This is a genomic window from Planomonospora sp. ID67723, assembly GCF_015711605.1.
Lineage (GTDB): Bacteria > Actinomycetota > Actinomycetes > Streptosporangiales > Streptosporangiaceae > Planomonospora_A.
Genome location: NZ_JABTEZ010000002.1, coordinates 972,179 through 1,029,294, shown reverse-complemented (window position 1 = coordinate 1,029,294; position 57,116 = coordinate 972,179). Strand labels below are relative to the sequence as shown.

52 protein-coding genes and 1 riboswitch (2 of these 53 running past the window's edge) are annotated in these 57,116 nt (G+C 71.8%); of the genes, 13 read left to right on the top strand and 39 right to left on the bottom strand.

Going from position 1 to position 57,116, the window contains the following annotated elements:
- From HS041_RS17295 to mraZ, 17 genes are all read right to left on the bottom strand, one after another.
- On the bottom strand, positions 1 to 531 hold the 5' portion of the coding sequence (locus HS041_RS17295) for a DivIVA domain-containing protein (protein ID WP_196441699.1). It extends 330 nt beyond the left edge of the window; only the first 531 of its 861 coding nucleotides appear in the window; its start codon is at positions 529 to 531; its stop codon lies beyond the left edge, outside the window.
- 49 nt (positions 532 to 580) lie between these two features.
- A complete protein-coding gene (locus HS041_RS17290; RefSeq protein ID WP_196441698.1) occupies positions 581 to 874 on the bottom strand; it encodes a YggT family protein in 294 nt (97 codons plus the stop codon).
- A 79-nt stretch (positions 875 to 953) separates the two neighbouring features.
- The gene (locus HS041_RS17285; RefSeq protein WP_196441697.1) at positions 954 to 1,457 is read right to left on the bottom strand and encodes a cell division protein SepF; all 504 of its coding nucleotides are present in this window, start codon (positions 1,455 to 1,457) and stop codon (positions 954 to 956) included.
- A gap of 120 nt (positions 1,458 to 1,577) precedes the next feature.
- Positions 1,578 to 2,321 (bottom strand): YggS family pyridoxal phosphate-dependent enzyme, encoded by a 744-nt coding sequence (locus HS041_RS17280; RefSeq protein ID WP_196442546.1) that lies wholly within the window; start codon positions 2,319 to 2,321, stop codon positions 1,578 to 1,580.
- 50 nt (positions 2,322 to 2,371) lie between these two features.
- Positions 2,372 to 3,745 carry a cell division protein FtsZ gene (ftsZ, locus tag HS041_RS17275; protein WP_196441696.1) on the bottom strand — a complete coding sequence of 458 codons (1,374 nt, stop codon included), beginning with the start codon at positions 3,743 to 3,745 and terminating at the stop codon, positions 2,372 to 2,374.
- Between the two features lie 247 nt (positions 3,746 to 3,992).
- A complete protein-coding gene (locus tag HS041_RS17270; protein ID WP_196441695.1) occupies positions 3,993 to 4,661 on the bottom strand; it encodes a cell division protein FtsQ/DivIB in 669 nt (222 codons plus the stop codon).
- A 200-nt stretch (positions 4,662 to 4,861) separates the two neighbouring features.
- On the bottom strand, positions 4,862 to 6,268 hold the full coding sequence (gene murC / locus HS041_RS17265) for a UDP-N-acetylmuramate--L-alanine ligase (RefSeq protein ID WP_196441694.1): 1,407 nt from the start codon (positions 6,266 to 6,268) through the stop codon (positions 4,862 to 4,864).
- 90 nt (positions 6,269 to 6,358) lie between these two features.
- Positions 6,359 to 7,447 carry an undecaprenyldiphospho-muramoylpentapeptide beta-N-acetylglucosaminyltransferase gene (gene murG / locus HS041_RS17260; RefSeq protein WP_196441693.1) on the bottom strand — a complete coding sequence of 363 codons (1,089 nt, stop codon included), beginning with the start codon at positions 7,445 to 7,447 and terminating at the stop codon, positions 6,359 to 6,361.
- Positions 7,444 to 8,754: a putative lipid II flippase FtsW gene (ftsW, locus tag HS041_RS17255; RefSeq protein WP_196441692.1), complete on the bottom strand. Its 1,311-nt coding sequence runs from the start codon at positions 8,752 to 8,754 to the stop codon at positions 7,444 to 7,446. The genes murG and ftsW overlap by 4 nt, the downstream gene beginning before the upstream one ends.
- On the bottom strand, positions 8,751 to 10,136 hold the full coding sequence (gene murD, locus HS041_RS17250) for a UDP-N-acetylmuramoyl-L-alanine--D-glutamate ligase (RefSeq protein ID WP_196441691.1): 1,386 nt from the start codon (positions 10,134 to 10,136) through the stop codon (positions 8,751 to 8,753). The genes ftsW and murD overlap by 4 nt, the downstream gene beginning before the upstream one ends.
- 49 nt (positions 10,137 to 10,185) lie before the next feature.
- Positions 10,186 to 11,241: a phospho-N-acetylmuramoyl-pentapeptide-transferase gene (gene mraY / locus HS041_RS17245; RefSeq protein WP_196441690.1), complete on the bottom strand. Its 1,056-nt coding sequence runs from the start codon at positions 11,239 to 11,241 to the stop codon at positions 10,186 to 10,188.
- Positions 11,238 to 12,632, bottom strand: a complete 1,395-nt coding sequence (locus HS041_RS17240; RefSeq protein ID WP_196441689.1) for a UDP-N-acetylmuramoyl-tripeptide--D-alanyl-D-alanine ligase — start codon at positions 12,630 to 12,632, stop codon at positions 11,238 to 11,240. The genes mraY and HS041_RS17240 overlap by 4 nt, the downstream gene beginning before the upstream one ends.
- Positions 12,633 to 12,644: 12 nt before the next feature.
- Positions 12,645 to 14,189, bottom strand: a complete 1,545-nt coding sequence (locus HS041_RS17235; RefSeq protein WP_196441688.1) for a UDP-N-acetylmuramoyl-L-alanyl-D-glutamate--2,6-diaminopimelate ligase — start codon at positions 14,187 to 14,189, stop codon at positions 12,645 to 12,647.
- A gap of 40 nt (positions 14,190 to 14,229) precedes the next feature.
- Entirely contained in the window at positions 14,230 to 15,906 is a 1,677-nt protein-coding gene (locus HS041_RS17230) for a peptidoglycan D,D-transpeptidase FtsI family protein (protein ID WP_196441687.1), read from the bottom strand.
- A gap of 755 nt (positions 15,907 to 16,661) precedes the next feature.
- Entirely contained in the window at positions 16,662 to 17,054 is a 393-nt protein-coding gene (gene ftsL / locus HS041_RS17225) for a cell division protein FtsL (protein WP_501224832.1), read from the bottom strand.
- 187 nt (positions 17,055 to 17,241) lie between these two features.
- Positions 17,242 to 18,246, bottom strand: coding sequence for a 16S rRNA (cytosine(1402)-N(4))-methyltransferase RsmH (rsmH, locus tag HS041_RS17220; RefSeq protein ID WP_196441685.1), 1,005 nt, complete (start codon positions 18,244 to 18,246; stop codon positions 17,242 to 17,244).
- A gap of 308 nt (positions 18,247 to 18,554) precedes the next feature.
- A complete protein-coding gene (mraZ, locus tag HS041_RS17215; protein ID WP_184943808.1) occupies positions 18,555 to 18,986 on the bottom strand; it encodes a division/cell wall cluster transcriptional repressor MraZ in 432 nt (143 codons plus the stop codon).
- A gap of 799 nt (positions 18,987 to 19,785) precedes the next feature.
- Between mraZ and HS041_RS17210 the strand changes: the two genes are divergently transcribed.
- The 3 genes from HS041_RS17210 to HS041_RS17200 all read left to right on the top strand — a co-directional run bounded on the left by HS041_RS17210 (position 19,786) and on the right by HS041_RS17200 (position 24,534).
- A complete protein-coding gene (locus HS041_RS17210) occupies positions 19,786 to 20,763 on the top strand; it encodes an AAA family ATPase (RefSeq protein ID WP_196441684.1) in 978 nt (325 codons plus the stop codon).
- Between the two features lie 67 nt (positions 20,764 to 20,830).
- Complete coding sequence (locus HS041_RS17205) at positions 20,831 to 22,087, top strand: DUF58 domain-containing protein (RefSeq protein ID WP_230879099.1); 1,257 nt, start codon at positions 20,831 to 20,833, stop codon at positions 22,085 to 22,087.
- Positions 22,084 to 24,534, top strand: a complete 2,451-nt coding sequence (locus HS041_RS17200; protein ID WP_196441682.1) for a transglutaminase TgpA family protein — start codon at positions 22,084 to 22,086, stop codon at positions 24,532 to 24,534. Before HS041_RS17205 ends, HS041_RS17200 begins: the two co-directional genes overlap by 4 nt.
- Positions 24,535 to 24,650: 116 nt before the next feature.
- Here the strand turns inward: HS041_RS17200 and HS041_RS17195 are convergent, their stop codons facing one another.
- The 6 genes from HS041_RS17195 to HS041_RS17170 form a co-directional block, all read right to left on the bottom strand.
- Positions 24,651 to 25,052, bottom strand: a complete 402-nt coding sequence (locus tag HS041_RS17195) for an SCO2097 family morphological protein (RefSeq protein WP_196442545.1) — start codon at positions 25,050 to 25,052, stop codon at positions 24,651 to 24,653.
- 147 nt (positions 25,053 to 25,199) lie between these two features.
- Positions 25,200 to 26,420 (bottom strand): DNA polymerase IV, encoded by a 1,221-nt coding sequence (gene dinB / locus HS041_RS17190; protein WP_196442544.1) that lies wholly within the window; start codon positions 26,418 to 26,420, stop codon positions 25,200 to 25,202.
- 55 nt (positions 26,421 to 26,475) lie between these two features.
- Positions 26,476 to 27,234 (bottom strand): class I SAM-dependent methyltransferase, encoded by a 759-nt coding sequence (locus HS041_RS17185; RefSeq protein WP_196441681.1) that lies wholly within the window; start codon positions 27,232 to 27,234, stop codon positions 26,476 to 26,478.
- 167 nt (positions 27,235 to 27,401) lie between these two features.
- Positions 27,402 to 27,812, bottom strand: coding sequence for a transcription antitermination factor NusB (gene nusB / locus HS041_RS17180; RefSeq protein ID WP_196441680.1), 411 nt, complete (start codon positions 27,810 to 27,812; stop codon positions 27,402 to 27,404).
- Positions 27,812 to 28,372 carry an elongation factor P gene (efp, locus tag HS041_RS17175; protein WP_196441679.1) on the bottom strand — a complete coding sequence of 187 codons (561 nt, stop codon included), beginning with the start codon at positions 28,370 to 28,372 and terminating at the stop codon, positions 27,812 to 27,814. The genes nusB and efp overlap by 1 nt, the downstream gene beginning before the upstream one ends.
- A gap of 26 nt (positions 28,373 to 28,398) precedes the next feature.
- Positions 28,399 to 29,490 carry a M24 family metallopeptidase gene (locus HS041_RS17170; RefSeq protein ID WP_196441678.1) on the bottom strand — a complete coding sequence of 364 codons (1,092 nt, stop codon included), beginning with the start codon at positions 29,488 to 29,490 and terminating at the stop codon, positions 28,399 to 28,401.
- Between the two features lie 93 nt (positions 29,491 to 29,583).
- Here HS041_RS17170 and HS041_RS17165 point away from each other — a divergent pair, with 93 nt between their 5' ends.
- Positions 29,584 to 31,497 carry a glycoside hydrolase family 9 protein gene (locus HS041_RS17165; RefSeq protein ID WP_196441677.1) on the top strand — a complete coding sequence of 638 codons (1,914 nt, stop codon included), beginning with the start codon at positions 29,584 to 29,586 and terminating at the stop codon, positions 31,495 to 31,497.
- Between the two features lie 212 nt (positions 31,498 to 31,709).
- Here the strand turns inward: HS041_RS17165 and HS041_RS17160 are convergent, their stop codons facing one another.
- The 4 genes from HS041_RS17160 to HS041_RS17150 all read right to left on the bottom strand — a co-directional run bounded on the left by HS041_RS17160 (position 31,710) and on the right by HS041_RS17150 (position 34,942).
- Positions 31,710 to 33,011 carry a dicarboxylate/amino acid:cation symporter gene (locus HS041_RS17160; protein WP_307845335.1) on the bottom strand — a complete coding sequence of 434 codons (1,302 nt, stop codon included), beginning with the start codon at positions 33,009 to 33,011 and terminating at the stop codon, positions 31,710 to 31,712.
- 77 nt (positions 33,012 to 33,088) lie between these two features.
- Positions 33,089 to 33,151 carry a putative leader peptide gene (locus tag HS041_RS40450; protein WP_374058864.1) on the bottom strand — a complete coding sequence of 21 codons (63 nt, stop codon included), beginning with the start codon at positions 33,149 to 33,151 and terminating at the stop codon, positions 33,089 to 33,091.
- 161 nt (positions 33,152 to 33,312) lie between these two features.
- Positions 33,313 to 33,519 carry a hypothetical protein gene (locus HS041_RS17155; protein ID WP_196441675.1) on the bottom strand — a complete coding sequence of 69 codons (207 nt, stop codon included), beginning with the start codon at positions 33,517 to 33,519 and terminating at the stop codon, positions 33,313 to 33,315.
- 382 nt (positions 33,520 to 33,901) lie between these two features.
- Positions 33,902 to 34,942: an LLM class F420-dependent oxidoreductase gene (locus HS041_RS17150; protein ID WP_196441674.1), complete on the bottom strand. Its 1,041-nt coding sequence runs from the start codon at positions 34,940 to 34,942 to the stop codon at positions 33,902 to 33,904.
- Positions 34,943 to 35,229: 287 nt separating this feature from the next.
- On the opposite strand from HS041_RS17150, the gene HS041_RS17145 reads away from it, so the two are divergent.
- Positions 35,230 to 36,105, top strand: coding sequence for an endonuclease/exonuclease/phosphatase family protein (locus HS041_RS17145; RefSeq protein ID WP_196441673.1), 876 nt, complete (start codon positions 35,230 to 35,232; stop codon positions 36,103 to 36,105).
- Positions 36,106 to 36,143: 38 nt separating this feature from the next.
- On the opposite strand, the gene HS041_RS17140 is transcribed toward HS041_RS17145, so the two are convergent.
- Genes HS041_RS17140 through HS041_RS17130 form a run of 3 tightly spaced genes read right to left on the bottom strand, consistent with a single transcriptional unit; the run spans position 36,144 to position 38,744 of the window.
- Positions 36,144 to 36,707, bottom strand: coding sequence for a nucleotidyltransferase family protein (locus tag HS041_RS17140; protein WP_196441672.1), 564 nt, complete (start codon positions 36,705 to 36,707; stop codon positions 36,144 to 36,146).
- Entirely contained in the window at positions 36,704 to 37,864 is a 1,161-nt protein-coding gene (locus HS041_RS17135) for a vWA domain-containing protein (RefSeq protein WP_307845334.1), read from the bottom strand. The genes HS041_RS17140 and HS041_RS17135 overlap by 4 nt, the downstream gene beginning before the upstream one ends.
- Entirely contained in the window at positions 37,851 to 38,744 is an 894-nt protein-coding gene (locus HS041_RS17130; protein ID WP_196441671.1) for an AAA family ATPase, read from the bottom strand. The genes HS041_RS17135 and HS041_RS17130 overlap by 14 nt, the downstream gene beginning before the upstream one ends.
- A gap of 115 nt (positions 38,745 to 38,859) precedes the next feature.
- On the opposite strand from HS041_RS17130, the gene HS041_RS17125 reads away from it, so the two are divergent.
- The 3 genes from HS041_RS17125 to HS041_RS17115 all read left to right on the top strand — a co-directional run bounded on the left by HS041_RS17125 (position 38,860) and on the right by HS041_RS17115 (position 43,319).
- Entirely contained in the window at positions 38,860 to 40,200 is a 1,341-nt protein-coding gene (locus HS041_RS17125) for a TrkH family potassium uptake protein (protein ID WP_307845333.1), read from the top strand.
- The gene (locus tag HS041_RS17120) at positions 40,193 to 40,861 is read left to right on the top strand and encodes a potassium channel family protein (protein WP_196441670.1); all 669 of its coding nucleotides are present in this window, start codon (positions 40,193 to 40,195) and stop codon (positions 40,859 to 40,861) included. Before HS041_RS17125 ends, HS041_RS17120 begins: the two co-directional genes overlap by 8 nt.
- 106 nt (positions 40,862 to 40,967) lie before the next feature.
- Positions 40,968 to 43,319 (top strand): putative bifunctional diguanylate cyclase/phosphodiesterase, encoded by a 2,352-nt coding sequence (locus tag HS041_RS17115; protein ID WP_196441669.1) that lies wholly within the window; start codon positions 40,968 to 40,970, stop codon positions 43,317 to 43,319.
- A 53-nt stretch (positions 43,320 to 43,372) separates the two neighbouring features.
- On the opposite strand, the gene HS041_RS17110 is transcribed toward HS041_RS17115, so the two are convergent.
- The 7 genes from HS041_RS17110 to HS041_RS17080 all read right to left on the bottom strand — a co-directional run bounded on the left by HS041_RS17110 (position 43,373) and on the right by HS041_RS17080 (position 49,552).
- Complete coding sequence (locus tag HS041_RS17110; RefSeq protein WP_196441668.1) at positions 43,373 to 43,831, bottom strand: PH domain-containing protein; 459 nt, start codon at positions 43,829 to 43,831, stop codon at positions 43,373 to 43,375.
- A gap of 122 nt (positions 43,832 to 43,953) precedes the next feature.
- Entirely contained in the window at positions 43,954 to 44,424 is a 471-nt protein-coding gene (gene ribH / locus HS041_RS17105; protein WP_196441667.1) for a 6,7-dimethyl-8-ribityllumazine synthase, read from the bottom strand.
- 156 nt (positions 44,425 to 44,580) lie between these two features.
- Positions 44,581 to 45,789 (bottom strand): bifunctional 3,4-dihydroxy-2-butanone-4-phosphate synthase/GTP cyclohydrolase II, encoded by a 1,209-nt coding sequence (locus HS041_RS17100; RefSeq protein WP_196442541.1) that lies wholly within the window; start codon positions 45,787 to 45,789, stop codon positions 44,581 to 44,583.
- A gap of 2 nt (positions 45,790 to 45,791) precedes the next feature.
- Positions 45,792 to 46,454 carry a nicotinamide mononucleotide transporter family protein gene (locus HS041_RS17095; RefSeq protein WP_196441666.1) on the bottom strand — a complete coding sequence of 221 codons (663 nt, stop codon included), beginning with the start codon at positions 46,452 to 46,454 and terminating at the stop codon, positions 45,792 to 45,794.
- Positions 46,451 to 47,059 (bottom strand): riboflavin synthase, encoded by a 609-nt coding sequence (locus HS041_RS17090; protein ID WP_196441665.1) that lies wholly within the window; start codon positions 47,057 to 47,059, stop codon positions 46,451 to 46,453. Before HS041_RS17090 ends, HS041_RS17095 begins: the two co-directional genes overlap by 4 nt.
- 12 nt (positions 47,060 to 47,071) lie before the next feature.
- Entirely contained in the window at positions 47,072 to 48,241 is a 1,170-nt protein-coding gene (ribD, locus tag HS041_RS17085; protein ID WP_230879098.1) for a bifunctional diaminohydroxyphosphoribosylaminopyrimidine deaminase/5-amino-6-(5-phosphoribosylamino)uracil reductase RibD, read from the bottom strand.
- A gap of 101 nt (positions 48,242 to 48,342) precedes the next feature.
- Positions 48,343 to 48,473: riboswitch (FMN riboswitch) on the bottom strand.
- 269 nt (positions 48,474 to 48,742) lie between these two features.
- A complete protein-coding gene (locus HS041_RS17080; RefSeq protein WP_196441664.1) occupies positions 48,743 to 49,552 on the bottom strand; it encodes an oxygenase MpaB family protein in 810 nt (269 codons plus the stop codon).
- A gap of 322 nt (positions 49,553 to 49,874) precedes the next feature.
- On the opposite strand from HS041_RS17080, the gene HS041_RS17075 reads away from it, so the two are divergent.
- The 5 genes from HS041_RS17075 to HS041_RS17055 all read left to right on the top strand — a co-directional run bounded on the left by HS041_RS17075 (position 49,875) and on the right by HS041_RS17055 (position 55,826).
- Positions 49,875 to 50,876, top strand: a complete 1,002-nt coding sequence (locus tag HS041_RS17075; RefSeq protein ID WP_196441663.1) for an ABC transporter permease — start codon at positions 49,875 to 49,877, stop codon at positions 50,874 to 50,876.
- 16 nt (positions 50,877 to 50,892) lie between these two features.
- Complete coding sequence (locus tag HS041_RS17070) at positions 50,893 to 52,668, top strand: ABC transporter substrate-binding protein (protein WP_196441662.1); 1,776 nt, start codon at positions 50,893 to 50,895, stop codon at positions 52,666 to 52,668.
- Between the two features lie 79 nt (positions 52,669 to 52,747).
- Positions 52,748 to 53,728 carry an ABC transporter permease gene (locus HS041_RS17065; RefSeq protein ID WP_196441661.1) on the top strand — a complete coding sequence of 327 codons (981 nt, stop codon included), beginning with the start codon at positions 52,748 to 52,750 and terminating at the stop codon, positions 53,726 to 53,728.
- Positions 53,729 to 53,742: 14 nt separating this feature from the next.
- The gene (locus HS041_RS17060) at positions 53,743 to 54,744 is read left to right on the top strand and encodes an ABC transporter ATP-binding protein (protein ID WP_196441660.1); all 1,002 of its coding nucleotides are present in this window, start codon (positions 53,743 to 53,745) and stop codon (positions 54,742 to 54,744) included.
- Complete coding sequence (locus tag HS041_RS17055) at positions 54,741 to 55,826, top strand: ABC transporter ATP-binding protein (RefSeq protein WP_196441659.1); 1,086 nt, start codon at positions 54,741 to 54,743, stop codon at positions 55,824 to 55,826. Before HS041_RS17060 ends, HS041_RS17055 begins: the two co-directional genes overlap by 4 nt.
- Before the next feature lie 149 nt (positions 55,827 to 55,975).
- On the opposite strand, the gene HS041_RS17050 is transcribed toward HS041_RS17055, so the two are convergent.
- Complete coding sequence (locus HS041_RS17050; protein ID WP_196441658.1) at positions 55,976 to 57,067, bottom strand: WD40 repeat domain-containing protein; 1,092 nt, start codon at positions 57,065 to 57,067, stop codon at positions 55,976 to 55,978.
- Positions 57,064 to 57,116 carry the final stretch of a SigE family RNA polymerase sigma factor gene (locus HS041_RS17045; protein ID WP_196441657.1) on the bottom strand. Its footprint extends 442 nt past the window's final position, so only the last 53 of its 495 coding nucleotides appear in the window; its start codon lies off the right edge, out of view; it ends in the stop codon at positions 57,064 to 57,066. Before HS041_RS17045 ends, HS041_RS17050 begins: the two co-directional genes overlap by 4 nt.

Genomic DNA, 57,116 nt, shown 5'->3' with positions numbered 1-57,116 from the left:
GCGCTCCAGCGTCTCGGCACGAGCGCGGGCGTCGCCGATGACCTGCTCGGCCTGGCGGCGGGCCTTGCCGAGGATGTCGTCGGCCTCGCGGCGGGCCCGGGTCACCGTCTCGTCCGCCTCCCGGCGGGCGTCGGCGATCGCCTGGTCGGCCGTCTGCTGGGCCAGGGCGAGCACGCGGGCCGCGGTGTCCATGTTGTCCTCGGCGGGCGGCATGCCCATGCCGACGGGGACCGGCTGCTGCTGCACCGGCTCGGGAGCCCGCATCGGCTCCGGCTGCGGCGGCATCATCATCTCGGGCTTGGGCTGCTCGGAGACGGGCGCCGGCGTCATGGCCATGCCCATCCCGCCGGGCACCTTGCCCCGCATGCACTCCGCCAGCTTGGCGCGGAGCTCCTCATTCTCCTGGATCAGCCGGTCCAGCTCGGACTCGACTTCGTCGAGGAAGGCGTCTACCTCTTCCTCGTCGTAGCCTGGCCTGAGCCGGGTCGTACTGAACTGCTTGTTCCGCACATCAGCGGGTGTCAGCGGCATTTCGGTCTCCTTGGCGCGCTTGGAGTCTGTCCGGAGGGACGGTACCCGATCAACGAGGTTGAAGCGCGGACACGAGTTGGATCAAGACCAAGACCACAATGAACAGCACTGTGAAGCTTAGGTCAAAGGCAACCGTACCCAACCGGAGTGGCGGAATGAAACGGCGGAGGAACTTGAGAGGCGGGTCCGTGACCGTGTACACGGCCTCCGCCAGGACCAGGACGACCCCTCTGGGGTGCCACTGACGTGCAAAGGCCTGCACCGTCTCAAAGATCATTCTGCCGATCAGCAGAACCAGGTAGAGGGCCAGGACGAAGACCAGGATCCCGCTAACGATCTCCACGCTGTTGTCCTGCCTCCGTCCTGGTCCGCGGCCCCCGGGAGGACGGGGTGGGCTTCGACTCGATGTGCATAGTGGAACTCTAACTCTGGTTGAAGAACCCGCGTTCCGCGATTCGGGCCTTGTCCTCGGCGGTCACCTCGACATTGGCAGGGGACAACAGGAACACCTTGTTGGTAACACGTTCGATGCTCCCGTGTAGGCCAAAGACGAGACCTGCCGCGAAATCGACAAGCCGCTTCGCGTCGCTGTCAACCATCTCGGTCAGGTTCATGATGACCGGGGTGCCGTCGCGGAAGTGCTCGCCGATCGTCCGCGCCTCGTTGTAGGTGCGGGGGTGGAGGGTCGTGATGCGGGCCAGATCGGTCGTACGACGCTCCAAAACGGCTGTGGCGGGCCTCGGAGCGGGCACCCCTGGATCGGTGTCCTCCTCGCGGCCGTGGACCGCGCCAGGGCGCTCTTCGCCCACGCGCCGGGACTCGTCGAACTCGTCGTACTCGTCGTCGGAGTAGGCGTCATATCTCTCGTAGCGGTCGTCCTCTACAAGACCGAGGTAGACCGCCATCTTGCGCATCGCGCCGGCCATCGCTACTTCTTCCTCCGCCTTATCCGACTGACTCGGGGTGGCAGCCGTCCCCCCCTTGGAGCTCACCGCCGATCGGCCACTGTCCGGACACGTGAACGCCAAGGTCCACTTGGAGGGACATTACCTGACGAAGAGCTTCCGGCGACCGAGCAACGCCGTACCGACCCGGAGGTGTGTCGCGCCGTTGGCCACGGCCTCGGACATATCACCACTCATGCCGGCGGAGATGAGATCGGCACCGGGATGGTCGTCCCGTACCGCCTGCGCGATCTCCCGCAGGCGGGCGAACGCCCTGCCGGGCTCCTCTCCCAGCGGCGCCACCGCCATGACCCCGCCCAGCCGGAGCCCGGGGGCGCCGGCCACGGCGTCGGCCACGGCGGCCACGTCCTCCGGCCGCGCACCGCCCCTGGCGGGATCGCCGTCCAGCGCGACCTGGACCAGGCAGGTGATCTCACGCCCGGCCCTGACCGCCTCGTTGCCGAGTGCGGCGACCAGTCGCGGCCGGTCCACCGAGTGCACGACATCGGCGTAGCTCACCACGGAACGGACCTTGTTGGTCTGCAACTGGCCGACGAAGTGCCAGGTGAGCCCGAGATCGGCGCACTCGCGCGCCTTGGCCGACGCCTCCTGGTCGCGGTTCTCCCCCACGTCCCGCACCCCGAGTTCGGCCAGGAGCCGTACGTCGGAGGCGGGATAGGTCTTGCTCACCGCGATGAGGGTCAGCTCCTCACGAGCCCGGCCGGACACCCGGCACGCCTCGGCGATGTGCGCCTCGACCTCGGCCAGGCAGGCCGCGATCTCGTCTCGTCGTGTTTCTTCCCTCACGTCCCCGCCGCTCAAATGCAGACAAACCGGCGGATCCATTCTCGCGGTCACGGCCGGATGGACTGACACCGGCCCGGCCGTGAGTAATCTCACTTCAGGAAGTCGGGGACGTCCAGCTCGTCGTCCTCCTCGAAGATCACCCTGCCCGGCCTGCGGGACGAGTCGGGGAACCTGGCGGAGACGGGAGCCGGCTGCGGCGGCTCGGGCGTCGGACGCGGAATCGACACCGGCGGCGCCGGGGGCTCCTCCGGCCGGGACTCCGCCGCCTGCTCCACCACCGGCGGCTGCGCCGGCTGCGGAGTCTCCGCCACCGGGGCGGGCGCGGGGGCGACCGGAGGCGGGGGGGCGGCCGTGCGCACCGACGGCGGGGGCGGCGCGGCCTTCGGCTCAGGCCGGGGCTCGCTCTTCACCGTGGGGGCCGCGGGACGGACCGGCGGGGCCGCCGGGGGCGGGCTCGCCGGCCGGGCCGCCTGCGGGCGTCCCATCGGCTGCGGGACCGCGGCCTTGCTGCCGGCGGGAGGGTCGTCGAACCCGGCCGCGATCACCGTGACCCGGACCTCGTCGCCGAGCGCGTCGTCGATGACCGTACCGAAGATGATGTTGGCGTCCGGAGCCGCCGCGCTGGAGACGAGCTGGGCGGCCTCGTTGATCTCGAAGAGCCCGAGGTCGGAGCCGCCGGCGATCGACAGCAGCACACCATGCGCGCCGTCGATGCTGGCCTCCAGCAGCGGACTGGAGACGGCCATCTCCGCCGCCGCGACCGACCGGTCGTCACCACGCGCGTGGCCGATGCCCATCAGCGCCGAGCCCGCGTCGGACATGACCGACTTCACATCGGCGAAGTCGAGGTTGATCAGACCCGGGGTGGTGATGAGGTCCGTGATGCCCTGCACACCGGAGAGCAGCACCTGGTCGGCCGCCTTGAACGCGTCCAGCACGCTCACCTGGCGGTCCGAGATCGACAGCAGCCGGTCGTTCGGGATCACGATGAGGGTGTCGACCTCCTCGCGCAGGGTCTCGATGCCCGCCTCGGCCTGCATCGCCCGGCGGCGGCCCTCGAAGCTGAAGGGCCGGGTCACCACGCCTATGGTCAGGGCGCCCAGGGAGCGTGCGATGCTGGCGACCACCGGAGCACCTCCGGTGCCCGTGCCACCGCCCTCTCCCGCGGTGACGAACACCATGTCCGCGCCCTTGATGACCTCTTCGATCTCCTCCCGGTGGTCCTCGGCCGCCTTCCGGCCGACCTCGGGGTTGGCCCCCGCGCCGAGACCGCGCGTGAGCTCGCGCCCGACATCCAGCTTGACGTCGGCGTCACTCATGAGCAGCGCCTGGGCGTCGGTGTTGATGGCGATGAACTCGACGCCCTTGAGTCCCTCCTCGATCATCCGGTTGACGGCGTTGACTCCGCCTCCGCCGATTCCAACAACCTTGATGACCGCGAGGTAGTTCTGCGGTGCTGCCACGACGAGGGGCCTTTCCGCTCGTTGACTTGCAATTTCATGCGGCACGGGGTCGTGCCGTCGTTTTCTTAACCCTCAACCTCAAGTTGAGATTTAGATTTATGTCAACCTGAGGATTGATACGGACAGTAGGAGCTACGCTCCGGGCGGGTCAACTAACCGCGCCGCAAGCACGCCCGGCGTGTCGCGGCCTGTCCTTTTCGCGAGACGTCCGGGAGGCGTTCGGCGAGAGCACGTTCGGGCGTCGCGGTCATTTCACCGTCACGACGTCCGGCGAGCTCACATCATAGGTGTCCGCGGGGCGTTTCAGCAGCGTGACCAGGACCCGAGCCTTGTCTGCGGCACGGTCGGAACCGCCCCACACCACCGACCGGCCGTCCCTCAGGCGCAGGGAGACCGTCTCCGCGGAGGGCGCGTGCACCTCGGCCACCCGCGAGGACAGTTCCTCCGGCAGCGCCCCCACCACGGCCAGCGCCGCCGCGGTCGCCGGGTCCCCCGGCCCGGGCCGGTCGAGGCGCAGCACCGGCAGAGCCGGCGGCACGACGCCCTTGATCTCGATCACCACGCCGTGCCTGTCCACCAGGGCGAAGGTGCCGCCCACCGGCAGCACCGCCACCGGCGTCCGCTCCACGACCTCGATCATCAGCGTGCCGGGCCAGCCCCGGCTGACCCGCACCGACTCGATCCGCCGGATCCGCGCGACCCGGTCCTCGATCTCGGCGGCGTCCACGGTGGCCAGAGGCTTGCCGTCGGCGACCCCCGTCGCCTGCCGGATCTGCCCGGCGGAGACGTCGAGGTTGCCCACCACCCGGACCTCCCGCACCCCGAGCACCGGCGAGACGAACACCAGCCAGGCCGCGCTCCCCACGACTCCCGCCGTGAGCAGCGCGATGAAGACCGTCCGCCACGCTCTGTTCACTGCGACGCTGTGTCCGCTGCGGCGCTGCGCGCCGCGGCTCGGGGGCGGGTAACCGGCTTCCGCCGTCGTCGCGTCCTCGCTTCGCTGCGGGCGCTCCTCCGTTGGTTCACCGGCGCCCCCTCGCGGCTGCGGGTGTTCCTCGGCTGGTTCACCGGCGCCCCCTCGCGGGCCTCGCGGCTCGGGGGCCGGCGGCCGCCCTTTCACCGGGCGGCCAGCTCCGCGACGATCAGGGGGCCCAGCTCGGTCACGTCGCCCGCGCCCATGGTCAGGACGATGTCGCCGGGCCTGGCCCGGCCCGCCACCAGGGCGGGCACGGCCTCGCGCCGGGGGGCGTACTCGACCCGGTCGGACGGAAGCGGCACCTTGCCCGCCACCAGCGCCCCGGAGACCCCCGGCTCGGGATCCTCCCTCGCCCCGTAGACGTCCAGAACGACGGCCTCGTCGGCCAGTCCCAGGGCGGCGCCGAACTCGTCGGCGAAGAACCTGGTGCGCGAGTAGAGGTGCGGCTGGAAGACCGCGATGACCCGGCCCGACCCGGAGAAGGAGGCCACCACGTCCCGGGCGGCCCGCAGATCGGCGGCGAGCTCGGTCGGATGGTGGGCGTAGCTGTCGAAGACCGCCACTCCCCCGGCCTCCCCCTTGGCCTCGAAGCGCCGCTTGGCCCCGGTGAAGGCGGCCAGACCGTCGCGTATCTCGTCGAAGGACACGCCCAGCTCCGCCGCCACGGCGATGACGGCGGCGGCGTTGAGCGCGTTGTGCCGTCCCGGCACGGCCAGCCTGACCTCTCCGTGGCCGCGGACCGAGAAGGAGATCCCCATGCCGTCAGGGGAGATCTCGCTCACCTGCAGATCGGCGCCCTCGGCCTCTCCGTACGTGACGACCTTCAGGCCGCGTGCGCGGGCGATCGGCACGAGCGCCGCGGAACCGGCGTCGTCGGCACAGACCACCAGGCAGGCGCCGACCCGCTCGACGAAGCGGGCGAAGCTGTCGTAGACCGCACTCGGGTCCCCGTAGTTGTCGAGGTGATCCGGCTCGACGTTGGTCACCACCGCGATGTCCGGGGCCAGCATGAGGAAGGAGCCGTCGCTCTCGTCGGCCTCGGCGACGAACACCTTGCCCGTGCCCTCGTCGGCGCCCAGGCCGGTGGTGACCAGCTGGCCGCCGACGCAGTAGGACGGATCCGCGCCGCACTGCTGCAGCGCCACGGTCAGCATCGACGTGGTGGTGGTCTTGCCGTGCGTTCCGGCCACGGCGACCGCGGACCGGCCGGCCATGACCGAGGCCAGAGCGGCGGCCCGGGGGATCACCCTGAGCCCCTGCCGGAGCGCCTCGCCCAGCTCGGGGTTGGAGTCGCGGATCGCGGTCGAGACCACGACGGTGTCCACGTTCTTGATGTGCGATGCTGCATGGCCGATGTGGACGACCCCGCCCAGCTCACGCAGGCCGGACACCATCTCCGAACCACGGGCGTCGCTCCCGGAGACCGGAACCCCGCGCTTCAGCAGAATCCGCGCGATGCCGGACATGCCGGCACCCCCGATCCCGATGAAGTGCACCCGCCCGAGCTCCTCGGCCGCGACCGGCTCCACCAGCTTGACGAGACTCATCGGTCGCTCACCACTCCTCATTCACCACGCGAACGGTCTCATCCTTCGACCGCTCACTCCGCTCACCGCGTCGGGCTCGCTCCCCGCCCATCACGCCCTCCCCCGGGCCGCGACCTGGAGCACCTTCCTGGCGAGCGTCACGTCGGCGTCCTTGCGGCCCATCCGGGCGGCGGCCTCCGACATGGCGACCACGCGCTCGGGGTCGGCCAGGATCGGCATCACGTTCCGGATGATCCACTCGGGAGTCAGATCGGCGTCGTCGACCATGATCCCTCCACCCGACTGCACGATCGGCGTCGCGTTGAGCCGCTGTTCACCGTTGCCGTGCGGAAGGGGGATGTAGGCCGCGGGCAGGCCCACCGCGGTCATCTCGGCGCACGTCATGGCGCCACTGCGACACAGGGCGAAGTCCGCGGCGGCATAGGCGAGGTCCATCCGGTCGACGTACTGCAGCACGACGTACTGGGGGTCGCCGGGGGGCGGCTCCTGCTCCAGCGTGTTCTTCGGGCCGATGACGTGCAGCACCTGGATCCCGGCCTGGCGCAACGCCGGGGCGGCGGCCAGGGCCGCCTGGTTGAGCGAGCGCGCGCCCTGGGACCCACCGGTGATCAGCAGCGTGGGCAGGTCGGCCTCCAGACCGAACCAGGAGCGCGCCTTGTCACCCATGGACAGCCGGTCCAGCCCGACGATCTCGCGGCGGAGCGGGATCCCGACGTATTCCGCCCGGGGCAGAGGGGTGTCCGGGTGACCGGTGAAGACATGGTCGGTCAGGCGCGCTCCGAGCCGGTTGGCCAGGCCCGGCCGGGGGTTGGCCTCATGCACCACGATCGGCACGCCGCGCCGCCGGGCCGCCAGGTAGGCGGGGGTCGCCACATAGCCGCCGAAGCCGACCAGGACGTCGGCCTGGACCTGGTCCAGGATCTGCGCGGTCGTGTTGATCGCGCCCGCCAGGCGTCCGGGCACGGTCAGCAGCTGGGGGGTTATGGCGCGGGGCAGCGGTACGGCGGGCACGAGCTGCAGCTCGTATCCCCTGGCGGGGACCAGCCTCGTCTCGAGGCCCCGCTCCGTGCCGAGGCAGGTGATCCCGATGTTCGGATCCAGCTGCCGCAGCGCGTCGGCCAAGGCCAGCGCCGGTTCGATGTGCCCGGCCGTCCCGCCGCCGGCGAGGACCACTCTCACCAGATCGGTCCTTTCGCTCTCGTCGTCAAACTCGTCGTCTTGCGCGGCCTGGGCCGCCGGGTCGGCCCCAGGGCTCCCAGGCCAAGCCAGCTTAGAGCCCGCGCCGCCGGTCCGGGGCCACGGGCGGCGAGAGCCTCACGCGCACCGGGCTCGTGCTTGGCGAATGAGAGCAGCATGCCGAGCGCTGAGAGGGTCGGCAACAGCGCGGACCCGCCGTAGGAGACCAGCGGCAGAGGGATGCCGGTGATGGGGAGGACCCCGATCACCGCGCCGATGTTGACCAGGGCCTGACCTGCGATCCAGGCGACCGCGGCGGCCGAGGCGAGCCGGACGAACGGGTCCCTGACCCGGGTGGCGACCCGCAGCCCGGCATAGCCGAGCAGGCCGAACAGGGCGATCACGACGAGCGTGCCCATCAGGCCGAGCTCCTCGCCGAGGATGGCGAAGATGAAGTCGCTCTCGGCGTGCGGGAGCCAGCTCCACTTCTGCCGGCTCGACCCCAGGCCGAGCCCGAACCAGCCGCCGCTGCCCATCGCGATCTGGCCCTGGACGGCCTGGTAGCCCGTCCCGTCGGCGTTGCCCCACGGGTTGAGCCAGCCCTCGATGCGGTCCGAGCGGTATCCCTCGGTGGTGATCATCACGATGGTGGCGAGCGTGGCCACCGCGAGGATCCCGCCGAACAGCTTCAGCGGTGCGCCCACCACCCACAGCAGCGACAGGAAGATCGCCATCAGGACGATCGTGGTGCCCAGGTCGCTTCCCAGCATCACCAGGACGGCCATGAGGGCGGTGCCCGGCATCAGCGGGATGAACAGGTTGCGCCACTCGATCGTCCCGTTGCGGGCCTTGCGGGCCAGCAGGTCGGCGCCCCACAGCACCAGCGCGAACTTGGCCGGCTCCGACGGCTGGACGGTGAGCTCGCCGATATAGATCCAGCGCTGCGCGCCCAGCTCCTCGTCTCCGATGAAGAAGACCAGGACCAGTCCCAGGGCCGCCAGAGCCATCAGCGGGTAGCCGGCCTGCCGGAAGAACCTGACGGGCAGCCGGGAGCAGATCCACATCAGCATGAGACCCAGCGCCATCGAGATGAGCTGCCTGCCGAAGAGGGCGAAGGCCGACTCCCTGGTCTGGAGCGCCTCGATGCTGGAGGCGGACAGGACCATCATCAGCCCCAGGGCCATCAGCAGCGCGCTGACGCCCAGCAGCAGATGGTAGGAGAACAGGGGGCGTTCCAGCAGCTCACGCAGGCGCGCGAGCCGGCCTCTGAGGGGGGCGAGGTCCTCCGTCCGGTCGGGTTCGGAGGTCACCCGTCACCTCGCCCGTGCCCGGGCTCGCCTGCCGCGAGACGGTGTACGGCCCGCGCGAACGCCTCCCCCCGGGCCGGGTATCCGGTGAACATGTCCAGTGAGGCGCCGGCCGGGGCCAGCAGCACGGTGTCTCCGGGGGTTGCGAGCCTGGCGGCTTCGATGACGACACGGTCCATGACCCCAGTGTCCTGCCCCGCCACTTCGACCACCGGGACATTCTCGGCGTGTCGTGCCAGGGCTCGCCGGATCCGCTCCCGGTCGGCGCCCAGGAGCACCGCGCCGCGCAGCCGCGGTGCGGCCTGCCGTACCAGCTCCTCCACGTCGGCGCCCTTGAGCTGCCCTCCGGCCACCCAGACGATCGCGGGATAGGCGGCCAGGGAGGCGGCGGCGGCGTGCGGGTTGGTGGCCTTGGAGTCGTCGACGTAGTCGACCTCGGCGACCCGGGCGACGTGCGCGATCCGGTGCGGGTCGGGGACGAAGTCGGCCAGGCCCCGCCGTACGGCTTCGGCGGGCACACCGTAGGCCCTGGCCAGGGCCGCGGCGGCGAGCGCGTTGGCCACGTTGTGCGGGGCGAAGGGCCGGACGTCGTCCAGAGTGGCGAGCTCCTCGGCGGTGCGGACGGGATCGCCGGTGAACGCCCGGTCCACCAGCAGGTCCTCCACCACGCCGAGCTGCCCGGCCGCGGGTGTCCGCAGCGTGAAGCCGACCGCGCCGGGGTACGGCTCGGCCAGCCGGGCCGACCACTCGTCGTCGGCGTTGTAGACGACCGTCCCGGCGCGGACGAAGATCTCCCCCTTGGCCCTGGCGTACTCCTCCATGGAGCCGTGCCAGTCGAGGTGGTCGGGGGCCACGTTGAGCACCGCCGCGGCCCGCGGGGCCACGCTGGGCGCGCGGTGCAGCTGGAAGCTGGACAGCTCCACCGCCAGCACGTCGTACGGCCCGGCGACCGCCTCCACGACCGGGACGCCCACGTTGCCGACGGCGAGCGCCTTGTGCCCCGCCGCCGCCAGCATCGCGGTGAGCATCCGCACCGCGGTGGTCTTGCCGTTGGTCCCGGTCAGCGCCAGCCACGGCGCCGCGCCCTCGGGACGCAGCCGCCAGGCCAGCTCGACCTCGCCGATCACCTCGACCCCGGCCGCGGCGGCGGCCACCAGCAGCGGGTGGTGCGGCGGCCAGCCGGTGGCGACGATGAGGGAGGCGCCGTCGGGCACCCCGACGGGCTCGCCGAAGCGCACCTCCACGCCCGCCCCGGCGAGCTCGGCGGCCACCGCCCGCTGCCGCTCGCCGTCCTGGCCCTCCAGGACCACCACCCGCTCACCACGACCGGCGAGCAGGCGGGCGGCGGCGGCGCCGGAGACCCCGGCACCCAACACACAGATCATTCGAACGACAGGTCCTTACTGGGAGGAGCGTGCGGCGTGGAGCCGGGGGCTACTTGGGCACCCACTCCACGTAGAACAGGCCGAGCCCGGCGGCGGCGCAGAGACCGGCGATGATCCAGAACCGGACCACGATGGTCGTCTCCGCCCATCCCGCCAGCTCGAAGTGGTGCTGGAGCGGAGCCATCCTGAAGACCCGTTTCCTGGTCACCTTGAAGAAGCCGACCTGGATGATCACCGACATGGTGATGATCACGCACATGCCGGCCAGGATGATCAGCAGCAGCTGGGTGCGGGTGGTGATGGCCAGACCGGCGATGACGCCGCCCAGCGCCAGCGAGCCGGTGTCACCCATGAAGATCTTGGCAGGCGGGGCGTTCCACCACAGGAAGCCGATCAGCGCGCCGAGCACGGCGGCGGCGACCACGGCCAGGTCCAGCGGGTCTCGCACCCAGTAGCAGTTCGGGCCGAGCTGGGCGGTGCAGCTGTTGCGGAGCTGCCAGTTGCCGATCAGGATGTAGGAGGCCAGCACCGCACCGGTGGCGCCGCTGGCCAGGCCGTCGAGGCCGTCGGTGAGGTTCACCGCGTTGGAGAATCCCACGATCATGATGAGCACCCAGACGGTGAACCCGAAGATGCCGATCGAGGGCCCGAAGTCCCGCAGGAACGACAGCCTGGTCTCGGCCGGGGTGATGTCGTAGGCGTCGGGGAAGCGGGTCACCAGGACCGCGAAGACCGCGCCCACGATGAGCTGGCCCAGCGCCTTGGCGCCGCTGCGCAGGCCGAGGCTGCGCTGCTTGTAGATCTTGATGAAGTCGTCGAGGAAGCCGACCGCGCCGAGCCCCGTCATCAGGAAGAGCACGAGCAGCCCGGAGACCGTCATCTCGTGCGGAGGGATCAGGTGCGCCACCCCGTAGGCGATGAGCGCGGAGATCACGATCACCGTGCCGCCCATGGTGGGGGTGCCGCGCTTGTCGTGGTGCCCGGAGGGCCCTTCCTCACGGATGCTCTGCCCGTAGCCGCGGCGGGAGAACAGGCGGATCGCCAGGGGGGTGCCGAAGATGGACAGCAGCAGGCCCACCGCCGCGGCGATGAGGATGTCCCTCACCGGCGGTCACCTCCGAGCAGCGCCTCGGCCACGCGTTCCAGCCCCGCGACACGCGGCCCCTTGATCAGGACCACGTCCCCGGGCTCCAGCGCCGCCTCCAGGGCGGCCGCGGCCGCCGCCACGTCGGGGACGTGGGTCACCGCGGGGTGCGCGCCGTCCCCGGCGGCGGCGCGGGCCCCGGCCAGGATCGGTCCGGCGTCGTCGCCGACGACGAGCAGGCCTGTCAGCCCCGCGCCCCCGGCGAGGCGGCCCACGCCCTCGTTCAGGGCGTCGCTCTCCTCGCCCAGCTCCTGGAGGGAGGCGACCACTGCGAAGCGGCGGCGGGCCCCCGCCAGGGCGTCGAGGGCGCCGAAGGCGGCGCGCATGGAGTCGGGGTTGGCGTTGTAGGCATCGTTGATCACGGTGACGCCGTCGGCGCGGTCGGTGACCTCCATCCGCCAGCGGCTGCGGGGCTCGGCCTCCGACAGCTCCTCGGCGATGGTGGCGACCGGCAGGCCGAGCTCGTAGGCGGCGGCCGCGGCGGCCAGGGCGTTCTCCACGGCGTGCTCGCCGTACAGGCGCAGGCTGACCGGCGCGGCGCCCGACGGGGTGCGCAGCGTGAAGGAGGCGCGGCCGCGGTCGTCGACGGCCACGCCTTCGGCCCGGACGGCGGCCGAGGCGGCCCGGCCGTACCAGGTGACGCGGGCGGCGGTGCGCTCGGCCATCGCCGCCACCAGGGGGTCGTCGGCGTTCAGCACGGCCACGCCGTCGGCGGGCAGTGCCTCCACCAGCTCGCCCTTGGCGCGGGCGATCGCCTCCCTGCCGCCGAACACGCCCAGGTGCGCGGTGCCGACGTTGAGGACCACGCCGATCTTCGGGGGGGCGATGCGGGCCAGCTCGGCGATGTGCCCGACGCCCCGGGCGCTGAGCTCCAGCACCTGGTAGCGGGTGGTCTCGTCGGCCTTCAGCACGGTCAGCGGGTGGCCGATCTCGTTGTTGAACGAGCCGACCGGGGCGATCGTGGGGCCGATCCTCGCGGTGAGCCGGGCCAGCAGGTCCTTGGTGGTGGTCTTGCCCGCCGAACCGGTCACGCCGATGACCGTGGAACCGGTCAGCTCGGCGCAGACGGCCGTCGCGAGGGCCGCCAGGGCGGCCATCGTGTCGCCGACGATCACCGCCGGGGCCTCGACCGGCCGCTCCGCCAGCACGGCCACCGCCCCGGCCTCCACGGCCTGGGCGGCGAAGTCGTGCCCGTCGGCCCGGTCGCCCTTGAAGGCGACGAAGAGCGACCCCGGTACGGCGGCCCGGGAGTCGATGACGACCGGGCCGCGCACCACCGCGCGGGGATCGGCCATGCCCGCGAGGGCGCCCGAGGTGATCTCGGCGATCCTGGCCAGGGGCAACGGGATCATGATGCGGCTTCCCTACTCTCCATGTGTGCTTCGGCGCCCGGTCCGGTTCCGCCGTCTGACGACCGCGTCGGCCACCACCTGCCTGTCGTCGAACGGGAGCACCTGGTCGCCGACGTACTGGCCCTGCTCGTGGCCCTTGCCCGCCACGACGACGACGTCGCCGAAGCCCGCTCTGCCGATGGCCAGGTCGATGGCGGCGGCCCGGTCCGGCTCAATGATCACATGTGCGCGCTCCTCCTCGGGCACGCCGAGGACGCCGTCCATCATCTCGGCCAGGATCCGCAGGGGGTCCTCCGAGCGAGGGTTGTCGCTGGTGAGGATAGCCACATCCGCCAGGCGGGCGGCGGCCTCCCCCATCATCGGGCGCTTGCCCCTGTCGCGGTCGCCGCCGCAGCCCAGCACCACCGTCAGCCTCCCCGCCGTGACCTCGCGCAACGAGCGCAGCACCGACTCCACGGCGCCCGGCTTGTGGGAGTAGTCGACGATCGCCTGGAAGTCCTCGGCGCCCGTGACGCGCTCCATCCGGCCGGGCACCCCGGCCAGGGTGCCCACGCCCGCCACCGCGGTCTGCAACGGCACCCCGGCCTCGACCAGGGAGACGATCGCGCCCAGCGCGTTGGCCACGTTGAAGGGGCCGGGCAAGGCCACCGTGGCGTCCTCCTCGACCCCGCCGGGACCGACGACCCGGAAGGAGCTGCCGTCGGAACCCAGGCGCACGTCCACGGCCCGCCATTCGGCCTCCGGGGAACCCCCGGCGGAGAAGGTGGTCATCGGGATCTTCGCCAGGCCGAGGAGCTCGCGGCCGTGGGCGTCGTCGATGTTGACCACCCCGGTCCGGCTCATCTCGGGCGTGAACAGCCGGGCCTTCGTCGAGAAGTAGTCGTCGAGGTCCTTGTGGAAGTCCAGGTGGTCCTGGGAGAGGTTGGTGAACAGCGCGACGTCGTAGAAGACCGAGTCGACCCGGCCGAGGGCCAGCGCGTGGCTGGAGACCTCCATGGCGGCGGCGGTGACGCCCTGCTCGCGCATGAGGGCGAACAACCCCTGCAGGTCGCTGGCCTCCGGCGTGGTCAGTCTGGGCGCGAAGCGCAGGTCGCCGACGTGGATCTCGACTCCGCCGACCAGCCCGGCCCGGTGACCGGCGGCCCGCAGCCCGGCCTCCAGCAGGAAGGTGGTGGTGGACTTGCCGCTGGTGCCGGTGACGCCGATCACCATCAGGTCCCTGACGGGCTCGCCGTACACCCACGCGGCGACCCGCCCGAGCAGGGCCCTGGGGTCCGGGACCACCAGGACCGGCAGGCCGGTCGCGACCGCGGCCTCGCGGCCCGCCGGGTCGGTCAGGATCGCGGCGGCTCCGGCCGACAGGGCCTGCGCGGCGAAGGACGCGCCGTGGGCGGTGGCCCCGGGCAGCGCGACGTAGAGGTCGCCGCGCCGCACCTGGCGCGAATCTATGGTGATCCCCGACACGGCGGCCAGCGGCGTCCGCGACGTGCCCGAAGGCGCGCCGAGCAGACTCGCTAGCCCCGAGAGCGGCCGGGGTGAGCTGGTTGAGGGTCGCATGGACGACGGGGGACGCACGGCGAGAGCGTACCGTTCCCGCTCATTCCCCGGCGCGTATCCGCACCGAGGGCGGCGTGGTTCCGGTGGGCGGGATCTTCTTGCTCTTCAACGCGAACGTCATCACTTTCTTGAACACGGGAGCGGCGATCTGCCCACCGTAGTGGCCTTCGCGGGGATCCTGGATCACCGCCAGGACCACCAGCCGGGGTTTGTCCGCCGGGGCGAAGCCCACGAAGGTCGCGGTGTAGCCGCAGTAGCCCTGGCAGGCGGCGTCGTAGCGCATCGCGGTGCCGGTCTTGCCCGCGACCCGGTAGCCGTCGATGGCGGCCATCGTACCGGTGCCGTCCTCGCTCACCGCGGCCTCCAGCATCGCGGTGACCTCCCTGGCCGTGCGCTCGCCGACCACCCGGGCCTGGCGGCCCGCCGCCGCGGGCGTGAACGCGCCCTGATCGTCGGTGGTGCCGGCGACGATCGACGGGGTGACCCGCACCCCGCCGTTGGCGATGGTCTGGTAGACGCTGGCCGTCTGCAGCGCCGTGACCGAGATGCCCTGACCGTAGGCGATCGTGCAGCGCTGGCTGCCCGACCAGTCCTGCCACGACGGCAGCAGCCCGGCCTCCTCCCCGTAGAATCCCGCGCCGGGCCTGGAGCCGAACCCGAAGCGGCGGAGCATCTCGTGGAGCTTGCGGTCGCCCACCTTCTCCGCGGCGAGGATCGTGCCCACGTTGCTGGAGGTCGCGACCACCCCGGAGAAGGTCAGCCGCTCGGTGGGATGCGGGTGGGAGTCCCGCAGCACCCGGTCGGCGCACCGGATCTCGTCCTTCACGGTGAACACGGTCTCGGGCCGCACGGCGCCGGACTCCAGCGCGGCGGCGGCGGTGATCACCTTGTTGGTGCTGCCCGGCTCGAAGACGTCGGCCACGGCCCGGTTGACCCAGTTCTCCGCCGGGGCCGCCTCCCAGTTCTTCAGGTCCAGTTCGGGGGCGTTGGCGACGGCCACGAGCCGGCCGGTCTGCACGTCCATCACGATGGCGCTGCCGGTGCGCGCGCCGGTGGCGGCGACCTGCTCGGCGATCGCCTTCTGCGCGGCCCACTGGATGTCCCGGTCGATGGTCAGCCGCACGTCCCGGCCGTCCACCGGCGTCCGGCGGGTGGTGCGGGTCATCGGGATCCGCTGGCCCTTGGCCCCGGTCTCGATGACCTGCTCGCCGTCGCGCCCGGCCAGCAGCCCGTCGTGCAGGAGCTCCAGACCGCTCAGCCCGTTGCCGTCGTCGCCGACGAAGCCGAGCAGGGTCCCGGCGAGGTCGCCGCCGGGGTACTCCCTGAGATACTTGTGCTTGCTCCCGACGCCCTCCAGCTTGTGGCCCAGCACCGTGCCGGCCTTCGTCGGGGTGACGGTCGCGACGGGCACGTAGCGCTTCCTGACGTCTGCGAGCTTGGCCGCGATCTGGTCCTTCGCCACGCCGAGCTCGGCGGCCAGCGTCGCCGCCACCTTGTCGCGCTTCGCGGGCTCGACCACCGCGGGGTCGACGAAGATCTCCCGCGCCTCGACCGTCAGCGCGAGCTCGTGGCCGTTGACGTCGGTGATCGAACCACGCCGGGCCGGGATCTTCTCTCCCTGGACGCGCTGCTTGGCCGCCTCCGTCATGTACACCTTGGAGTCCAGGCCCTGCAGCTGGATCAGGCGGCCGGCGAAGATGGACAGCACGAAGGTCATGACGATCAGGCCGATGTTGATCCGCCTGCCGGGGTTGCCCAGGCGCAGAACCGCGGGCGGGCGCGCCGGCGGCCGGGGGGGCCTGCCGTCCCCGGGGCCCCGTGCGGGCGGGCGCGGTCCGCGCGGCGCCGCGGGCCCCCCGCGGGCGCGGGTGGGATCGGTCTCCTGCCCGTCTCCGCGCCGCACCGGACGGGGGACGCGCCCGGGCGCCGGGCGCGGCGCCTCACGCCCCGCCGGCTTCGGGGCCTGGGGACGCCCGGCCCCGGAGCGCGGAATCTCGGGCCGCCCGGTCCCGGGCCTCGGCCGTTCGGGACGCCCCGACCCGGACGCGGGCCGTTCGGGACGCGGCGGCCTGCCGGGAGTCCCCGTCCGCGGGGTCCCGTCCGTACGGCTCCGCCGCGTGCTCTCGTCCGCGCGACGCTGCCGCGGCGCCTCCTCACGCCGGGACGGCCTGCCCGGCCGGTCCTGGCCGCCGGAGGGTCGCGGTCGCCCCGGCACGCCGCCGTCCGCCGGCTCGGGACGTCCCGGCCTGGCGGATCCGCCCCTCTCGCCCGGCGATCCGGGCCTGCCCGGCCTGTTCCTGCCGCCCGGCGATCCGGGCCCGCCCGGCTCGTCCCGGTCGCCGGGAGAGCCGGGCCTGCCCGTGCCCTCCGGTCCGTCGGACCGCCCGGTCCCCTCGGGGCGGCCGGTGCGTCCCGGGCCCCGACGGCCGGAACCGCCGCGGCCCGGGCCCGGGCCACGGCCGCCGCTGTCCTTCACCGGCCCGCGCCCGCCCCTGCTCCCTGTTCCACCGGCGCCTGGCCGTCAGGGGAGCCGTCGGGGTCGATCACGTGGATGGAGTCCCAGTCGGGCCTCTGGTTGTTGCGCTGCTCGGCGTCCTCCGCGATCGCGCCCGGCATCTTCTTCCGGGCGTTGGCGTTCTTCCGCTCCTCCTTCTGCTGAGCGAGCTCGTTGTTCGCCTTGCGCAGGTCGCTCTCCCGGAAGGAGCCCTCGGCCAGGACGGTGTTCAGCAGCAGCAGGGTGATCAGGCCGCCGCAGAGCAGCCCGACCACGAGCAGGACGAAGGGAGCACGCGGCGCGCGCCCGCGGCGGCGCGGCGCGGCCGGTGACTGAGCCCCCGCGGTCCCCGGAGTCCGTGCGGCCCCCACGGCCCCCACGGACTCCCGGCTCGCGGGCCGTACGACGGGCGCGTCCCCACCCGGCGCGGGCCGGGCGGCGGGCACCACCGCGACCCGGGCCTTTCCCGCCGGGGCGGGCCTGCGGGCCTGCGTCGTCGCGCGGGGGACACGTACGGGTCGTCCACCGCGGCTGGGCACGGCGCGGCGGACGTCTGGCTCACTCCTCGTCAACTGCCTCACGGATCCTCTCTGCCGCCCTGCATCGGGCGGAGGCCGCCCGCGGGTTGCGGGCCACCTCCTCTTCGCTCGGGAGCTCTGCTCCCCTCGTCAGGAGCGCGAACCTCGGCTGGTGGGCCGGGAGCGGGACGGGCAGGCCGGGTGGGCCGGTGTCCCTGGTCCGCGCCGTGAGGACCTGCTTGGTCAGCCGGTCCTCGAGGGAGTGGTAGGCGAGCACGACGACGCGCCCGCCGAGCGTCAGCGCGTCGAGCGCGGCGGGCAGCGCCCGTTCCAGTGCTGTCAACTCCGCGTTCACCTCGATTCGCAACGCCTGAAAAGTCCTTTTTGCGGGGTTTCCCCCAGTACGTCGGGTTGCGGCGGGGATCGCCGTACGGACGATCTCCGCAAGCCGCTTGGTAGACGTTATGGCTTCCCTGCCCCTTTCCTTTGCGATTAGGTGCGCGACACGCGGGGCGAATCTTTCCTCGCCGTAATCCCGGAGGATCCGGATCAACTCGGCGACGGGGTAGGTGTTGACGACGATCTCGGCCGTCAGCTCCTCGTCCCGGTCCATCCGCATGTCCAGCGGCGCGTCGTAGGAGTAGGCGAAGCCGCGCTCGGCCTCGTCGAGCTGGGGCGAGGAGACGCCCAGGTCGAACAGGGCGCCGTCGATCCGAGGCCGGCCGGCCTCGGCCAGCACCTCGGGCAGTTCGTCCGAGACTGCGCGGACCAGCGTGATCCGGTCGGCGTACGGCGCGAGCCGGGCGGTGGAGCGCTCGATGGCGGTGGGATCACGGTCGATCCCGATGAGGTGGAGCGAGGGGTGCGCGGCCAGCAGCGCCTCGGCGTGGCCGCCGAGGCCGAGATTGGCGTCGACGACGACGGGTTCTGGCCGGGCCAGCGCGGGGGCCAGCAACTCGAGCACGCGGTCGAGCATCACGGGTATGTGCGCGGGCACCTGACCGCCCGCCGCCCGGAGATCGGATCTGTCGTTGTCGGCGCGCATGAGGCGCTACCCCCCTCTTGCCGCGGCACTCGGGGATGCGCGGCGGACGTTCATCGGTGCGGTGGAGCCTTTTCCTGCAGACGGGGCGACAAAGCGGCGCGGCGCCACCTGGGCGCCGCGCGACAGAGGGCGGAGTTGTCGGGAAAGGCTCTTACCGCCCCCGCGCCGGGCCGTCCGGCCAGGTCCCCATCCGCACCCGCGTATCCGCTCGCCACCTGACACCGGGGAAGGTGCATCAGCTGACGTGCGGCTGGTTGCGGGTGGAGACCTCGCCGAACGACGTGTTCACCGATGAGTCGACCGTGGAATCACAGAATCCCTGGCAGCACCTCCTCCGACAGATCGGAGAAAGCCTGCTCTTGGTCGGCCAGATAGGTGTCCCATGCCTGCGCGTCCCAGATCTCCAACCGGGTGTTGGCTCCGATGACCACGCAGTCACGGCGCAGGCTGGCGTATTCGCGCAGAGCCGGCGGGATGGTGACGCGTCCCTGCTTGTCGGCGACCTCGTCAGACGCGCTGGCGAAGAAGACACGACTGTAGTCACGGACCGCCTTGGCGGTCACCGGCGCGGTGCGCAGAGCCTCGGTGATGCGTCTGAACTCCTCTACGGGAAAGACGTAGAGGCAGCGCTCCTGGCCTTTGGTGATCACCAGACCCTCCGCCAGCTCCTCACGGTACTTCGCCGGCAGGAACAGCCGTCCCTTGTCGTCGAGGCGCGGATGATGGGTGCCGAGGAACACCGGCCCCACCTCCCGTGCCTAGTGGAGTGCTCAGCGCTGCACTACTCCTCCACAGCCCCTGCCCTCCACTGCGCACCACCATACTCCACTTCTCTCCACCGTCAACTGATTCGGGCCGGACACGCGTCCGAAATGGTCGATATTTCCCCAGGTCAGAGGGGGTGGGGCAGAGTGGAGCGGGTACGAGGCCCCTCGGCGCCGCGGGCGTGTCGGAGCGGCCCGGCGATCACGCCGGCGGCGCGCCCCCGGCGAAGGGACACGGAAGGCCCGGCATGCCGCTGTCCCGTGTCATGAAATCGGCACATCCAGCGTGCGGGAATGCAACGATCGTCCTTCACACTGTGGCATGTTCATCCGAAAACGTCCTTGATGCCCGCATAAAGTCGCTCTGGAACTCGCGGCATCGTAGTGTCGGCAGTCACAATTGGAATAAGGACGACCGAGTCCCTGGGGGTACCTGACGAATGCTGCCCGACACGAGTGCGGGTCCGGACGGCGCCGCAGGGCGAAGGCGGCCGCAGCCGGAACTGCGGCCGGCGGCGCCGTGGTGGGGCCCTACCGCGGCGCACGCGGCGGGGCACGGCTCCCGGACGTTCCCCCACCCCATACCCGCGACGGGAAACCGCCGCACCTCCGCGCCCCCTCCGTTTCCCGAAGGCGGCGGCCTCTCGTCCGCCCCGGCCGGAGGCGGGCGACGGCCAGACCCTGATCGTTTCGAGCCCCGAGACCATGACAGGGAAGCGACTCCCCTGCCGGGCGGATCCGGCAGTCCCCTCGATAGAAGAACGATGGAGGCCCGGTGGCAGTAACCCAAGACGTCCCACCTCAGCTCGACGACCTGGTGGCCACCGCGCACCGGATCCGCGAGGCGATCGAGTCGGTCATCGAGGGTAAGAGCGATGTCGTCCGCCTGACCCTGACCGTCCTGCTCGCAGAGGGCCACCTGCTCATCGAAGACGTGCCGGGCGTCGGCAAGACCATGCTCGCCAAGGCGCTGGCACGGTCCATCGACTGCCCGGTGCGCCGCGTCCAGTTCACCCCCGACCTGCTGCCCAGCGACATCACGGGGGTGAGCGCCTACAACCAGCAGACGCGGGAGTTCGAGTTCAAGCCCGGCCCGGTGTTCGCCAACATCGTGGTCGGCGACGAGATCAACCGGGCCTCGCCCAAGACGCAGTCGGCCCTTCTGGAGTGCATGGAGGAGCACCAGGTCACCGTCGACGGCACGACCTACCGGCTGGACGCCCCCTTCATGGTCATCGCCACCCAGAACCCGATCGAGATGGAGGGCACCTATCCCCTCCCCGAGGCGCAGCGTGACCGTTTCACCGCGCGGATCGCGATGGGGTACCCCGAGCCCGCCGCCGAGCTGGAGATGCTCGACGTGCACGGCGCCACCTCCCCGATCGACAAGCTGGAGCCGGTGGCCACCACCGCCGAGGTCCGGGCGCTGATCGAGGCGGTGCGCGCGGTCTACGTCTCGCAGGCGATCAAGAAGTACGCGATCGACCTGGTGACCGCCACCCGGCACTCCCCCGAACTGCGGCTCGGCGCCTCCCCGCGATCGACCCTGCAGCTCGTCCGCGCCGCCCGGGCGCACGCCGCGCTCTCCGGGCGCGACTACGTCATCCCCGACGACCTGCAGGCCCTGTGCGTCCCGGTCCTGGCCCACCGCCTGCTGCCCAGCGTCGAGGCCCAGGGCCAGCGCCGCCTGCCCGAACAGGTGATCGCCGACCTGGTCCGCCGGGTGCCCGTTCCCGAGGCACAGGCGCGATGAGCGGGCGAGCCGGCGGGCGCGGCGGCATCCGGGCCCGCGTCCCCGGACCGGTGAAGGCGGTGACGTGATGACCGGGCTGAGAGCGCTCACCGCCCGCGGCAGGTCCTTTCTCGCCTCGGGCGTCGCGGCGCTGGTGTGCGCCTTCGTCCTCGGAGAGCACGACCTGCTCCGGGTCGGCGTGCTGGTCGTCTCCCTGCCGCTGCTCGCGGCCATGGTGGTGGCCCGCACCCGCTACCGGCTGAGCTGCGCGCGCCGGCTCGACCCGCCTCGCGCCGAGGTGGGGGGCGAGGCCACCGTGACCCTTCGGCTGGAGAACGTCACGCGGCTCCCCACCGGCCTGCTGATGATCGAGGACACCGTCCCCTACGCGCTCGGCGCCCGTCCCAGGTTCGTCCTGGACCGCGTGGAGCCCCGGGGCATCCGGGAGATCGACTACCGGGTCCGCTCCGACCTGCGCGGCCGGTTCACCATCGGCCCGCTCTCCATCCGGATCAGCGACCCCTTCGGCCTGGTCGAGCTGACCCGGTCGTTCACCGTCAGCGACACCCTGGTGGTGACGCCGCAGGTGGTGGCGTTGCCCCACGTCCGCCTGTCCGGCGAGTGGACCGGCGGGGGCGACAGCCGTACCAGGAGCGTGGCGGCCGCGGGTGACGACGACGTCGCGCCCCGCGAGTACCGCCAGGGCGACGACCTGCGGCGGGTGCACTGGCGTTCGACCGCCAGGTACGGCGAGCTGATGGTCCGGCGTGAGGAGCAGCAGTGGCAGAGCCGTGGCGCGCTCCTGCTGGACACGCGCAGATACGCGCACCGGGGCGAGGGCCCGCGCTCGTCCTTCGAGGTGGCGGTCTCGGCTGCGGCCTCCATCGGCGTCCATCTGTCCCACGAAGGGCTCGGGCTGCGGCTGGTCACCGACCAGGGCGCCGAACACCTGACCGACACCGGGCTGAGCTGGTCGTTACTGGACACCCTCGCGGTGGTGCGGACCAGCTCCGCGCGGTCGCTGGAGTACGGCATCGGCGCCCTGCGGCAGGGCGGCGGCGACGGCCTGATCGTGGCCGTGCTGGGCGGCGTCACCGTCGAGGAGGCGCAGGGCCTCGCCCGGCTCAGGCACGGCAACGTGACCGGCGTGGCCGTGATGCTGGACGTGGCCGGCTGGGAGCGGTCCGAGCTCGGTGACGGACAGGAGTACCAGGCGGCGCAGGCGGTGCTCGCCGGAGCGGGCTGGCGCATCGTACGGCTGCCCGCGGGCGCCTCGATCGCGGGCGTGTGGCCGGACGCCGCGCAGCGCGGGCGGTTCGCAGTCAGCGGAGGTGGCGGCTCATGAGACTTCCCGTCGCGGCGGGCGCGGCCACCGGAGCGGTCGCCCTCGCCCTCTACCCCCTCTTCCAGACCGGCACCTGGTTCTGGACGAGCCTGGGCGCCATCCTCGTGGTGACCGCGGTCGGTGTGCTGGCCAGCCGCTACACGCTGCCGGTCTGGCCGGCGCCCGTGGCCCAGCTCGCCGCGTTCTCGGTCTACCTGACGGCGGTGTTCACCGGAGACGCGGCGTGGGGCCGGGTGGTGCCCACCAAGGAGTCGGTCGTCGAGCTGGCCAAGCTGACGGCCGCCGGCTTCGCCGACATCCAGCGGTTCGCCGTCCCCGTTCCGGAAAGGCCCGGAATCGTCCTGCTGACGTGCAGCGGCGTCGGACTGATCGCGATACTGGTCGACTTCTTCGCCTCCCGGCTGCGACGGAGCGCGCTGGCCGGGCTGCCGCTGCTCTCGCTGTTCGTGGTGCCCGCCTCGTTCATCAGCGACCCCCTCAGCTGGCCGACGGTCGTCGTCGCCGCCCTGGGCTTCCTCGGGCTGCTCGCCGCCGACGGGCGGGAGCGGATCGCCCACTGGGGGCGGGCGGTGCTGGTGCGCCGGACGCCGTCCTTCGTCGCCCCCCGGCCCGCCGCGGAGACCGGGACGCTGCGGCTGTCGGGCAAGCGGGTCGGATTCGCCGCGATCGTGCTGGCCGTCCTGCTGCCCTCGATGCTGCCCACCCTGGAGCCCAGCCCGCTGTTCGGGTTCGGTGTGGGGAACGGCACGGGCCGGGGCGGCAACTCCATCGGCATCCCGAACCCGATGGTCAACCTGCGGGGAGCCCTGTCGCTCCCGGCCAACTCCACTATCCTGGCCTACACCAGCAGCGACAGCGGTTCCCGCTACCTGCGGCTGTACTCGCTGGACGTCTTCGACGGCGACCAGTGGACGATGTCGCCGCCGAAGGGCCGGCCCGAGGACCGCACCTCGGAGGGGCCGCTGCCTCCCGCTCCCGGCCAGGGCGCGAGCGTGCCCGCCGCCCCGGTGACCACCAAGGTCGCGGTGAGCGAGGAGGTCAGGAAGATGAGCTTCCTGCCCCTGCCGTACCCGGCCGCCCAGGTGCGCATCGAGGGCGACTGGCGGGCCGACGCGGACACCCTCATGGTGTTCTCGACCACGGACACCGCCGAGGGCTCCTCCTACGAGGTCCTCAGCAACGAGCCCCGTCCCACCGCGGCGGTGCTCACCACCGCCGGGCCCGCCTCCCAGGCGATCGCCGACAGGTACCTGCGGCTGCCCGACGACCTCCCTCCCGAGATCATCACGCTGGCCTCGCAGGTGACCGAACCGGACGCCACCGACTACGAGCAGGCGATCCAGCTCCAGGAGTTCTTCACCTCCAAGGGGGGGTTCAGCTACAGCCTGGCCACGCAGGGGCACGGCGGCCCCGCGCTGACGGACTTCCTGATCCGCAGCCGGGCCGGGTACTGCGAGCAGTTCGCCGCCTCGATGGCCGTGCTGGCCCGGATCCTCGGCATCCCCGCCCGGGTCTCCGTCGGCTACACCGGCGGCACCAACATCGCCGGGCGGTGGACCGTGCGCACGCACGACCTGCACGCCTGGCCGGAGCTCTACTTCGAGGGGACGGGCTGGCTGCGCTTCGAGCCCACCCCGTCGGGCGCCACCGGGCAGGGCACGGCGACCGTGCCGATCTACACCCAGCCGGCGGTCGACACCGGCGGGAGCGACGAGCCGACGACGCGCCCCAGCTCCGGTCCCACCGGCGGCGACCTGCCCAGCGGGTCGGCGAACAGCCCCCGCAACCCGATGCTCGAGCGCGACTTCGGCGGCGTGCCCATCGCGGTGGAGGAGGGGACCCCGCTGGCCGTGAAGATCGGCCTCGGAGTCGCGGCCGCGCTGCTGGTCGCGCTGGTCCCCGCGATGCTCCGCTGGGGGGTGCGGCTCAGCCGCCGCCGCGTCTACTCCCGCCGTCCGGCTCAGAGCGAGACGGCCGCGGTCGAGGAGAGGGGCAGGGAGGCGGCCCGGGGCTCCACCCGCGTCACGGCGGTCCGGAGCAACCGTGGCCAGGCCACGGTGGCGGCCGCCTGGGCGGAACTCGACGACGCCCTGTGCGACTACGGCATGACCCGGCAGCCGAGCGAGAGTCCCCGGGCCCTGGCCCGGCGGCTGAGCGAGCAATACGAGTTCGACGCGGACGCCACCGCCTCGATGACCAGGATCGCCGAAGCGGTCGAGCGGATGCTCTTCGCCCGGACGCTCGGGGAGACCGGTTCGCTCCGCGAGGACGTCCGCCGGGTACGGCGGGCGCTGGCGGGCGCGGTGTCACGGGGCAGGCGGATCCGGGCGGCGCTGCTGCCCCCGTCCACGCTCCTGCGGATCCGGACGATGGGCACCCGCCTGCTCGACGGCTTCGACCGCCTGGAGAACATCCGGTTCGGGCGGCCGGCACGCCGCAACGCCTGACCGCGCGGCCCGGCGGGAGAGAAGCCGGGCAGGCGGCGGTGCAGGCGAGGTCATACGTGAGTCGCCCCCCAACCGGGGGGCGACTCACGTATGACAGCTGAAGCCGGGGAAGGAGATCAGCGCTCGTCGTGGCGACGGCGCCAGCGCTCTTCCATCCGCTCCATGAAGCCGGGCCGGGAGCCGCCACGGCGCCCCACCCTGCCTCCCTGCTGTTCGGCGGACGGGGTCGCTGTGGACTCACCGAACCCGTTCATCCGCTTCCAGCTGGACAAACCCCAAAGACACGCAGCGAGCATGACCACGAAACCGCCGACGCCGAGCGGGATGAGGTTGATCACGACGCCGACCATCAACAGGACGACGCCCAGGATGAAGCCGATGGAGGCCTTCACCAGACGACGCTTGTAGTGGCTGCGCGGATCACTGATCCTTACGGTATTGGCCCACTTCGGGTCCTCGGCGTAGAGGGCCTGCTCGATCTGTTCGAGCAGGCGCTGCTCGTGCTCAGAGAGCGGCACGGCGCCTCCCAAGGACAGCCCCAGGACGGGGAAGACGGTGACGGACGACACGGGGTGTCCGAACCTCGCGGTCGGTTATCCCCAGAATACGAGGCTGTAGACGTAGACGAAAGAAAACGTCCAACGTAGTCCAAACCGGAGGCGACGTCATAGATCCACTCCATCGGTCGGCGGGCGGACGAGTGAGGCGGGAAGCACCGCGTCACGACCGAATCTCCGGGCGGCCCGATCCATCGCCCGCTCGGCCTCCCGCCAGCCCGTCTCGCGTTCTCCGAGGCTGAGCTGCCTGGTCGCCCCGTCGGCGGGAAGCAGGTTCTCCACCCGCACCCCGACCAGGCGGAGCCTCGTTTTTTCCAGGCCGGAAGCGGCATATAGGTCACAGGCGACCGCGTAGAGCTCTTGGGCGACGTCCGTGGCGTCCCTGAGGGTCCGGGATCGCGAGAGGGTCGTGAAGTCGGCGCGGCGGAGCTTGACGCTGATCGTGCGGCCGACGTGGCCTCCCTCCCGGAGCCTGGCGGCGACCCGCTCCGAGAGGCGGAGCAGCTCCCTGCGGATCCGCACCGGGTCGTCGATATCTGTGACGAATGTCTCTTCGGCCCCGATGCTCCGGTCGGGCACGTGAGGTGTCACCCGGCGCTCGTCGCGCCCCCAGGCGAGCTCCCGGAGGTGGGTGCCGGCCGCCTGGCCGAGCTCGCGCTGGAGCGTCTCCACGGGGGTCCCGGCGAGGTCACCGACGGTTCTGATGCCGAGCCGCAGCAGAGACCGCTCCGTGCGCTCTCCGACGCCCCACAGAGCCCCCACCGGCAGCGGGTGGAGGAAGTCCACCACCCGGGCGGCCGGGACCACGAACAGCCCGTCGGGTTTGGCGTGCCGCGAGGCCAGCTTGGCCACGAACTTGCTGCTCGCCACCCCGACCGAGCAGGTGATCCGGTGCTCCGCCGCGACCCGCTCGCGGATCATTGCGGCGATCGCGGCGGGCCGGCCGAGCCGCTTGCGCGCCCCGCCGACGTCGAGGAAGGCCTCGTCGGAGGCGATCGGCTCCACCTCTGGGGTGAAGGTGCCGAAGAGCTCCATGACCTTCCGGGAGACCTCGGTGTATTTGCCGTGGCTCGGCGGGATGATCACTGCCCTGGGGCAGAGCCGGCGGGCCTGGGTCATGGGCATCGCCGAGTGCACGCCGAACCTCCTCGCCTCGTAGGTGGCGCTGAGGACCACGCCCCGCGCGCCCGGCGCGCCGACGATGACGGGGACGCCGCTGAGCTCGGGGCGCTCGCGGAGCTCGACGCTGGCGAAGAAGGCGTCCATGTCCACATGGAGGATCGGGCAGCCCGTGTCGTCGTCACCCAGATGCGACTCCGGGTGCGCCATCTGCTGTTTCCTCGACACGGCGCCATCCTATGGGAACACCCGTTCGGTGCAAGCCTCACCGGTGACCGAGAACGTGCAGCTGGGTGGCGATGTCCCGGAGGACCGGATGGGCGGCCGCCGCCTGCTCCAGGGCGACCAGGGCGCTGGCCGCGCCCGGCTCGCCGTCGAGCAGCCTGCTCGGCACGAGGTCGGCGAAGATCCGCACACCGTGCACCTCCCCGGGCCGGAACCCGGTGGCACCCAGGAGCTCGACCAGCGCCTCGCGGGTGAACCGCCGCGGCGTGGGATCGCGGTCCCCCCAGCGCCCCTCGGGGTCGTCGAGGACCTGACGGGCCTCGTCGAACCGGCCCGCGACCGAGCGGTGCAGCGCGGCGGCGAGCGGGTTGGCGGCCAGCACGCTGATCACACCGCCCTCGCGCACCAGGCCGGCCATGGCCGCCAGCGCGCTGACGGGATCCTCGACGTACTCCAGCACGCTGTGGCAGAGCACCAGGTCGGCTCCGTCGGCCGGGAGGAGGTCCCCCAGGTCGGCGGCATCACCCTGCAGCGCCCGCACACTCACCCCGGCCTCGGCGGCACGGCGCTCCAGCGCGGCCAGCGAGTCGGGGCTGGGGTCGACGACCGTGACGGCATGCCCGAGCCCTGCCAGGGGAACGGCGAACCCTCCGGTCCCGCCGCCCGCGTCGACGATGTCCAGCCGGTCGCGGCCGGTCGCGGCCACCCGGCCGGCCAGCGCCGCCCGCAGGACGTCCCAGACGACGGCGGTGCGAACCGCCGGGGTGCCTGCCTGCCTCGAGAGGCCTACGGCATGCAACTTCAGATCGCCTCCTCTATCGGTGACCAGCCCAGCTTACGCCGCGCGGCCCCCGCAGCCGTCCATGCGATCCGTACCCGCCCTTGGCGAGTCTTTTGCGGGGCGGAAGGAGGGGGCGGGGAAAGGGAGGCAGGCCCGCGGGGACCGGGTCGGCCCCGCGAGCGCCGCTACAGGGACAGCGACGGCTTGAGCTGCTTGAACCGGGCCAGCAGGCCGTTGACGAACTGCGGCGACTCATCCGTCGACAGCTCCGCGGCCAGCCCGACCCACTCGCTGATGACGACGCCCTCGGGGACGTCGGGCATCCAGAGCAGCTCGTAGGTGCCGCCGCGGAGCAGGTTGCGGTCGACCGCGGGCATGCGGTCGAGCGTCCAGCCCTCGGCGTAGGTGGTGATCAGCTCGTCGATGCGCGCCCGGTGCCGGCACACGCCCTCGACGAGCGCCGCGGTGTACTCGTTGACCGGCGGGTCTTTCCTCTCCACGCGCTCGGCGAGGACGCCCAGCGGGTCCTCGCCGCGCGCCTCGGACTCGAACAGGATGTCCAGCGCGCGACGGCGCGCCTTACCCCGTGCTGACATCAGGCGCGGCCGAGGTAATCGCCGGTGCGGGTGTCGACCTTGACCTTCTCGCCGGTCGTGATGAACAGCGGGACCTTGATCTCCGCACCGGTCTCCAGCTTGGCGGGCTTGGTGCCGCCGGTGGAGCGGTCGCCCTGGAGACCGGGCTCGGTCTCGGCGATGATCAGCTCGACGGCCGCGGGCAGGTCGACGTAGAGCACGTTGCCCTCGTTGATCGCCACGGTGGCGAGCATGTTCTCCAGCAGGTAGTTGGCGGCGTCGCCGACCGCGGCCCGGGAGACGTGCATCATGTCGTAGGTCTCGGTGTCCATGAAGACGAACTCTTCGCCGTCCATGTAGGAGAACTGCATCTCACGCTTGTCGACGTTGGCCACCTCGACCTTGACGCCCGCGTTGAAGGTCTTGTCGACGACCTTGCCCGACATCACGTTCTTCAGCTTGGTGCGCACGAAGGCGCCACCCTTGCCGGGCTTGACGTGCTGGAACTCCACAACCGTCCAGAGCTCACCGCCCTCGAGCTTGAGCACGAGGCCGTTTTTGAGGTCGTTCGTCGTCGCCACTGGTTTCTCCTGCGTACGGCCGCTCTTTAAAGGACAAGCAGCTCTTTGGTCGTCCGTGTGAGAAGCTCCGGCCCGTCCTCACGCGTCACGAGCGTGTCCTCGATGCGGACGCCGCCCCTGCCCGGCAGGTAAACCCCAGGCTCGACGGTGACCGGAACTCGATCGTCAAGTCTACCGTGCCCGCGTCCTGTCTCCGGCGTCGCCGGAGACAGGAAAGGCTCCTCGTGGATCTCCAGGCCGATCCCGTGCCCGAGTCCGTGGCCGAAGTGCTCCCCGTGCCCCGCCCCGGCGATCACGTCGCGGGCCGCGGCGTCCACCTCGTGCGCGGCCGCGCCGGGCCGCACGGCGCGGCGGCCGGCCCGCTGGGCGGCGCGGACCAGGTCGTACAGCTCCCGCTGCCAGGCGGCGGGCTCGCCGATCGCCACCGTCCGGGTCATGTCGGCGTGGTATCCGGCGTACAACGCCCCGAAGTCCATCGTGACCAGATCACCGCGCTCCAGCGGCCGGTCGGTGGGCGAGTGGTGCGGGATCGAGCCGTTGGGTCCCGAGGCGACGATCGTGTCGAAGGCGGGCTTCTCGGCACCCAGCTCCAGCATCCGGACCTCCAGCGCCCGGGCGACCTCCCGCTCGGTCAGCCCCGGGCGCAGCGCGGGCAGCACGTCGGCGAAGGCCTGGTCGCCGAGGGCGCAGGCGGTGCGGATCAGGCCCAGCTCGGCCTCGTCCTTCACCCGGCGCACCGACTCCACCAGCCCGGTGAGCCTGAGCGGCTCCCCGCCGCGCTTCCCGGCGAGGCGGAAGTACTCGGCCACGGGCAGGTGGTGGGCCTCGACCGCGATCCCGGAGGCGCGGGTGACGAGCGCTCCGGCGACGTCGCGCTCCTCGACCACCTCCACCCCGCCGCAGAGCGCCCTGGCGGTCTCGGCGTAACGGGAGTCGGTGGCCAGCACGGCCGTGGCGTCGGCCCGGACCAGCACCGCCGCGTTGGAGCTGGACAGGCCGGTCAGGTAGCGCACGTTGACGGCTCGCGTGACCAGGATCGCGCCCGCCTCGCGGGCGGGGAGCAGGGCCGCGAGGCGCTCGCGGCGCCCGGCGTGCGTACCGGAGAGGGTGGAGGTCATGGACTGAATGCTATTGACCGGCTCCGCCCCTGTCGTTACCGTCCGATGGCAGGTTAGGAAGGTTTCCTAACTTTCATCTCCACAGGAGTGCCGATGCGACGCACCCTCGCCTCCGCAGCCCTCTTGACCGTCCTCTCCCCCCTCCTGCCGGCCGGGGCCCCCGCGACGGCGGACCCCTCCCCCGGACTCGTCCGCGTCGACCAGGTCGGGTTCACACCCGCCGAACCGAAGCAGGCCTACCTGATGACGACCGGCCCGGCCGCCGGGACGCCCTTCACCGTCGTGGACCGCCGGGGCCGCGAGGTGCTTCGCGGCCGTACCGGAGCCGATCTGGGCGCCTGGAACCTCAGGTACCCGCACGTCCACGCGATCGACGTCTCCGGGCTCCGCGCCCCGGGCTCCTACCGGATCAGGGCCGGTGCGGCCGTCTCCCCCGAGTTCACCGTGGCGCCGGCCCCGCTGTTCGCGGTGCCCGCCGCCAAGGTCGTCACGTTCTTCGGCTCCCAGCGCGACGGCGCCGACGTCATCGCCGGGGAGCTGCGGCGCCGGCCCAGCCACCTCAACGACAGGGCCGCCCAGGTCTACGACTGGCCGGCCTTCACCGGCCCGGACACCGACCAGATCAGAGGCGAGCTCACCAGGGTCGGCGGCCCCGTCGACGTCGAGGGCGGCTGGTTCGACGCCGGGGACTACCTCAAGTTCACCCACATCCTGGCCTACGTCGACACGCTGCTGTGGGCGTCCTGGCGCGACGGCGGCCGCCTGACCGACCCGCGCCTGCGCGCCGAGGCCGCCCACGGCCTGAAGTGGCTCGACAAGATGTGGGACGAGAAGTCGAAGACCCTCTACATCCAGGTCGGCATCGGTGCGGGCAACGCCGAGGGCACCTTCGCCGGGGACCACGACCTCTGGCGCCTGCCCGAGGCCGACGACCATGACGCCGCCGAGGGGCACCGCTTCATCCGCAACCGCCCGGTCTTCCGCGCCGCCCCGCCCGGCGAGCCGATCAGTCCCAACCTCGCGGGCCGTACGGCCGCCGCCTTCGCCCTGGCCGCCCAGGTCGAGCCGGATCGCCGGCGGGCCCGGGCGCTGCTGGAACAGGCCGCCTCGGTCTACGCCATGGCCGCGACGGAGAACGTGGGGCGGCTGGTCACCTCACTGCCGTGGGCCTTCTACCCCGAGAGCGTGTGGCGCGACGACATGGAGCTCGGCGGGGCGGAGCTGGCCCTGGCCGCCCAGCGGCTGGGCGACCCTCGTGCCGGGCGGTGGCTGCGGCAGGCCGCGCACTGGGCCGGGCAGTACCTGAAGCACGACGCCGGAGGCGACACGCTCAACCTCTACGACGTCAGCGCCCTCGGCCACACCGACCTCGTCCGCGCCCTGCGCGCCGCCCGCGCGAGCGGCACGTCCCCTTGGGCCCTGCCCGGCGGGTCCGTGGACGAGGCCCGTCTGCTCGGCGACCTGAAGGCCCAGCTGGAGATCGGCGCCCGCCGCGCGGCCGGGGACCCGTTCCGCGCCGGGGCGCTCTACGACGGCTTCGACGCGGTGCCGCACGCCTTCGGCCTGGCCGCGACCTCCCGGCTCTACCGGTCGGTCAGCGGCGACCGCTCCTACGACGCCTTCGGCACCTGGCAGCGGAACTGGATCTTCGGCGCCAACGCCTGGGGCGTGTCGTTCATGGTCGGCGCGGGTGAGAACTCCGAGCGCTGCCCGCACCACCAGATCGCCAACCTCAACGGCCGGGTCGACGGCCGCCGCCCTCTGGCCACCGGCGCGGTGGTCAACGGGCCCAACGACGAGAGCCTGTTCTCCGGCGGCCTGGGCGGCCACTTCGAGGAGATGAACCCGTGCCCGGGCGACGGAGTCGACCGCTACGAGGAGTTCACCGGCCGCGGCTCCCGCTACGTGGACGACGTCCGCTCCTGGCAGGCCTCCGAGCCCGCCGACGACTTCGCCGCGATCGCGCTCTACGCCCTCACCCTCATGTCCCGTGACCCGCTGTCATGACCTCGCCGCCGTGACCTCGCCGCCGTGACCTCGCCGCCGTGACTCCGCTGTCTTGACCGCCCGGTACGGCCCGCGCCCCGTTCGGTTTCCGGGGCGCGGTCGGGAGAAGGACGTGCTGCCGGTGGACGGCATCGCCGTCCGGCCCGGCCCGCGCGGCGGGGGCTCGGCGGGCGGGAGCCGGAAGGGCTCCCGCCCGTTCGCTCAGGGACGGCTCAGGCCGAGACGAGCTCGCGGTCCTTGCCGGTCCCGGCGTGCTCCCGGGAAGCCTCGTCGAGGGACTGCGGCGGGGCGTTGAAGACGGTCCCGTCGAGGCGGCCCTCGGCCCTGCCGACCAGGACGGGGACGACCATCTGCCCGGTCACGTTGGTGGCCGTGCGGATCATGTCGAGGATCGGGTCGATGGCCAGCAGCAGGCCGACGCCCTCCAGGGGCAGGCCGAGCGTGCTCAGGGTGAGGGTGAGCATCACGATCGCGCCGGTCAGGCCCGCGGTGGCGGCCGAGCCGACCACGGAGACGAACGCGATCAGCAGATAGTCGCCGAGATCGAGCGGGACGCCGAACACCTGGGCGACGAAGATCGCGGCCAGCGCCGGGTAGACCGCGGCGCAGCCGTCCATCTTGGTGGTGGCGCCGAACGGCACCGCGAAGGAGGCGTAGTCGCGGTCGACACCGAGGCGCTCGACGGTGATCCGCTGGGTCAGCGGCATGGTGCCGATCGAGGAACGGGAGACGAAGGCCAGCTCGATGGCGGGCCAGGCCTTGCGGTAGAAGGTCAGCGGGCTGACCCTGCCGACGAGGGAGAGCAGCAGCGGGTAGATCACCAGTAGAACGACGGCGCAGCCGATGTAGACCCCGGCGCTGAGCTTGGCCAGCGGGGCCAGCAGGTCCCAGCCGTAGGTGGCCACGGACTTGCCGATCAGGCCCGCGGTGCCGATCGGGGCCAGGCGGATGACCCACCACAGGGCCTTCTGCACCAGTTCGAGGACGGAGCGGCTGAAGGCGAGGAACGGCTCGGCCTTCTCGCCGACCGCCATCGCGGCGGCGCCGAGGACGGCTCCCAGGAAGACGATCTGGAGGACGTTGAGCTCGGTGAAGGCGGTGACGACGTTGGTCGGGACGATGCCGGTCAGGAAGTCGATCCAGGTTCCGGCGCCTTCCAGGTCGACGGCCTCGGCGCCCTCGGTGGCGATGGTGACGCCCCGGCCCGGGTTGATCAGCAGGCCGAGACCGATGGCGGCGGCCACCGAGGCCAGCGAGGTGAGCAGGAACCAGAGCAGGGTCTTGCCGGCGAGCCTGGCGGCGCCGCTGACGTTGCGCAGGTTGGCGACACTGACCACGACGGCGGTGAAGACCAGCGGCGGGACCGCGAGCTTGAGGAGCTGGACGAAGATCTTGCCGACCTCGGTCAGCGTGTCGGCGAGCCAGGTGACCTCGCCGGCCCGGGCGACGAACCCGAGGGCGGCGCCGACGACGAGGCCCAGCAGCAACTGCAGGGAGAAGGAGAGTCTCTTCACGAACGCGACTTTCGAAAAAGGGCATGCCGGAGCGGGCACGGTCATGCGGGGTGAGGAAGGAAAAGGCGGATGCGCGTTCAGCGACAGAGATCGCCGTTGAGGCGGCACAGGTCGACATGGATCCGGCCGACCAGCCGCACGAGCACCAGGGAGAACCTCACGGAGGGTTTGAACAGCCCGTGAATACGCCTGATTCCACATTATCGACGTGACCTGAATCACGGCGGTGAACCTTCGTCTCAGAACGGTCCGCGCCCAGCAGCCCGTCCGTGAGCCGGGTACGGCCTTGCGGCCTACTCGGTCATCTTGGGGTGACGGGGAGACGCGCAGGTGATCCGCACCGTCCGCGTCTCCTCCAACCCGCGACCAGGGTGCCCAGCGGGGCGAACCGCCCGAGTTCGGCGCAGCCGTGGAGCATCTCCGCGAACTCCTTCCCGAACGCCGCCACGGCGTCGTCGGGCACCACCCTCGCCCAGGCGGACGCCTCGGAGATCGAGGTCTCCAGCATCTTCCTTCCTCCGTTCTCGTCAGGGCCGCCGCGAAGCGGCCCACGCCTTCGATTCCGTGGAACACGACGTCCATCCGGGACGTCGTGGTGATGATCAGGTCTTCGGCGTCGCGGCGGGCGAGCCGTACGGCGGCCGCCTCCTCCAGGAGGGAGACCACCTGGTTCGGTTGCTGCGGAAGCCGGGACCACGGGACTGTGACGTGCTCGCTCACGCCTCCACGAGATTTGAAGTAGTTGGCGACTTCAAGGAAGACATAGCGTTCCGCGACCGCTCGTGTACCAAAACGAGAAAAGCGGGGGCTCCGGGTGCCCGCTCGAAATGAACGGCCACCCGGAGCCCCCGCCGCGGGCCTGCGCAGCCGTGCGGAGGCCCTGCAGGGTCTCAGGAGGCGAGCTCGCGGACCTTCTCGATGAGCCGGACGCGCTCCTCGTGCGTGCGGCCCAGCGGGGCGACGTTGATCGTCGTCACTCCCGACTCCCGCATCGCCTGGATGCGGTCGCGGACGAAGCCCTCCGAGCCGATCAGCGACATCGACTCCAGGAGCTCGTGCGGGACCAGCGCGGCGGCCTCGTCCTTCTTGCCGGACAGGTACAGCTCCTGGATCTGCTCGGCCTCCTTCTCGTAGCCGTAGCGTCGCGCGAGGTCGTTGTAGAAGTTCTTGCCCTTGGCGCCCATGCCGCCGATGTAGAGGGCGGCCATCGGACGGCCGAGCTCCAGCCAGCCGGAGACGTCGTCGCCGATGGCGAGGCTCGCCTGGGCGATGACGTCCAGCTCACCGAGCGCGGGGTCGCGCTTGGCCTTTCCGGCCGCGATGGAGGCACCCCAGACGTCGGCGGCCTTCTCCGGCATGTAGAAGATGGGCTCCCAGCCCTCGGCGATCTCGGCGGCGAGCTCGACGTTCTTGGGTCCGATGGCGGCGATCACGACGGGAATGCGCTCGCGGACCGGGTGGTTGATGAGCTTGAGGGGCTTGCCCAGCCCGGTGCCCTGGTCGGCGGGCAGGGGGATGGTGTAATGCTTGCCGTCGTAGTTGACGCGCTCGCGCTTCCAGACCTGGCGGCAGATCTCGATGACCTCGCGGGTGCGGCCGAGCGGGGCGGTGTACGGCACGCCGTGGAAGCCCTCGATGACCTGCGGCCCGGAGGCGCCCAGGCCCAGGGTGAAGCGGCCGTCGGAGACATAGTCCATGCCGGCGGCGGTCATGGCCAGCAGGGTGGGGGTCCGCGAGTAGACCGGCAGGATGCCCGAGGCGATCTGCAACCGCTCGGTCCGGGCCGCGATGTAGCCCATCTGGCTGACCGCGTCGAAGCTGTAGGCCTCGGCGACGAAGACGATGTCGAGCCCGGCCTTCTCGTAGTCGGCCAGCTCGGCCACGGTCTCCTTGAAGCCCCCCGAGTAGTTCAGGGCCATACCGATACGCATCGTGAGATCGTCCTTCCGCTCGCGCCCGCGAAACCGAATGTTGTTCCGTTGTCTCCGCAACAAAGGCTATCGAGTCGGCGGCCAAGCACCAAGCCCGAGCCCGCCCGACCGGGCCGGCGAGCCGGGCCGGCACCCGCCGTACCGGCCCCGGAGAGCGGGCCCGCGCCTTCCGTCCCAGACCGGAAGCCGAGCCCGCGCACGCTCCCCATCCGGCCGGTAGCCTACGCATTTCGGGGGCAGGGAATGCATTTCCCACCCGGCGGAGAAGGAGGCGCACCCTGAGACGGATGATCATCGTGGTGGCGGGGGCCCTGGCCCTGGTCCTCGCCGGACACCGCCTGCTGCCGGAGCTGGGCGGCTTCACCCCCGTTCTGGAGAGCCTGCTCCCCTGGCTGGGAGCGGCCGTGCCCCTCCTGGTCGTCGGCGCGCTGCTCACCCGGTCGTGGAAGGTGATCGTCACCGCGCTGCTCCCCGCGCTGGTGTGGGGGGTCATGTTCGGCCCGGCCCTGCTGCGCACCGCGCCGGGCGGGCCGAGCGACCTGGCGGTCGCCACCCTCAACGTGGGCGTGACCAACGCCGACTCGGGGCGGGCCGTGCGGGCCGTGGCGAAGGGCCGGGACCTGTTCGCCGCCCAGGAGCTCACCCCCGGAGGACCGGCGGCCAAGGAGCTCAGCCGTCGCTTCCCGCACCGGATCCAGGTCAGCACGATCGGGCTGTGGAGCCGTTTCCCGATCACCGAGCACCGCGCGGTGGACATCGGCCTGAGCTGGACCCGGGCGCTGCGCGCCGTGGTGGAGACGCCCAAGGGCGAGGTGACGGTCTACGTCATGCACCTCGCCTCGGCCCGGCCCGGCAAGACGGCCCAGCGGGATCACACCCTCGCCCACGCCCGGCAGGTCATCGAGCGAGACGCCAGCGAGAACCTCCTGGTCCTCGGCGACCTCAACACCGCCACCACCGACCGCAAGCGCTCCGCCCTGGTGCCTCCTCTCGCCGACGCCCACCAGGAGGCGGGCACCGGTTTCGGCTTCACCTGGCCGGCCTCCTTCCCGGTCACCCGCCCCGACCACATCCTCTACCGCGGTCTCACCGCGACCAGCGCGGGTGTGGAGCCCGCCGCCGGCAGCGACCACCGTGCCGCCGTGGCCGCCCTGCGGCTTTAGAACCTCCAGCGGAGTGATCGATTCGGCGTCACCTACGACTACAGCCGCGCGAGGTCGGCGGGCGTGTCGATGTCGGCGGGATCCCCGACGTCGTCGCAGGCGATCGCGACGACCAGCTCGGGGTGGGCGCGCAGGAACGGCCGCGCCCCGACGTCGCCGACGGCGAGCCGGGCGACCTCCGCGAAGTGCTCCCTGGCGATCAGCACCGGGTTCCTGGGCGCGCCGCCGTACGTGGCCGCGGCCACCGCGGCGCCGTCCCGCGCCGCCCGGACGAGCCGCTCGACGGCCGGCACCCCGATGAACGGCTGGTCCACCAGCGCGATCACCGCGTGCCCGGCGTCCGGGGGCAGCGCCTCCAGGCCGACCCGGAGCGAGGAGCCCATCCCGGAGCGCCAGTCGGGATTGCGCACGGCCACCGCGCCGCGCACCTGCACGGTCGCCGCGCCGAGCACCACCACCACCGGATGGCAGCCGCCGTCGTGCAGGAGCCGGACCCCCCGGTCCACCAGCCGCTCTCCGCGGAACTCCACCAGCGCCTTGGGCGTGCCGAGGCGCGATCCCGATCCGGCCGCCAGCAGCAGCCCCGCGATCCCCGTTCTCATGGAGACCTCCTGCCCCGCGGCGACCCGACGTACGCCCCCGCCAGCATCCCGGCCAGCTCCTCGAAGGCGGCCAGGCTGTGCCCGGCCACGAAGTCGTCGACGTACGGCAGCGCCGCGCGCATCCCCGCGGTGAGCGGCTGATAGCCCTCCCGGCCCTTGTGCGGGTTCACCCAGATCACCCGGTGCGCCGTACGGGACAGCCTGGCCATCTCCGCACCGAGCAGCGAGACGTCGCCGCGCTCCCAGCCGTCGGAGGCGATCACCACCGTCGCCCCCCGGGCGTCGCCCAGGGCCAGCAGCCCGCGCAGTTCCTCACCGAGCCGGGTGCCGCCGCTCCAGTCGGGCACGGCGCGCGAGACGGCGTCCATCGCGGTGGCCGGGTCACGATGGCGCAGCTCCGCGGTGAGCCGCGTGAGCCGGGTACCCGCGCTGAACACCTCGGTGGCGCGGGGCGCGGACCGGACCAGCGCGTGGGCGAGGCGGAGCAGTGTGTCGGCGTACGGCGTCATGGAGCCGCTCACGTCGACCAGCAGCACCACCCGGCGGGGCCTGGTCCGGTGCGTCCGGTAGCGGAGCGCCGCGATCTCCCCGCCCCGCCGGAGGGTCTCCCGGATCGTCCGGCGGGCGTCGAGACGTCCCCGGCGCGACGGCCGGAAGCGCCGCGACTCGCGGCGCTCCCGCGCGGGCGCGAGCAGGGCGATCAGCCGGTGCGCCTCGGCCAGCTCCGCCGCGGTCATCTTCGCCACGTCGCGGTGGCGCAGCACCTCCGCCGGGCTCGCCCCGGCGGCGAGCGGCGGGCCCTCCTCCCGTCCGCCCGGGGCCCCGCCGGAGAGGTCCGCGGTGTGCCGGGTGACGGTGACGCCGGCCGGGCGCGCCCGGCCGGCGCGCAGGCCGCCGAAGTAGGCCCGGAACACCCTGTCGTAGCGGGGCAGGTCGTCGGCGGAGGCGCACAGGGTGAGCCGGCCCGCCCAGTAGACGTCGCCGGGCCGGGCGGCGTCCAGGTGGGACAGGGCCCGCAGCAGGCCCTGGGTCCGCTCGTGGTCGGCGGGGACCCCGGCGGCCCGCAGCGTCCTGGCGAACCCCGTCATGACCGCGACCATGTCTCCGATCACGCCGTCTCCGATCACGCCGTCGGCGGGATCGTCAGCGGGGGGCACCGAGCAGCCCGTTCCCCAGCACGGCCTCGTGGTCCTCGCGGTGCTTGAGCAGGGCGCCCAGCGTGGCCGCGGCCAGGCCGGGGTCCAGCTCACGGGCGCCGAGGGTGAGCAGCGCCTCGGTCCAGTCGAGGGACTCGGCGATCCCCGGCGGCTTGACCAGGCCCGCCCCGCGGAGCCTCCCGGCCACCCCGGCGACCTGCTCGGCGAGGGCCCGCGAGCACTCCGGGAGCCTACGCAGCAGGATCGCCACCTCCCGATCGAAGGAGGGGTGCTCCAGCCAGTGGTAGAGGCAGCGCCGTTTCAGCGCGTCGTGGACCTCGCGGGTGCGGTTGGAGGTCAGCACGACCACCGGCGGGGTCTGGGCGCGGATCGTGCCCAGCTCCGGGACGGAGATCGCGAAATCGGACAGGACCTCCAGCAGGATCGCCTCGAACTCGACGTCCGCCCGGTCGATCTCGTCGATGAGCAGCACGCAGGGCTGGGTCTCGACGGCCCGCAGCAGCGGCCTGGCGATCAGGAAGCGCCGGTCGTAGACCTCTCCCTCCAGCCGGGCGGCGTCGGTGACCCCGCCGGCCTCGGCGGCCTTGAGGTGCAGGAGCTGGCGGGCGAAGTCCCAGTCGTAGAGGACCTGCGGGCCGTCGAGGCCCTCGTAGCACTGCAGCCGGATCAGCGGCGCGTCCAGCACGGTGGCGAGCACGCGGGCCAGCTCGGTCTTGCCGACCCCGGCCTCGCCCTCCAGGAACAGGGGACGGCCCATCCGCAGCGCGAGGAACGCCGCCGTGGCCAGCCCCTCCCCCGCCAGGTAGGCCTCCCGGTCGAGCAGCTCCGCCAGCCGCCCGGGTGAGGTGACCTCCGGCGCCGTGATTGTCCGCCTCAGCATCGTCCCAGGTTACGTCCGGGTGATCCCGGAGAGCCAGGGCGCGCCCTCCGGGGGCGACATGACGGGCACCGTACGAATGATCGGACCGGAGGCGGACAGGGCGTATCCTCTCCCGGTGGGGTACGCGTCCAGGCAGATCAACACTCCGTCGAGAGTCGTCGTCGTCGCATTCCTCGCGGTGATCGCGGCCGGTACGGCGCTGCTCTCGCTGCCGGTCGCCGTCGCGGAGGGCCAGGAGTCCTCCTGGGTCTCGGCGCTGTTCACCGCGACCTCCGCGGTGTGCGTCACCGGCCTGGCCATGCACGACACCGCCGCGCACTGGACGGTCTTCGGCGAGGTCGTGATCCTCACCCTGATCCAGATCGGCGGGTTCGGCATCATGTCGCTCGCCTCGATCCTGGCGCTGATCGTCTCCGGGAAGCTCGGCCTGCGCGCGCGGCTCAACGCCCAGGCCGAGACCAAGACCCTCGGGCCGGGCGACGTCCGCCAGGTGATCGCGGGCGTGGCCAAGGTCACCCTGGTGGTGGAGGCGGTGACGGCCGTGGTCCTCGCCGCCCGCTTCATGATCGGGTACGGCGAGCCGCTCGGCCGAGCCGCCTACTACGGGGTCTTCCATTCGATCTCGGCGTTCACCAACGCCGGGTTCGCGCTCTGGCCCGACAGCATGATGCGCTTCGTCGGCGACGTGTGGATCTGCCTGCCGCTGATACTGGCCGTGGTCGCCGGGGGGCTCGGCTTCCCCGTCTACGCCGTGCTGGGCAAGGACTGGCGGCGGCCCTCCCGCTGGTCGCTGCACGCCAAGATGACGCTGGGGATGACCGCGATCCTGCTGTTCGGCGGCGCCCTGGTCATCATGGTCCTGGAGTGGAACAACCCGGCGACGTTCGGCCCGCTCACGCCCGGCCTGCGCATCCTGGCCGGGTTCTTCCACAGCGCGATGACCCGCAGCGGAGGCCTGAACTCGGTCGACACCTCCCAGCTGCACGAGAACTCCTGGCTGGTCAGCGACGTGCTGATGTTCATCGGCGCGGGCAGCGCCAGCACCGGTGGCGGCATCAAGGTGACCACGTTCGCGCTGCTCGGCTACGTCATCCTGGCGGAGCTGCGGGGCGAGCCCGACGTCACGGCGGGACGCCGCCGCATCTCCGAGCAGCTGCAGCGGCAGGCGCTCACCATCGCCCTGGTCAGCGTGGCCGCCGTGGTCATCGGCACGCTGGTGATGATGATGCTCACGCCGTTCGCCCTCGACCGCGTACTGTTCGAGGTGGTCTCCGCGTTCGGCACGGTCGGGCTCTCCACGGGGATCACCGCGGACGTGGGCGCCGCCGGGCACCTGGTCCTGACCACCCTGATGTTCGTCGGCAGGCTGGGCCCGGTGACCCTCGGCGCCGCGCTCGCCCTGCACGTCCAGACCCGCAGGTTCCGCTATCCGGAGGAGCGACCCCTCGTTGGCTGACAATGCAGACCGCGGCGACGCGGTGGTGGTCATCGGTCTCGGCCGGTTCGGCGGCGCGCTCGCCACCGAGCTCGCCGTGCGCGGCGTCGAGGTGCTCGGCGTCGACAACGACTCCCGCAACGTCCAGGAGCTCTCCGGGCGGCTCACCCACGTCGTCTGCGCCGACTCCACCGACTCCGAGGCGATGGCGCAGCTCGGCGTCGCCGAGTTCGGCCGGGCCGTGGTCGGCATCGGCACCGACATCGAGTCGAGCGTGCTGACCACCTCGATCCTGATCGACCTCGGTCTGCGCGACATCTGGGCCAAGGCCATCAGCCGCCAGCACGCCCGGATCCTGGAGCGGGTCGGCGCCCACCACGTGGTGCAGCCCGAGGCCGACATGGGTGAGCGCGTCGCGCACCTGGTCACCGGACGGATGCTCGACTACGTCGAGGTCGACGAGGGCTACGCGCTGGTCAAGACCAAGGCGCCCGGCTGGGCCGACGGCAGGAGCCTGGCCGAGCTCGGCATCCGCAGCCAGTACGGCGTGACCGTGGTCGGCGTCAAGAAACCCGGCACCGGATTCACCTACGCCACCTCCGAGACCGTCATCCGCTCCGGCGACACCCTGCTCGTGGCGGGGGACACCGACAAGACCGAGCGGTTCTCCGAGGAGACCTGACCCTCCTGCGCGGCTCCGGGGAGGCGAACCCCTCAGAACCGGCCCCCGCCCGCCGATGGTTACCTCCGTCACGGAGGATGGCCGAGGTGCGACGGAGGGTTGAACGATGACAGGTGCTCTGCGGGGATGGCCCGCATCGCCGAGCGCCCTCCTGGACCGCGCCCGGGCACGGCCCATGCTGTGGACGCTCGGCGCGATCTGCGTGTTCAGCCTCGGCTGGTTCGCCCTCGGTCTGGTGCTGCCTCCGGCGTGGCCCATGGTGGCCTGGATCCCGGTGGTCGTCTCCGTCCTCCTCGCCGCGACGGCATGCGTGCGCGTCTCGCGATCCGCGTCGCTGACCCCGGTGGGACGGACGTTCTGGCGGCGGCTCGGCATCTCCATGGCGCTGCTCTCGGCCGGACTGGTGAACGGCGTCTATGACATGTTCACCACACCGGGCGTCTCGATGCGGTACGTCGGGCCGCTGACCATGGGGCTGTACCTCGGCGCCCTGCTGATCACCATCTGGGCGCTGCTGAAGCTGCCGATCAGGCAGCGCTCCCGCAGGGCGCTGCTGACTCTGGGGCTCGACGCGGGAGTCGTCATGCTGGCCGCGGCGCTGTTCGCATGGCACCTGGTGCTGCGCGCCGGGCCGGACGTGATGGACGCCACGGGTTCGTCCTGGACCGTGCTCCTGGTCATCGCGCTGTGCTTCGTCGAGGTGCTCACCGCCGTCAAGCTGGTGCTGACCGGCGCCGGCCCGCTGCACCGCAGCGTCCTGACGGCCCTGGGGATGTCGGTCGTCGCGGGCGCGGCGAGCAGCGCGCTCGCCCCGCTCCTGCACGCCAAGCCCTACCTCGCCACCACTCACGTCGGCGTCCCGCTCATCGCCTTCTTCACCGGCCTGGCCGTCGAACGGCAGCGCCGGGTCGCGGCCGCGCCGGCCGCCGCCCCGCAGCGGGGGCGGCGGCCGTTCAGCCTGCTGCCGTACGCGGCGGTCGCGGCAGCCGACATCCTGCTGCTGATCTCTGCCCACCAGTCCGACCCGCAGATCGGTGTGATCGCGGCCGGGACGATCGCGATCACCGCCCTGGTGGTGCTCCGCCAGATCGTGTCCTTCTACGACAACGCCAGCCTCCAGGACCAGCTGTCCCACCAGGCCACCCACGACGCGCTGACCCGGCTGGCCAACCGGGCCCTGTTCACCGACCGGGCCGTGGGCGCGCTGGCGGAGTCCCCGCACCGCGGCGTCGCGCTGGCCCTGATCGACCTGGACGACTTCAAGACCGTCAACGACCGGCTCGGCCACGCGGTCGGCGACGCCCTGCTGGTGGCCGTGGCCGACCGGCTGCGCGAATGCGTACGGCGCGGCGACACGGTGGCGCGGCTGGGCGGCGACGAGTTCGCGGTGCTGCTGCGCGACGTCACCTCCGCCGAGGCCGACCGGATCACCGAGCGGATCATCGCGGCGCTCGGCGCCCCGGTGCGTGCGAGCGGTCACGAGCTGCTGGTGCAGGCCAGCATCGGCCTGGTCGACGGCGGGTCCGGCATGGACGCCAGCGAGCTGCTGCGCCGCGCCGACGTGGCCATGTACGCCGCCAAGGAGCAGGGCAAGAGCCGTTATGTGCGCTATACCGACGACATGGACACCCGGGCGGTGGAGCACGCCCGGGTGGGCGCGGAGCTGCGGCACGCGCTGAGCGCCGGGGAGCTGTTCCTGCTGTACCAGCCGGTGGTCACGCTGCCCGGCGGGGGGCTGTCGGGGGTGGAGGCGCTGGTGCGCTGGCGCCATCCCGAGCGGGGTCTGGTCTCTCCGGCGGAGTTCATCCCGGTGGCCGAGCGCACCGGGATGATCGTGGAGGTGGGGGCCTGGGTGCTGGGTGAGGCCTGCCGGCAGATGGCGGCCTGGAAGCAGCGCTACGGCGATGCGGCGCCGGCGAAGATGAGTGTGAACGTCTCGGCCCGGCAGTTGCGTGAGCCGGCGTTCGGGCAGACGGTGGCCGAGGCGCTGGAGGCGACCGGGCTGCGTCCGGCCGACCTGCTGCTGGAGATCACCGAGACGGCCGTGTTCGACGGCGGGCCCGCGCTGGAGACGGTGCAGGCCGTCCAGGCACTGGGCGTGCCCATCGCCCTGGACGACTTCGGCACCGGGCACTCCTCTCTGGGCCTGCTGCGCACCTGCCCGGTGGACGTGCTGAAGGTCGACAAGCTGTTCATCGACGGGGTGACCGGCACCGCCGAGCAGGCGGCGATCGCCAGCTCGCTGGCGCACATCGCCCAGGTGATGCGGCTGCGGGCGGTGGCCGAGGGCGTGGAGACCGCCGAGCAGGCGGAACGGCTGTACCAGCTGGGCTACCGGCTGGCCCAGGGCTTCCACTTCGCGCCGCCGCTGTCGGTCGGCAACATCGAGCAGATTCTGGACACGCGCGCCGAGAGCCCGGACCCGAGCTCCTGGGAACGGCCCGCGCTGGCCGGATAGGTCACGGTGACGGGGCGTGCTCCGCACGGCCCGTCACCACAGCCCCCGAGCGGTCAGCGGACCTCGTCGGCCTCGCCACGCTCGTGGATGAGGGCGGCGAGCTCCATGACCTGGTAGGCGGTCCGCGCCTTCTCCGACCCCTGGAGTCCCATCGCCCCGATGGTCATCCCGTCGGAGAAGTCGATCTTCGCCCAGGGCTCGCCCTCGACCAGCGTGACCGAGAGCACCTCCGGCCACTCGTAGCGGTGCACCCGCAGGGCGTTGACCAGGGTGATCCCCCGCTCGTCGGCCTCCACCCTGCACCGGCCCAGAAGGTGCAGCACCCAGGCGACCAGCCCGGCGAACAGGATCACCCCGATCTTGTCCGGGAGCTTGAACGGCGGCGGCAGGAAGACCGCCATCACCACGGCCCCCACCATGAGCAGCGCGGCGAGCCCGTACGCCACGATCCGGCCCTTCCTCGGCCGCCACACGACGGGCAGGGCGGGCGGGGGGACCCTCTCGGAGCTCACCTGCAGATCACTTTCCTTCGACGAAACGGCCGGTCGGACGCCGATGGAAACCTACCGCACGCCCTCGGCGCCCCCGCTCACGCCACCGGCGCCGGGCGGCTCCGCACCGCCCGGCGTCACGGTCAGCCCCGCAGCCCGCGGAGGAGCACAGCGGTCTCCAGCGCGGCGACGGTGGCCTCATATCCCTTGTCCTCGTGGCTGCCGGGCAACCCGGACCGGTCGAGCGCCTGGTCCACCGTCTCGCAGGTCAGCACGCCGTTGCCGACCGGGGTCTCCTCGTCCAGGGCGATCCGGGTCAGCCCCGAGGTCACCGAGTCGCAGACGTAGTCGAAATGGGCCGTCTCACCGCGGATCACCGCGCCCAGCGCCACCACCGCGTCATGCTTGCGGGCCAGCGCCTGGGCCACCACCGGGATCTCCAGGGACCCGGCCACGCGGATCACGGTCGCGCTCGCGCCGCTGTCCCGGCTGGCCTGCACGGCCCGCGCGACGAGCTGGTCGGTGATCTTCTCGTGCCAGCGGGCGGCCACGATCCCCACGGTCAGCCCCTCGGCCGCGACCGCCTCCGCCCCCGGCCTTCCCTCTCCACTCATACGATCTCCTCGCCCAGGGGCTCGGAGCCCGCATTCGCGGACACACAGCACCCACTGACTCGCTCGCTCCGCTCACTCATGCGATCTCCTCACCCAGGGGCTCGGAGCCCGCATTCGCGGACACACAGCACCCACTGACTCGCTCGCTCCGCTCACTCATGCGATCTCCTCCCCGATGTCGTGGCCCAGGCGGTCGCGCTTGGCCAGCAGGTACTTCTCGTTGTACGGGTTCATCGCCACCGGCGTCGCCTCGCGGCCCAGGACCTTCACCCCGTAGCCGTCCATGCCGCGCATCTTGGCCGGGTTGTTGGTCAGCAGCCGGACCGACTTCACACCCAGGTCGGCGAGCATCTGCCCGGCGTTGGAGAACTCGCGGGCGTCCACCGGCAGGCCGAGCTCCAGGTTGGCGTCCACGGTGTCGCTGCCGTTGTCCTGCAGGCCGTACGCGCGCAGCTTGGCCAGCAGCCCGATCCCGCGCCCCTCGTGCCCGCGCAGGTAGACCACCACCCCGCGCCCCTCCTCGGCGATCCGCGCCATCGCGTGGTCCAGCTGCACCCCGCAGTCGCACCGCAGCGAGCCGAGCACGTCCCCGGTGAGGCACTCGGAGTGCGCCCGGACCAGGATGTCCTCCCCGTCGCCGAGGTCGCCGTAGACCAGGGCCAGGTGCTCGCCGCCGTCCAGGGCACTGGAGTAGCCGTAGGCGCGCCACATCCCGTGGCGGTTGGGGATCAGCGTCTCGGCGACCCGGGTCACCATCTGCTCGGTCCTGCGCCGGAACTCCACCAGCTGCTCGATGGAGACCAGCGCCAGGCCGTGCTCGTCGCAGAACTCGCGCAGCTCCGGCAGGCGCTTCATGGTCCCGTCGTCGTTGACGACCTCGGCGAGCGCGCCCGCCGGGCTCAGCCCTGCCAGCCGGGACAGGTCGACGGCCGCCTCGGTGTGGCCGCGCCGGACCAGCACGCCGCCCTCCCGGTAGCGCAGCGGGAAGACGTGGCCGGGCCGGACCAGCTCGAACGGCTCGGTCGCCGAGTCGCACAGGGTGCGGATGGTCCTGGCCCGGTCGGAGGCCGAGATGCCGGTGGTCACGCCGTCGCGGGCGTCCACACTGATCGTGTAGGCGGTGCGCATGCGCTCGCGGTTGTCGTGGACCATCAGCGGCAGGCCGAGCCGGTCGAGGTCCTCGCCGGGCATCGAGACGCAGATGACGCCGCTGGTGTGCCGGATGGTGAAGGCCAGCAACTCCGGAGTGGCCTTCGCCGCGGCGAAGATGATGTCGCCCTCGTTCTCGCGGTTCTCGTCGTCGACGACCACGACGGGCCTGCCGTCGCGAATGTCGGCGATCGCCCGCTCGATCGGGTCCAGCATGGTCACGCGGCCTCCTTAAGAACGAGCACGCTCCGGGAGCGGTACTCCTTGAGCCAGTTGGCGAATCCGACGAGCACGAGCACGAAGAAGATCCCGTACACGGCCCCTGACACATACAGTCCCGAGCTGAACGCCAGCGGCACGCCGACCAGGTCGACGGCCACCCAGATGATCCAGAAGTCGACCAGGGCACGGCCCTGCGCCCAGGTCGCGACCGCGCTGCCGACGAAGATGTAGGCGTCGGCGGCGACGAGGGCGTACCCCTGGAGCCCGGGGGCCTTCACGCCCCACGACAGCTTGAACACGTAGAACAACACGCCCGCCACGGCGGTGCCCGCGAGCATCACCGCGACCAGGGCGAGCCGCTCGAACGAGGTCGCCGGCCGTACGGCCAGCTCCTGCCCGCCGGAGGTACCGCGCGACCACTTCCACCAGCCGTAGACCGCCAGCACCCCGAACATGACCTGCTTGAGGGCGTTGCCGGTGATGTGGGCGCTGATCGAGGCGACGAGCAGCAGGACCGAACCGGTCAGCTGCACCGGCCAGGTCCAGATCGACTTGCGGATCGCCAGCAGCACGGTGGCCAGCGCGGCCACGTTGCCGACCAGGTCGGTCCAGAGGACCTTGACCCCGAACAGCTCGAATCCCGCCTGTGCCCAGTTCACGCCCGGCCTCCCAGTCCGTAGGCGCCGACGAGCTTCTCCACGTGCTTGGCGATCACGTCGACCTCGAGGTTGACCGGGTCGCCGGGCTGCTTGGCGCCCAGGGTGGTCAGCGCCAGGGTGGTCGGGATCAGGCTGACCCAGAACGCCTCGGCGTCCACGCCCGCCACGGTGAGGCTGACGCCGTCCACCGCGATCGAGCCCTTCTCGACCACGTAGCGGTTGAGCCCGTCCGGCAGCGAGATCCGCACGACCTCCCAGTGCTCGTCCGGCTCCCTCGACAGCAGCGTGCCGGTGCCGTCCACGTGCCCCTGGACGATGTGACCGCCGAGACGCTGGTCGGCGCGGACCGCGCGTTCCAGGTTGACCGGGGAACCGGGGCGCAGCGCGCCGAGGCTGCTGCGGTCCAGGGTCTCCTTCATGACGTCGGCGGTGAACACCTCGCCGGTGACGTCCACCACGGTCAGGCAGACGCCGTTGACCGCGATCGAGTCGCCGTGGCGGGCGTCGGCGGTGACGACCTCGCCTCGGATCGCCATCCGCGCGGCGTCCCGCAGCGGTTCGACGGAGGATATCTCCCCCAGCTCTTCGATGATTCCGGTGAACACTCTCACTGCTCCTTAACGGGGTGCCGGCCGGGCGGTCAGGCGCAGGTCCGGCCCTACGGGGGTGATGTCCTCGAACTCCAGGCGGCGGGTCGCGGCGATCGTCGCGACGCCCGCCGGGCCGAGCGCGGCGGCGCCCTCGCCGAGCAGCGCCGGGGCGAGATAGCCGACGACCCGGTCGATCAGGTCCTCTCTCAGGAAAGAACCCGCCAGGGTCGGCCCGCCTTCCAGCAGCACACCGACGATCCGGCGGCGGCTCAGCTCGGTCAGGAGCGCGCGCAGGTCGATGCCGTACGGCCCGCGCCGCGGCAGCCGTACCACCTCGGTGCGCTTTTCCAGCTCCGCCGCGTCGGCGTCCTCGGCGACCGCCACCAGCGTCGGGGCCTCTCCGTCCAGGACCCTGGCCGAGAGCGGCGTCCGGGCCCGGCTGTCCACGACCACGCGCAGCGGGGGCCTCGCGGAGCCCCCCGCGCGGACGGCCTCGCCGGAGCCGCCGGCTCCGGGCGGCCGGGCGGTCAGGCGGGGGTCGTCGGCCAGGACGGTCCCGATGCCCGCGACGACCGCGTCCGCTTCGGCGCGGAGGCGGTGCACGTCGGCGCGCGCCTCGGGTGAGGTGATCCACTGGCTGGTGCCGTCGGCGGCGGCCGAGCGTCCGTCCAGCGTCGCGGCGTACTTCCAGGTGACGTGGGGCCTGCCGAGCCGGACCGAGGCCAGCCACTCGGCGTTGCCCCGCTCGGCCTCCCCGGTGAGCACACCGGTCTCGACGGCGACGCCGTGCGCGCGCAGCCGGTCCGCGCCGCCCGCCGCCTCGGGGTTGGGGTCGGCCACCGCCACGACCACGCGGGCGATCCCGGCCCGCAGCAGGGCCTCCGAGCAGGGCCCCGTCCTGCCGGTGTGGTCGCACGGTTCGAGGGTCACGTAGGCGGTGCCGCCGCGGGCCCCCTCCCCCGCGGCGCGCAACGCGACCACCTCGGCGTGCGGCCCTCCGGCGTAGGCGTGGAAGCCCTCCCCGGCGACGCGGCCGCGGGCGTCCAGGATGACGCAGCCGACGACGGGGTTGGGGCTGGTGGTGCCGCGCCCGCGTGCGGCGAGGGCGACGGCCCTGCGCATGTGGGCGAGGTCGGCCGCACGTTCGGGATCTCCGGGACGCGACGGTGCACCGTCGCCGGGGGTCGGCTGGCTCAACCCGGGCCTCCTACTCGCCAGTAGCTTTTTGCCACGGCGGGCCCCGGGGATGACGGGCGCACAGCTCCCGTCGGCGGAGGTGCCCTGACGGCACTCTCCGCTCGCGCGCTTCCTCCCATCCGGACTTTAACCGTCGGTCCCGGAATTTCACCAGGTCAACCGGTCGATGGCTTCGACCGGGTCGCGGACTTTAACCGCCGGTTCGGACTTTCACCGACCCCGGAGCACGCTGCTCTCTTGCGGGTCGCGCGCCCTGGCGGGCACGCTCCCGTACATCAGTGTGCCACGTCCGGCAAACCGGACGGAACCTGCCTCCAGGATATGAACCAAGCGAGCGCTTGGTCAATAGCGACCCGGATGCCGGCCGCTCGGCGAGATCGTCGCAGGCCGGGGCGGACCTCCGCCGGCAGGTCCCGGCCGCCGGGCGTCCTCACGGCCGACCTGCGCGCCCGCCAAACAGGGGTCGCCCTGCGGCCTTCGTAGGGGTCACCCCTGCGGCCGTCACGCCGCGGCGTTCAGCCGCCGGGCTCGCCGGGCGTCGGGAGCGTACCTGACCGGTGCGGGGACCAGGCCGATCCCCGCGTGCAGGGTCTTCAGGGTGACCGTCGCCCACAGGTCGCCGACCGGCGTGGCGGGCAGGCCGTACAGCCGGCGGGCCCAGCGCGGCAGGGTGGCGAAGGCGAGCAGGGTGAGCGCGGGCAGGACCGGCTTGAACGGGAGCAGCCTCGGCGGAAGCGGCGCGTTGAGCGACTGGCGCAGAGGATGGGGGACCTCGGGGGCGAAGTAGAGACCCGGCCGGCAGGCGCCGATGTAGTCGCGCATCTCGGCGACCGACCCGGGGACGTCCTCGGGCCGCAGGCCGACGACCTCCGCGGCGCGGCGCCACTCGGCCACGAACCGGTCGGCCTCGGCGTCGGTCAGGGGCACTCCGGCGCGGCGGGCCACCGACAGGTAGGAGTCGACCTCGCCGACGTGCACCCAGCGCAGCGCGTCGGGGTCGTCCAGGCGGAAGCGCTCGCCGGTGTCGGGGTCGAGGGCGGTGAGCTTGGAGTGGATCTTCCGGACCCTGGCTCCGGCCCGGGCGACCTCGGCGCTCGTGCCGTAGGTGCGCACCCGGACGAACTCGGTGGTGCGGGTGAAGCGGGACCACGCCTCGGCCGGATCCATGAGCGCGGAGTTCTGCGCCACCCCGCGCATCGCCCGCGGGTGCAGGCCCTGCATGAGCAGCGCCCGGAAGCCTCCGACCAGCAGGATCGGCTCCCCCATCACCCGCCAGGTCACCGAACCCGGCCCGAACAACCCGTGATCCATGGGCCACCTCCTCGTAAGCAAGTGGTTACCCCATCCGGCCGGGCCTCACACGCCACGGAACCGTGACATTCCCCGGACAGAACCGGGACAAGGTCATCATAGCCGCGTCATAAACATGTCACAGATCCGTGAATAACAAATCCGGGGGGAATTCAATTGTTTCATCCCACCCCGGTCCCACGTCAACGGAATTACCGCAACGACCGTATCGAATTTGTACAACGATAAAATGCGGGGCGCCGTTCCCATTGATTGGGAGGACGGCTTTTGCGATGGTTCCCCCAGATCCCGAACCACCGTTGCTCATGGGGGCCTCCACCCGATGACCATCCCTGCGCCGGCCACAGCCGAACCCGGCAAGACCCTGGCCGCGAAGGCACCGGAAACGACGGGCCGTTCACCCGGCCGGCTGATGTGGCTGCGTTTCCGCCGCGACCGGACCGGCGTCGCGTCCGCCGCCGTCGTCGTTTTCTTCCTCCTCGTCGCGGCGCTCGCCCCGGCCATCTCCTGGCTCTACGGAAAAGACCCGTACACCCTGTACGGCCAGGACACCCCCGGCCTGCTGAACGATTTCGGATATCCGGTCCTGCCCAACGGCGGGGTCAGCTCGGAGTTCTGGTTCGGCATCGAGCCCAACCTGGGCCGTGACGTTTTCATGCAACTCGTCTACGGGATCAGGACCTCACTGCTGATCGCCGCCGCCGCGACGGTCCTGGTCACCGCGATCGGCATCGTGATGGGCATCGTCGCCGGGTACGCCGGGGGGAAGACGGACTACGCCATCGGCCGCGTGATCGACATCACCCTGTCGTTCCCGTCCACCCTGTTCATCATCGCGTTCATGCCGGTCGTGGAGAACGTCTTCGTCAGCCCGGATGAGGAGACTCCGGTCTGGCTCCGCGCGGTGACGCTGATCGTCATGCTGACGGCCTTCCAGTGGGCCGGCATAGCCCGGATCCTGCGCGGCCAGGTGCTCTCGCTGCGCGAGCGGGAGTTCGTCGAGGCCGCCCGGGTCACCGGGGCCTCCCCCGCGCGGATCATCTTCAAGGAACTGCTGCCCAACCTGTGGACGCCGATCCTCATCCAGGCGACGCTCCTGCTCCCCGCCCTCGTCACGGCCGAGGCGGCGCTGTCGTTCCTCGGCGTCGGCATGATCGAGCCCATCCCCGACTGGGGCCGCATGTTCCTGCGCGGCACCCAGGTCTACCACAACGACATCACCTACCTCATCTTCCCCGGTGTCGCCCTGCTGATCTTCGTCATCGCCTTCAACCTCCTCGGCGACTCGGTCCGCGACGCCTTCGACCCCAAGATCAAGCGCTAGACCTGATAGGAGAGAGATGACAGTCCGCAAGCGGTCGACCGTGGCCGCACTCGCTGTCGGCCTGCTCGTGCTCACCGGCGCGTGCGCCGAGGGCAACCAGGGCGCGCCCGCCACCTCCAGTGGCGCGCCCAGCGCCGCCGCGGAGCCGTACAAGCCTCCGACGATCACCGTCGGCACGGCCGAGGACTCCAAGGGCCCGGCCATCGAGCCCGAAGGCGTCGTCAGGGGCGGCACCGTCACCATGATCGACAGGGACGACTTCGCCCACTTCGACCCCGGGCAGAGCTACGTCAACACCGCGACCAACTTCGGCCTGCTGATCCACCGGGGCCTGACCGGCTACAAGCGCGTCGCCAAGGGCGACTACAAGCTGGTCGGCGACCTGGCCACCGACGCGGGCACCGTCTCCGACGGCGGCAAGACCTGGACGTTCACCCTCAAGGACGGGGTGAAGTGGCAGGACGGCTCGGCGATCACGTCCGAGGACGTGAAGTGGACGATCGAGCGGACGTTCGCACCGTTCATCACCCAGGGCCCGACCTACATCCAGCAGTGGCTGACCGAGGTCGATCACAAGAAGGCCTACCAGGGCCCCTACGACGGCAAGCGCCTGGACGCCATCGAGACGCCCGACGACAAGACGGTCGTCTTCAAGTTCAAGACGCCGCACGCCGACGCGAACTACGCCTTCGCGATGGGCGGCTACGCCATCGTGCCCAAGGCCAAGGACACCAAGGAGAAGTACGACAAGGAGCCCTTCTCCAGCGGGCCGTACATCATCAAGAGCCACATCGTCGACAAGACACTCGACCTGGAGCGCAACCCCAACTGGGACGCGGCGACCGACCCGATCCGGGGCGCCTACCCCGACAAGTGGCACATGGAGTTCGGTCAGGAGAACATCCAGATCACCGACCGCCTCATCGCCGACGCCGGGCCCGACCAGACGGCGTTCACCTTCTACGCCACCGTCCCGCCGGAGCGGCTCCAGCAGGTCCTCGGCGACGCCTCCCTGGCCCCGCGCCTGCTGAAGAGCCCCTCGCCGTACGGTAACTACTACTACTTCAACCTCGACCGGGTGAAGGACATCAAGATCCGCCAGGCGATCAACCACGCCTGGCCGTCCAAGCAGATCCAGCAGGTCTACGGGGGCCCGGCCGCGGCGGCGCTGCCGACCACGATCCTCAACGAGAACACCACCGCCGGCTACGAGCCCTACGACCTGTTCGGCAAGACGGCCAAACCCGAGGGCGACATCGCCAAGGCCAAGGAGTTGCTGGCCCAGTCGAGCGACCCCACCCCGACCATCGTCTACGCCTACAACCAGACGCCTCTCAACGAGCAGGTCACCGTCGTGATCAGGAGCGCCCTGGAGAAGGCCGGGATCAAGGTCGTCGCCAAGCCGCTGGACCGCAAGACCTACTACGACTCCATCGGCCTGGTGAAGAACGAGTTCGACCTGTACTGGGGCGGCTGGGGCGCCGACTGGCCGTCGGGCTCCACGGTCCTGCCGATCGTCTTCGGGCCCGTCGCCGACGGCGCGCCGAACTACGCGCACCTGAAGGACCCGGCGCTCACCGAGGAGATGGACAAGATCACGGCGATGGCCGACATCGACGAGGCGAACGCCGCGTGGATGTCGCTGGACAAGAAGATCCAGGAGACGATCACCCCGCTGGTCGTCGCCGAGAACCGGATCGCCAACACCCTTCACGGCTCCAAGGTGGGCGGCGCCGAGATCGATCCGCAGTTCTGGATCGTCTCGCCGAACACCATCTTCGTCAAGCAGTGACCGTGGTCCGGGGGCCGCGCCGTCGAGGCGCGGCCCCCGGACCGCAGCGGTCCAGACCCCTCCCGTCGGGAAGCAGTCGATGCTCCGTTTCCTCACCCGTCGCACCCTCGGCGCCGCGGTCACCCTGGTGATCATCGCCGCCATCACGTTCTTCCTCTTCTTCGCCATCCCCTCCGACCCCGCCCGGCTCGCCTGCGGCAAGGTCTGCCCGCCGGAGCTGCTGGAGCAGGCCCGGCACAACCTGGGCCTGGACCAGCCGCTGTTCGCCCAGTTCACCGCCTGGCTGACCGGCATCTTCGCCGGGCGCGACTACGGAGGGCTGGGGTACTGCCCGGCCCCCTGCCTGGGCTACTCCTTCGTCAACCAGGCTCCGGTCTTCGAGACGATCCTGGACCGGCTGCCGGTCACCATCTCCCTCACCATCGGCGCGGCCGCCGTCTTCCTCGTGTTCGGCGTCGCCACCGGCATCATCGCGGCGCTGAACCAGGGCCGGCCGCTGGACAAGATCGCCAGCGTCTCGTCGCTGATCGGCTTCTCCCTGCAGATCTACTTCGTCGGCACGCTGGCGCTCTACTTCCTGGTCTACAAGAACCAGATCCTGGCCCGGCCGCAGTACCTGCCCTTCACCGAGGACCCGCTCGCCTGGGCCTCCGGGCTGGCGCTGCCCTGGGTCGTGCTGTCGATCATCTTCACCGCCAACTACACCCGGATGACCCGCTCGACGATGGTGGAGCAGCTCGGCGAGGACTACGTGCGCACCGCGCGGGCCAAGGGCATGAAGGGACGCAGCGTGGTGATGCGCTTCGCGCTGCGCGGCACCCTGACGACCGTCGTCACCATCTTCGGCGTCGACCTCGGAGCGCTCATCGGCGGCGCCATCATCACCGAGACCACCTTCGGCCTGCAGGGGCTCGGGCGGCTGTCCATCAACGCCGTCACCGACTCCGACCTGCCGGTCCTGATGGCGACGGTGCTCGTGGCGGCCGGGGCGATCATCGTGTTCAACATCGTCGTGGACGCCCTGTACGCCTTCATCGACCCCCGAGTACGGCTGAGCTAGGAGCCTCGAACACCGTGTCAACCCCGTTCCTCTCGGTCCGAGACCTGACCGTCGACTTCCACACCGAGGACGGCGTCGTCCACGCGGTGGACGGGCTCTCCTTCGACGTGGAGAAGGGCACCACGCTGGGCATCGTGGGCGAGTCCGGCTCCGGCAAGTCGGTGACCAACCTGGCCGTGCTCGGCCTGCACAACCCGGAGACCGCCAAGATCAGCGGCGAGATCCGGCTGGACGGCGAGGAGCTGATCGGCGCCTCCCGCTCCACCATGGAGAGACTCCGCGGCAACAAGGTCGCCATGATCTTCCAGGACCCGCTGACCTCGCTCTCGCCGTACCACACGATCGGCAGGCAGATCGGGGAGGTCTTCCGCAGGCACACCGGGGCGAGCCGCGCCGCCTCCCGGGACCGGGCGATCGAGATGCTCACCCGGGTCGGCATCCCGCAGCCCAAGGTCCGCGTGGACGACTACCCCCACCAGTTCTCCGGCGGCATGCGGCAGCGCGCGATGATCGCGATGGCCCTGGTCTGCGACCCGGACCTGCTGATCGCCGACGAGCCGACCACGGCCCTCGACGTGACCGTGCAGGCCCAGATCCTGGACCTGCTGCGGGACCTGCAGGAGCAGACCGGCACCGCGATCATCATGATCACCCATGATCTGGGCGTGGTGGCCGGCACCGCCCACGAGGTCCTGGTGATGTACGCCGGGCGGGCGGTGGAGCGCGGCACCGTCCGCGAAGTCCTCCGCGAGCCCCGCCACCCCTACACCTGGGGCCTGCTGACCTCCATGCCCCGGCTGAGCGCCCCGGTGGACGTACCGCTCCTGCCGGTCCGCGGCACCCCGCCGAGCCTGGTCAACGTGCCGCCCGGCTGCCCGTTCCACCCCCGGTGCGACTACACGGACCTGGCCGGTCCCGAGCTGTGCCGGAGCGAGCGGCCCGAACTGTCCCCGCACCGCGGCCACGGCGACGCGTGCTATCTGACCCTCGCCCAGAAGCGGGAGATCGTGCGATGAAGGAGACCGGAACCGGGTCCGCGGCGGGGAAGGCGGCCGAGCCGCTGCTGGAGCTGTCCGGGCTGGAGAAGCACTTCCCGGTCACGGGCGGCTTCGTCTTCAAGCGGCAGGTCGGCCGGGTGCACGCGGTCGACGGCATCGACCTGACCGTGCACGCGGGGGAGACCCTCGGGCTGGTCGGCGAGTCCGGGTGCGGCAAGTCCACCACCGGGCGGCTGGTCGCGAGGCTGCTGGAGCCGACCGGAGGCGCCATCCGGTACGGCGGGCGCGACATCACCCACGCGAGCCGCCGGGAGCTGAAGCCGATCCGGTCCGAGATTCAGATGATCTTCCAGGACCCGTACTCGTCGCTCAACCCCCGGCACACCGTGGGCGGCATCATCCGCGGCCCGATGGAGGTCAACGGCATCGACCCGCCGGGCGGCCGGGACCGGCGGGTGCGGGAACTGCTGGAGATCGTCGGGCTCAACCCCGAGCACTACAACCGCTTCCCCCACGAGTTCTCCGGCGGTCAGCGCCAGCGCATCGGGGTGGCCCGCGCGCTCGCCCTGAACCCGAGGCTGATCGTCGCCGACGAGCCGGTCTCGGCGCTGGACGTCTCCATCCAGGCCCAGGTCGTCAACCTGCTCCAGGCGCTCCAGCGCGAGCTGGGCATCGCGTTCCTGTTCATCGCGCACGACCTGGCGGTGGTCCGGCACTTCTCCCAGCGGGTCGCGGTCATGTATCTCGGCAAGATCGTCGAGGTCGCCGACCGGGACTCCCTCTACCGGCGGCCCCGCCACCCCTACACCCACGCGCTGCTCTCGGCGGTGCCCGAGGTGGAGGCGGATCCGGCGGCGGCGTCGACGGCAGGGCCGCGTGAGCGCATCCGCCTCGCCGGGGACGTGCCCTCCCCGATCGACCCGCCGTCCGGCTGCCGGTTCCGCACCCGGTGCTGGAAGGCGCAGGAGAAGTGCGCCAGCGAGGAGCCGCCGCTGGTCCGGCTGGAGGGCAACCGGGAGGGGCACCTGACCGCGTGCCACTTCCCCGAGGCGCCGACCGTCCACGGCGACGACGTGGTGCTGGATCCGGCCCTCGCCTGAGAGGCACCGCGGCGGGGCGCCGGGACGGGCGCCCCGCCGGGCGTCGCCGGTCCCCGGCAGGCGCATCGTGCGCTATCGGCGGCACAGCCGTCGGACGGATCCCGGACGTCCCCGGCCCCGTCGGCTCCGGTACGACACCACGGACGCGGTCAGCGGACGAGGCCGGGAACCACGTTCACCCCCTCGTCCCGCAGCGCGAACAGCTCCCTGCTCTCCCCCGTCCGCACGTCCACCGCGTACACCGCCGCCGCCGGCCCGCTCGGCTCCGGCGGTGTGGCGAGCACGGTCACTTCCGTGTCGCTCAGCCAGCCACCGAGCCTGCTGGGTCGCAGCCCCTCCGTGATGCCGGACGTCGAAACACGGGTCTCGCGGCCGCCCCGCACAGCGTCGAAGAGCACGATCGAGCCGTCGTTTTCCACCATCGGCCGCCGATCCCGGTCGAAGCTCTGCCCCAGCCGGGCCAGCGTCCGCCCGTCGGGGGCGAGGGCGCTGTAGTCGTACGTGAAGTCCTGGACGGTGATCGGGTCGTGACCGAGCACCCACACCTGACTGGTCATGTCGTACGGCTTGGCCAGCACGACGGGCCCGGAACCGTCCGACACGCTCACCGGCCACCACCCTCGCTTGAGGTCGGTCACCGTCCCCCGCTCCACGTCCACCAGCTTGTTCGGCTCCCGCCGGCCGCCCCACCCCGACACGACGAACCGCAGCCCACTGGGCGACAGCCGCAGCGCGTATTCGGCCGCGAAGTCCTCCGCAGGCTGCTTCAGCGGTGCCTTCCACGTCTTGCCGCTCGCCAGGTCGCGCACCACGATCCTGCGATGCTTCGAGCTGTAGTACGCGATCCTGCGGCCGTCCGCCGTGACCGCCAGGGGCCCCTTCGCCTCCTTGCCCAGCTCGTAGGTGTCGCCCTCACGCGTCACGATCCGCCAGGCACGCTCGGCGCACGCCTTGGCGACGCTCCGGCATCCCGGCCAGTACGCCTGCTCTACCGGCCCGACGTCCTTCGCGGGCAGCGGAGGCGCCTTCGTCTCCGGCGGGGTGAGGACGATCGGGGGCGCGGGGCGCGCCTGCTGGAACAGCATCGCTCCCCCACCCGCGATCAGGCAGGTCACTGCAGCGGCCGTCACGGCCAGCCGGGTCGCGCGCCTCCTGCGCGCGCCTCGCACCGCCCGCGCCGCCAGATCGACGGAGGGCGCCTGCTCGGCCAGCGCCCGCAGATCCTCACGTAGCGTTTTCATCGATACACCTCCTCAGGGGTGAGCGCGCGCAGCTTCGACAGCGCGTAGT

Excerpts from the sequence above, each read along its gene's own strand:
- HS041_RS17285 (WP_196441697.1), bottom strand. The coding sequence starts at position 1,457 with ATGGCCGGCGCGATGCGCAAGATGGCGGTCTACCTCGGTCTTGTAGAG.
- HS041_RS17280 (WP_196442546.1), bottom strand. The coding sequence starts at position 2,321 with ATGGATCCGCCGGTTTGTCTGCATTTGAGCGGCGGGGACGTGAGGGAA.
- murC (WP_196441694.1), bottom strand. The coding sequence starts at position 6,268 with ATGAGTCTCGTCAAGCTGGTGGAGCCGGTCGCGGCCGAGGAGCTCGGG.
- murD (WP_196441691.1), bottom strand. The coding sequence starts at position 10,136 with ATGATCTGTGTGTTGGGTGCCGGGGTCTCCGGCGCCGCCGCCGCCCGC.
- HS041_RS17240 (WP_196441689.1), bottom strand. The coding sequence starts at position 12,632 with ATGATCCCGTTGCCCCTGGCCAGGATCGCCGAGATCACCTCGGGCGCC.
- HS041_RS17235 (WP_196441688.1), bottom strand. The coding sequence starts at position 14,189 with ATGCGACCCTCAACCAGCTCACCCCGGCCGCTCTCGGGGCTAGCGAGT.
- HS041_RS17230 (WP_196441687.1), bottom strand. The coding sequence starts at position 15,906 with ATGACCTTCGTGCTGTCCATCTTCGCCGGCCGCCTGATCCAGCTGCAG.
- rsmH (WP_196441685.1), bottom strand. The coding sequence starts at position 18,246 with ATGCGCGCCGACAACGACAGATCCGATCTCCGGGCGGCGGGCGGTCAG.
- HS041_RS17205 (WP_230879099.1), top strand. The coding sequence starts at position 20,831 with ATGACCGGGCTGAGAGCGCTCACCGCCCGCGGCAGGTCCTTTCTCGCC.
- HS041_RS17200 (WP_196441682.1), top strand. The coding sequence starts at position 22,084 with ATGAGACTTCCCGTCGCGGCGGGCGCGGCCACCGGAGCGGTCGCCCTC.
- dinB (WP_196442544.1), bottom strand. The coding sequence starts at position 26,420 with ATGGCGCACCCGGAGTCGCATCTGGGTGACGACGACACGGGCTGCCCG.
- nusB (WP_196441680.1), bottom strand. The coding sequence starts at position 27,812 with ATGTCAGCACGGGGTAAGGCGCGCCGTCGCGCGCTGGACATCCTGTTC.
- HS041_RS17170 (WP_196441678.1), bottom strand. The coding sequence starts at position 29,490 with ATGACCTCCACCCTCTCCGGTACGCACGCCGGGCGCCGCGAGCGCCTC.
- HS041_RS17165 (WP_196441677.1), top strand. The coding sequence starts at position 29,584 with ATGCGACGCACCCTCGCCTCCGCAGCCCTCTTGACCGTCCTCTCCCCC.
- HS041_RS17155 (WP_196441675.1), bottom strand. The coding sequence starts at position 33,519 with ATGCTGGAGACCTCGATCTCCGAGGCGTCCGCCTGGGCGAGGGTGGTG.
- HS041_RS17150 (WP_196441674.1), bottom strand. The coding sequence starts at position 34,942 with ATGCGTATCGGTATGGCCCTGAACTACTCGGGGGGCTTCAAGGAGACC.
- HS041_RS17145 (WP_196441673.1), top strand. The coding sequence starts at position 35,230 with ATGATCATCGTGGTGGCGGGGGCCCTGGCCCTGGTCCTCGCCGGACAC.
- HS041_RS17140 (WP_196441672.1), bottom strand. The coding sequence starts at position 36,707 with ATGAGAACGGGGATCGCGGGGCTGCTGCTGGCGGCCGGATCGGGATCG.
- HS041_RS17130 (WP_196441671.1), bottom strand. The coding sequence starts at position 38,744 with ATGCTGAGGCGGACAATCACGGCGCCGGAGGTCACCTCACCCGGGCGG.
- HS041_RS17115 (WP_196441669.1), top strand. The coding sequence starts at position 40,968 with ATGACAGGTGCTCTGCGGGGATGGCCCGCATCGCCGAGCGCCCTCCTG.
- ribH (WP_196441667.1), bottom strand. The coding sequence starts at position 44,424 with ATGAGTGGAGAGGGAAGGCCGGGGGCGGAGGCGGTCGCGGCCGAGGGG.
- HS041_RS17100 (WP_196442541.1), bottom strand. The coding sequence starts at position 45,789 with ATGCTGGACCCGATCGAGCGGGCGATCGCCGACATTCGCGACGGCAGG.
- HS041_RS17080 (WP_196441664.1), bottom strand. The coding sequence starts at position 49,552 with ATGGATCACGGGTTGTTCGGGCCGGGTTCGGTGACCTGGCGGGTGATG.
- HS041_RS17075 (WP_196441663.1), top strand. The coding sequence starts at position 49,875 with ATGACCATCCCTGCGCCGGCCACAGCCGAACCCGGCAAGACCCTGGCC.
- HS041_RS17070 (WP_196441662.1), top strand. The coding sequence starts at position 50,893 with ATGACAGTCCGCAAGCGGTCGACCGTGGCCGCACTCGCTGTCGGCCTG.
- HS041_RS17065 (WP_196441661.1), top strand. The coding sequence starts at position 52,748 with ATGCTCCGTTTCCTCACCCGTCGCACCCTCGGCGCCGCGGTCACCCTG.
- HS041_RS17055 (WP_196441659.1), top strand. The coding sequence starts at position 54,741 with ATGAAGGAGACCGGAACCGGGTCCGCGGCGGGGAAGGCGGCCGAGCCG.
- HS041_RS17050 (WP_196441658.1), bottom strand. The coding sequence starts at position 57,067 with ATGAAAACGCTACGTGAGGATCTGCGGGCGCTGGCCGAGCAGGCGCCC.